This window comes from Burkholderia sp. Tr-20355 (assembly GCF_017104685.1).
In the GTDB taxonomy this organism is placed as follows: Bacteria; Pseudomonadota; Gammaproteobacteria; order Burkholderiales; family Burkholderiaceae; genus Burkholderia; species Burkholderia seminalis.
Map to the genome: position 1 here is coordinate 1 of NZ_JAAGPK010000002.1, position 57,457 is coordinate 57,457.

The 57,457-nt window shown below is 66.6% G+C and carries 48 protein-coding genes and 3 pseudogenes (1 of these 51 cut by a window edge); 31 read left to right on the forward strand and 20 right to left on the reverse strand.

Features of this window, described 5'->3' with window-relative positions; translation table 11 throughout:
* Together G3N62_RS00690 and G3N62_RS00695 are read right to left on the reverse strand one after the other, a co-directional pair.
* A partial coding sequence (locus G3N62_RS00690; protein ID WP_206141125.1) for a dihydroxyacetone kinase family protein occupies positions 1-1,088 on the reverse strand: 1,088 nt, incomplete at its 3' end.
* 226 nt (positions 1,089-1,314) lie between these two features.
* Positions 1,315-2,469, reverse strand: a complete 1,155-nt coding sequence (locus tag G3N62_RS00695; protein ID WP_080288021.1) for a sigma 54-interacting transcriptional regulator — start codon at positions 2,467-2,469, stop codon at positions 1,315-1,317.
* A 475-nt stretch (positions 2,470-2,944) separates the two neighbouring features.
* Between G3N62_RS00695 and msuE the strand changes: the two genes are divergently transcribed.
* From msuE to G3N62_RS00710, 3 genes are all read left to right on the forward strand, one after another.
* Positions 2,945-3,505, forward strand: coding sequence for an FMN reductase (gene msuE / locus G3N62_RS00700; RefSeq protein WP_034191738.1), 561 nt, complete (start codon positions 2,945-2,947; stop codon positions 3,503-3,505).
* 35 nt (positions 3,506-3,540) lie between these two features.
* Positions 3,541-4,644 carry a dimethylsulfone monooxygenase SfnG gene (sfnG, locus tag G3N62_RS00705; protein WP_069245780.1) on the forward strand — a complete coding sequence of 368 codons (1,104 nt, stop codon included), beginning with the start codon at positions 3,541-3,543 and terminating at the stop codon, positions 4,642-4,644.
* Positions 4,645-4,707: 63 nt separating this feature from the next.
* Complete coding sequence (locus G3N62_RS00710; RefSeq protein WP_185733138.1) at positions 4,708-4,866, forward strand: hypothetical protein; 159 nt, start codon at positions 4,708-4,710, stop codon at positions 4,864-4,866.
* 104 nt (positions 4,867-4,970) lie between these two features.
* On the opposite strand, the gene G3N62_RS00715 is transcribed toward G3N62_RS00710, so the two are convergent.
* Positions 4,971-5,618 carry a LysE family translocator gene (locus G3N62_RS00715; RefSeq protein ID WP_124671213.1) on the reverse strand — a complete coding sequence of 216 codons (648 nt, stop codon included), beginning with the start codon at positions 5,616-5,618 and terminating at the stop codon, positions 4,971-4,973.
* Between the two features lie 110 nt (positions 5,619-5,728).
* On the opposite strand from G3N62_RS00715, the gene G3N62_RS00720 reads away from it, so the two are divergent.
* Positions 5,729-6,580: a LysR substrate-binding domain-containing protein gene (locus G3N62_RS00720; protein ID WP_124671214.1), complete on the forward strand. Its 852-nt coding sequence runs from the start codon at positions 5,729-5,731 to the stop codon at positions 6,578-6,580.
* Between the two features lie 22 nt (positions 6,581-6,602).
* Here the strand turns inward: G3N62_RS00720 and G3N62_RS00725 are convergent, their stop codons facing one another.
* Entirely contained in the window at positions 6,603-7,493 is an 891-nt protein-coding gene (locus tag G3N62_RS00725; protein WP_034192006.1) for a LysR substrate-binding domain-containing protein, read from the reverse strand.
* A gap of 152 nt (positions 7,494-7,645) precedes the next feature.
* Between G3N62_RS00725 and G3N62_RS00730 the strand changes: the two genes are divergently transcribed.
* The gene (locus G3N62_RS00730; protein WP_124671215.1) at positions 7,646-10,693 is read left to right on the forward strand and encodes an FAD-binding and (Fe-S)-binding domain-containing protein; all 3,048 of its coding nucleotides are present in this window, start codon (positions 7,646-7,648) and stop codon (positions 10,691-10,693) included.
* Positions 10,694-10,789: 96 nt separating this feature from the next.
* Here the strand turns inward: G3N62_RS00730 and G3N62_RS00735 are convergent, their stop codons facing one another.
* From G3N62_RS00735 to G3N62_RS00745, 3 genes are all read right to left on the reverse strand, one after another.
* Positions 10,790-11,092, reverse strand: coding sequence for a hypothetical protein (locus G3N62_RS00735; protein WP_059562243.1), 303 nt, complete (start codon positions 11,090-11,092; stop codon positions 10,790-10,792).
* Positions 11,093-11,179: 87 nt separating this feature from the next.
* The gene (locus G3N62_RS00740) at positions 11,180-12,334 is read right to left on the reverse strand and encodes a branched-chain amino acid ABC transporter substrate-binding protein (protein ID WP_034192003.1); all 1,155 of its coding nucleotides are present in this window, start codon (positions 12,332-12,334) and stop codon (positions 11,180-11,182) included.
* Positions 12,335-12,972: 638 nt separating this feature from the next.
* Entirely contained in the window at positions 12,973-13,872 is a 900-nt protein-coding gene (locus tag G3N62_RS00745; RefSeq protein ID WP_034192002.1) for an EamA family transporter, read from the reverse strand.
* Positions 13,873-13,929: 57 nt separating this feature from the next.
* On the opposite strand from G3N62_RS00745, the gene G3N62_RS00750 reads away from it, so the two are divergent.
* From G3N62_RS00750 to G3N62_RS00765, 4 genes are all read left to right on the forward strand, one after another.
* Positions 13,930-14,907: a LysR substrate-binding domain-containing protein gene (locus G3N62_RS00750; RefSeq protein WP_034192001.1), complete on the forward strand. Its 978-nt coding sequence runs from the start codon at positions 13,930-13,932 to the stop codon at positions 14,905-14,907.
* A gap of 195 nt (positions 14,908-15,102) precedes the next feature.
* On the forward strand, positions 15,103-15,774 hold the full coding sequence (locus tag G3N62_RS00755) for a hypothetical protein (protein ID WP_034192000.1): 672 nt from the start codon (positions 15,103-15,105) through the stop codon (positions 15,772-15,774).
* Positions 15,775-15,823: 49 nt separating this feature from the next.
* Positions 15,824-16,291 carry a hypothetical protein gene (locus G3N62_RS00760; RefSeq protein WP_034191999.1) on the forward strand — a complete coding sequence of 156 codons (468 nt, stop codon included), beginning with the start codon at positions 15,824-15,826 and terminating at the stop codon, positions 16,289-16,291.
* 224 nt (positions 16,292-16,515) lie between these two features.
* The gene (locus G3N62_RS00765; protein ID WP_124671216.1) at positions 16,516-16,980 is read left to right on the forward strand and encodes a hypothetical protein; all 465 of its coding nucleotides are present in this window, start codon (positions 16,516-16,518) and stop codon (positions 16,978-16,980) included.
* A 26-nt stretch (positions 16,981-17,006) separates the two neighbouring features.
* Here G3N62_RS00765 and G3N62_RS00770 read toward each other — a convergent pair whose 3' ends face one another.
* From G3N62_RS00770 to G3N62_RS00780, 3 genes are all read right to left on the reverse strand, one after another.
* Complete coding sequence (locus tag G3N62_RS00770) at positions 17,007-17,561, reverse strand: hypothetical protein (protein ID WP_206141126.1); 555 nt, start codon at positions 17,559-17,561, stop codon at positions 17,007-17,009.
* A 121-nt stretch (positions 17,562-17,682) separates the two neighbouring features.
* Entirely contained in the window at positions 17,683-18,840 is a 1,158-nt protein-coding gene (locus G3N62_RS00775) for an acyltransferase (RefSeq protein ID WP_049035414.1), read from the reverse strand.
* 154 nt (positions 18,841-18,994) lie between these two features.
* The gene (locus G3N62_RS00780; RefSeq protein ID WP_124610182.1) at positions 18,995-19,639 is read right to left on the reverse strand and encodes a glutathione S-transferase; all 645 of its coding nucleotides are present in this window, start codon (positions 19,637-19,639) and stop codon (positions 18,995-18,997) included.
* A 210-nt stretch (positions 19,640-19,849) separates the two neighbouring features.
* Between G3N62_RS00780 and G3N62_RS00785 the strand changes: the two genes are divergently transcribed.
* Positions 19,850-21,331 (forward strand): sensor domain-containing diguanylate cyclase, encoded by a 1,482-nt coding sequence (locus G3N62_RS00785; protein ID WP_124671218.1) that lies wholly within the window; start codon positions 19,850-19,852, stop codon positions 21,329-21,331.
* Positions 21,332-21,541: 210 nt separating this feature from the next.
* Here G3N62_RS00785 and G3N62_RS00790 read toward each other — a convergent pair whose 3' ends face one another.
* Positions 21,542-22,450, reverse strand: a complete 909-nt coding sequence (locus G3N62_RS00790) for a LysR family transcriptional regulator (protein WP_034191993.1) — start codon at positions 22,448-22,450, stop codon at positions 21,542-21,544.
* 128 nt (positions 22,451-22,578) lie between these two features.
* On the opposite strand from G3N62_RS00790, the gene G3N62_RS00795 reads away from it, so the two are divergent.
* The 4 genes from G3N62_RS00795 to G3N62_RS00810 all read left to right on the forward strand — a co-directional run bounded on the left by G3N62_RS00795 (position 22,579) and on the right by G3N62_RS00810 (position 27,689).
* A complete protein-coding gene (locus G3N62_RS00795; RefSeq protein WP_226229347.1) occupies positions 22,579-23,466 on the forward strand; it encodes an NAD(P)-dependent oxidoreductase in 888 nt (295 codons plus the stop codon).
* 52 nt (positions 23,467-23,518) lie between these two features.
* Positions 23,519-25,036 (forward strand): aldehyde dehydrogenase family protein, encoded by a 1,518-nt coding sequence (locus G3N62_RS00800; RefSeq protein ID WP_059562269.1) that lies wholly within the window; start codon positions 23,519-23,521, stop codon positions 25,034-25,036.
* 48 nt (positions 25,037-25,084) lie between these two features.
* Complete coding sequence (locus tag G3N62_RS00805; RefSeq protein ID WP_034191990.1) at positions 25,085-26,419, forward strand: DUF3100 domain-containing protein; 1,335 nt, start codon at positions 25,085-25,087, stop codon at positions 26,417-26,419.
* A 79-nt stretch (positions 26,420-26,498) separates the two neighbouring features.
* Positions 26,499-27,689: a M20 aminoacylase family protein gene (locus tag G3N62_RS00810; protein WP_124671220.1), complete on the forward strand. Its 1,191-nt coding sequence runs from the start codon at positions 26,499-26,501 to the stop codon at positions 27,687-27,689.
* A gap of 146 nt (positions 27,690-27,835) precedes the next feature.
* Here the strand turns inward: G3N62_RS00810 and G3N62_RS00815 are convergent, their stop codons facing one another.
* The 3 genes from G3N62_RS00815 to G3N62_RS00825 form a co-directional block, all read right to left on the reverse strand.
* The gene (locus G3N62_RS00815; protein WP_059562275.1) at positions 27,836-29,017 is read right to left on the reverse strand and encodes a fumarylacetoacetate hydrolase family protein; all 1,182 of its coding nucleotides are present in this window, start codon (positions 29,015-29,017) and stop codon (positions 27,836-27,838) included.
* Between the two features lie 50 nt (positions 29,018-29,067).
* The gene (locus tag G3N62_RS00820; protein ID WP_034191987.1) at positions 29,068-30,849 is read right to left on the reverse strand and encodes an IlvD/Edd family dehydratase; all 1,782 of its coding nucleotides are present in this window, start codon (positions 30,847-30,849) and stop codon (positions 29,068-29,070) included.
* Positions 30,850-31,182: 333 nt separating this feature from the next.
* Complete coding sequence (locus G3N62_RS00825; protein ID WP_185733139.1) at positions 31,183-32,220, reverse strand: LacI family DNA-binding transcriptional regulator; 1,038 nt, start codon at positions 32,218-32,220, stop codon at positions 31,183-31,185.
* Positions 32,221-32,514: 294 nt separating this feature from the next.
* Here G3N62_RS00825 and G3N62_RS00830 point away from each other — a divergent pair, with 294 nt between their 5' ends.
* Complete coding sequence (locus G3N62_RS00830; protein WP_124671221.1) at positions 32,515-33,861, forward strand: MFS transporter; 1,347 nt, start codon at positions 32,515-32,517, stop codon at positions 33,859-33,861.
* A gap of 279 nt (positions 33,862-34,140) precedes the next feature.
* Here G3N62_RS00830 and G3N62_RS00835 read toward each other — a convergent pair whose 3' ends face one another.
* Positions 34,141-34,533: a hypothetical protein gene (locus G3N62_RS00835; protein WP_124671222.1), complete on the reverse strand. Its 393-nt coding sequence runs from the start codon at positions 34,531-34,533 to the stop codon at positions 34,141-34,143.
* Positions 34,534-35,235: 702 nt separating this feature from the next.
* On the opposite strand from G3N62_RS00835, the gene G3N62_RS00840 reads away from it, so the two are divergent.
* The 11 genes and pseudogenes from G3N62_RS00840 (at position 35,236) to G3N62_RS00890 (ending at position 46,890) form a co-directional block, all read left to right on the forward strand.
* Complete coding sequence (locus G3N62_RS00840; RefSeq protein ID WP_124671223.1) at positions 35,236-36,825, forward strand: methyl-accepting chemotaxis protein; 1,590 nt, start codon at positions 35,236-35,238, stop codon at positions 36,823-36,825.
* Positions 36,826-36,885: 60 nt separating this feature from the next.
* Positions 36,886-37,317: pseudogene (locus G3N62_RS35770) on the forward strand (transposase); the annotation flags it as partial.
* Positions 37,318-37,661: 344 nt separating this feature from the next.
* Positions 37,662-38,339: a GntR family transcriptional regulator gene (locus G3N62_RS00850; RefSeq protein WP_083286499.1), complete on the forward strand. Its 678-nt coding sequence runs from the start codon at positions 37,662-37,664 to the stop codon at positions 38,337-38,339.
* Positions 38,340-38,479: 140 nt separating this feature from the next.
* Positions 38,480-39,265 (forward strand): ABC transporter substrate-binding protein, encoded by a 786-nt coding sequence (locus G3N62_RS00855; RefSeq protein ID WP_069704927.1) that lies wholly within the window; start codon positions 38,480-38,482, stop codon positions 39,263-39,265.
* An 85-nt stretch (positions 39,266-39,350) separates the two neighbouring features.
* A complete protein-coding gene (locus tag G3N62_RS00860; RefSeq protein ID WP_034191981.1) occupies positions 39,351-40,049 on the forward strand; it encodes an ABC transporter permease subunit in 699 nt (232 codons plus the stop codon).
* A complete protein-coding gene (locus tag G3N62_RS00865) occupies positions 40,046-40,786 on the forward strand; it encodes an ABC transporter permease subunit (RefSeq protein ID WP_034191980.1) in 741 nt (246 codons plus the stop codon). The genes G3N62_RS00860 and G3N62_RS00865 overlap by 4 nt, the downstream gene beginning before the upstream one ends.
* Positions 40,783-41,547: an ATP-binding cassette domain-containing protein gene (locus tag G3N62_RS00870; protein ID WP_059562286.1), complete on the forward strand. Its 765-nt coding sequence runs from the start codon at positions 40,783-40,785 to the stop codon at positions 41,545-41,547. Before G3N62_RS00865 ends, G3N62_RS00870 begins: the two co-directional genes overlap by 4 nt.
* Before the next feature lie 79 nt (positions 41,548-41,626).
* The gene (locus tag G3N62_RS00875; protein ID WP_124671225.1) at positions 41,627-42,997 is read left to right on the forward strand and encodes an aspartate aminotransferase family protein; all 1,371 of its coding nucleotides are present in this window, start codon (positions 41,627-41,629) and stop codon (positions 42,995-42,997) included.
* 14 nt (positions 42,998-43,011) lie between these two features.
* Positions 43,012-44,601, forward strand: a complete 1,590-nt coding sequence (locus tag G3N62_RS00880) for a gamma-glutamyltransferase family protein (protein ID WP_124671226.1) — start codon at positions 43,012-43,014, stop codon at positions 44,599-44,601.
* A gap of 43 nt (positions 44,602-44,644) precedes the next feature.
* A complete protein-coding gene (gene speB, locus G3N62_RS00885; RefSeq protein ID WP_034191977.1) occupies positions 44,645-45,613 on the forward strand; it encodes an agmatinase in 969 nt (322 codons plus the stop codon).
* Between the two features lie 155 nt (positions 45,614-45,768).
* Positions 45,769-46,890 (forward strand): porin, encoded by a 1,122-nt coding sequence (locus G3N62_RS00890; RefSeq protein ID WP_034191976.1) that lies wholly within the window; start codon positions 45,769-45,771, stop codon positions 46,888-46,890.
* Between the two features lie 27 nt (positions 46,891-46,917).
* Here G3N62_RS00890 and G3N62_RS36350 read toward each other — a convergent pair.
* The 3 genes and pseudogenes from G3N62_RS36350 to G3N62_RS36355 all read right to left on the reverse strand — a co-directional run.
* A pseudogene (locus tag G3N62_RS36350) lies at positions 46,918-47,226 on the reverse strand (DUF4262 domain-containing protein); the annotation flags it as partial.
* A complete protein-coding gene (locus G3N62_RS00900) occupies positions 47,163-49,016 on the reverse strand; it encodes an ABC transporter ATP-binding protein (protein ID WP_124608656.1) in 1,854 nt (617 codons plus the stop codon). The gene G3N62_RS00900 and the pseudogene G3N62_RS36350, both read right to left, overlap by 64 nt.
* A 105-nt stretch (positions 49,017-49,121) precedes the next feature.
* A pseudogene (locus G3N62_RS36355) lies at positions 49,122-49,431 on the reverse strand (alpha/beta hydrolase); the annotation flags it as partial.
* 89 nt (positions 49,432-49,520) lie between these two features.
* Between G3N62_RS36355 and G3N62_RS00910 the strand changes: the two are divergent.
* A complete protein-coding gene (locus G3N62_RS00910; protein ID WP_124670073.1) occupies positions 49,521-50,117 on the forward strand; it encodes a TetR/AcrR family transcriptional regulator in 597 nt (198 codons plus the stop codon).
* 57 nt (positions 50,118-50,174) lie between these two features.
* Here the strand turns inward: G3N62_RS00910 and G3N62_RS00915 are convergent, their stop codons facing one another.
* Positions 50,175-51,887 (reverse strand): ATP-binding protein, encoded by a 1,713-nt coding sequence (locus tag G3N62_RS00915; RefSeq protein ID WP_051701121.1) that lies wholly within the window; start codon positions 51,885-51,887, stop codon positions 50,175-50,177.
* A 310-nt stretch (positions 51,888-52,197) separates the two neighbouring features.
* A complete protein-coding gene (locus G3N62_RS00920; RefSeq protein WP_049028533.1) occupies positions 52,198-52,836 on the reverse strand; it encodes a response regulator transcription factor in 639 nt (212 codons plus the stop codon).
* Between the two features lie 529 nt (positions 52,837-53,365).
* Here G3N62_RS00920 and G3N62_RS00925 point away from each other — a divergent pair.
* The 4 genes from G3N62_RS00925 to G3N62_RS00940 form a co-directional block, all read left to right on the forward strand.
* Entirely contained in the window at positions 53,366-55,318 is a 1,953-nt protein-coding gene (locus G3N62_RS00925) for a HAMP domain-containing sensor histidine kinase (RefSeq protein WP_241012814.1), read from the forward strand.
* Positions 55,319-55,435: 117 nt separating this feature from the next.
* The gene (locus tag G3N62_RS00930; RefSeq protein ID WP_034191971.1) at positions 55,436-56,002 is read left to right on the forward strand and encodes a TetR/AcrR family transcriptional regulator; all 567 of its coding nucleotides are present in this window, start codon (positions 55,436-55,438) and stop codon (positions 56,000-56,002) included.
* A 225-nt stretch (positions 56,003-56,227) separates the two neighbouring features.
* On the forward strand, positions 56,228-56,653 hold the full coding sequence (locus G3N62_RS00935) for an organic hydroperoxide resistance protein (RefSeq protein ID WP_034191970.1): 426 nt from the start codon (positions 56,228-56,230) through the stop codon (positions 56,651-56,653).
* Positions 56,654-56,711: 58 nt separating this feature from the next.
* Positions 56,712-57,457, forward strand: partial view of an alpha/beta hydrolase gene (locus G3N62_RS00940; protein ID WP_124670072.1) — the 5' portion only. It continues 289 nt past the right edge of the window; only the first 746 of its 1,035 coding nucleotides appear in the window; its start codon is at positions 56,712-56,714; its stop codon lies beyond the right edge, outside the window.

Sequence of the window (57,457 nt, forward strand, 5' to 3'; positions counted from 1 at the left end):
GCCCAGGCGCGGCCGGCCGCGTCGAGCGGCGGCAGTGGTGCGTCCGGCGACGCGGCCGCGGCTACGCGGATCTGTGCATTCACGGCGCCGCCGCCCGGCCAGGCGCGCGCCTGCGTCGGTGCGTCGAGCAGCGATGCGCGTTCGTCGTTCAGCCGCAGCACCGAGATCGAGCAGCCGGGCATGTTCAGCGCGGACAGGAATGTGCCGGCCCACGCGCGCGCGACGACGATGCCGCGCCGGGTCAGGTTGTCGTACGCGGCACGCAGCACGATCGCGAGCTCCATGTCCGGCGTCGCGCCGAGACCGTTGACGAACAGCGCGACGCGTTCGCCGCGGTCGAGCACGAGATCGGCGGCGATGCTCGACAGCAGCGTGTCGACCAGCGCGTCGGCCGGCAGCGGCGCGCGACGTTCGACGCCTTTCTCGCCGTGAATGCCGAGGCCGAGCTCGATCTCCTGATCGCCGAGGCTGAAGCCCGATTTGTCGGCGCCCGGGATCGTGCAGCCGTCGAACGCGACGCCCATCGTGCCGAGCTCGGCCGCCGCGTCGCGCGCGATGGCTGCAACACGGGCAAGCGGCAGCCCGCGCGCGGCGGCCGCGCCGGCGAGCTTGTGGATCAGCACGGTGCCGGCGATCCCGCGCCGCTGGCCACGGTCGACACGGCCGCGCAGCGATACGTCGTCGGCGACGACGACCGTCTCGACCGGAATGCCTTCCGCGCGCGCAAGCTCGGCGGCGAGCCCGAAATTGAGCCGGTCGCCGGTGTAGTTCTTCACGATCAGCAGCGCGCCGTTGGGGCCGGCGCTCGCGCGGATCGCGGCAAGCACGGCGTCGGTGGACGGCGACGTGAATACTTCGCCGCACACGGCCGCGCTCAGCATCCCTTCGCCGACGTAGCCACCGTGCGCGGGCTCGTGGCCGCTGCCGCCGCCGGACAGGATCGCGACGGGGCGTCGAGACGGTTCGGGCAGCGGCTGGCGGACGAGCACGTGCTCGTCGCCGAGGATCGCGAGATGCGGCGATTGCCGCGCGATGCCTTCCAGCATTTCTCGCACGACATCGGACGGACGATTCACAAGCTTTTTCATGGCGACGGATTCCGGACGGGTGAACGGGGGCGCGGCCGGGCCTGCATGGGCGTCGGTCGGCTTCGTATTGCGGAGAATCGTGCGGGTGCCCGGTCGCCGGGGGCAGCCGGTCGCATGACGGATGACCGGCTGCGCGAGCGGCAACGAAGCACGAGCGTCGCGCCACGATACATCAGGTTCGGACGTCAATGCACGGATTGCGGCGCGATCGCGCCGTTGGGCGAGATTATTTCAGCGCCGCAATTTCCTTCGCACGGATCAGCCGCGCGCGCAGCACGTTGCGGCTGATGCCGAGCAGTTGCGCGGCCCGGATCTGGTTGCGGTGGCTGAAGTCGAACGCGACGCGCATCACGGTGTCCTCGATATGCTCGAACAGGTTGCCGTGTCCGTCGTCGAGCAGGTCGCGCAACGCGTGCTCGAACGCAGCCTGAGCATGGGCGGACGGTTCCGGGGCAGGCACGGCGGCCGGTGGCACGCACGGCGACGCAAGGTGCAGGTCGGTGTCGTGCAGCACATCATGGCGGCACACGAGCAGCGCGTGATGGATCGCGTTCTCCAGTTCGCGGATATTGCCGGGCCAGTGATGCGATACGAGCCGGCGCTCGGCGCGCGGGTCGAAACCGCGCGGTCCGGCACCGAGGCGCGCGCGGTAGTCGTCGAAGAAGTGACGCGCGAGCGGCAGGATGTCGCCCGGACGCTCGCGCAGCGGCGGCACCGCAAGCTGCACGACGTTGAGCCGGTAGTACAGGTCGCCGCGGAAATGCCCGGCCGCCACCGCCTGCTGCAGATCGACGTTGGTCGCCGCGACCACGCGCACGTCGACCGGAATGCCCGTGCGCGAGCCGAGCCGCACGACCTCGCGCTCCTGCAGCACGCGCAGCAGCTTGACCTGCATCGACAGCGGCAGGTCGCCGATCTCGTCGAGAAACAGCGTGCCGCCGTGCGCGGCTTCGAACCAGCCGGGCTTGGCGCCGACGGCGCCCGTAAATGCGCCTTTCTCATGGCCGAACAGTTCGCTGTCGACGAGCGTTTCGGAGAAGGCGCCGCAATTCACCGCGACAAACGGCCCGTCGCGGCGATTGCCGAGATCGTGCACGTGACGCGCGATCAGTTCCTTGCCGGTGCCCGTCTCGCCGACGATCAGCACGTTCGCGTCGCTCGGTGCGACACGGTGCACCTCCTCGAGCAGCGCGAGCGAGCGTGGATCGGCAAACACCTGCGTCCGCGCGCGGACCTGTGCCGGGCGTCCGGGCAACGTCAGGACGGAGGCGGTGCGTGCCGCAGCGGGCAGACCGGCCGGATCGCGCGTGTCGGATGCGTCGCGGGACGGGACGACGACACGAAGGTTGAGCGGGCGCGACGAAGCGGAAATGGAAGTCATGGCGATGAACCGTTGGATGGCCGGGCGAGACGGACCCGTGCCGACAAGCGCCGGGGTCCGGCTGCTGCGTGGTCAGCAGAGTGTTCAATGTTTCGCCGCGCGCGAAAAGCATCGATTTCTGATAACCAAAGCGCGATTGCTGAGAAACCTGCAATGGTGCGGGCGAGCGGGGTTGCCCCGACGCCGGGGCGTCGAATTCGATGCCATCGCGCGCTGCGCTGCTTCCTGGGCAGCAGTTCGCCAGCACGGTCGCTTCGCCCGGTTCATCACGTCGTGGAATATCGATGTGATACGCGCGGCGGAACGCTTGCCGCGCTCGCGCATTTGTGCGAATCCCGTGCCAGGCGGACGAACGCACGAAACTTCGCGATGCAGACGATCGCGCCGCGACCCGGCCGCCCGAATGGCACGCTCCTTGCTGACCCGAAGCGGTATCGCCGCATCGATACGCGGCTCGACAACAGGAACGCATCGCATGAGCAACACCCTCAACGTGGTCGCGATATCGGGCAGCCTGCAACGACCGTCGCGTACGCTGGCGCTGACCAACGAGATCGTCGCGGCACTCGGCGCCGCGCTGCCGATCGAGCCGCGACTGATCGAACTCGGCGAGATCGGCAGCCGGCTGGCCGGTGCGCTGACGCGCGCGCAGGTGCCGGCCGATCTCGAGGCACTGATCCGCGCGATCGAGACGGCCGATGCGCTCGTCGTCGCGAGCCCGGTCTATCGCGCGTCGTATACGGGCCTGTTCAAGCACCTGTTCGACCTCGTGCGCCATGACGCGCTCGTCGACGTGCCCGTGCTGCTCGCGGCCACCGGCGGCAGCGAACGTCATGCGCTCGTGATCGACCATCAACTGCGGCCGCTGTTCAGCTTCTTCCAGGCGCGCACGCTGCCGGTCGGCGTGTACGCGTCCGAAAGCGATTTCGACGCGTACCGGATCGCGAACCCGGCGCTGCGCGAGCGCATCGCGCTCGCCGTGGATCGCGCGGTACCGCAGTTGCGTGCGCACGCATTCTCCGCCGCGGCCGCGTAGGCCGCTTCCGTTTCCCCTTCGACCAGGACACCTCCATGAGCCTTCACGACCCTTCCGCCGACGGCGTCAAATTCGCGTACTGGGTGCCGAACGTCAGCGGCGGCCTCGTCGTCAGCACGATCGAGCAGCGTACCGACTGGAGCCTTGAATACAACCAGAAACTCGCGCGCACGGCCGAGGCGGCCGGCTTCGACTACGCGCTGAGCCAGATCCGCTTCACGGCCGGCTACGGCGCCGAATACCAGCACGAGTCGGTGTCGTTCAGCCAGGCGCTGCTGCATGCGACGACGAAGCTCAAGGTGCTCGCCGCGATCCTGCCGGGGCCGTGGCATCCGGCGGTGGTCGCGAAGCAGCTCGCGACGATCGACCACATTTCGAACGGGCGCATCGCGATCAACGTCGTGAGCGGCTGGTTCAAGGGCGAATTCACCGCGATCGGCGAGCCGTGGCTCGAGCACGACGAACGCTATCGGCGTTCGAAGGAATTCATCCAGGCGCTCAAGGGCATCTGGACCCAGGACAACTTCACGTTCAAGGGCGACTTCTACCGCTTCAACGATTACACGCTGAGCCCGAAGCCGGTGCAGAAGCCGCACCCGGAAATCTTCCAGGGCGGCAGCTCGCGGGCGGCGCGCGACAACGCGGCGAGCGTGTCGGACTGGTATTTCACCAACGGCAACACGCCGGAGAACCTCAAGGCGCAGATCGACGATATCCGTGCGAAGGCCGCCGCGAACAACCATCGCGTGCGGATCGGCGTCAATGCGTTCGTGATCGCGCGGGACACCGAGGAAGAGGCGAAGGCCGTGCTCGACGACATCATTGCGCACGCGCACGTCGAGGCGGTCAATGCGTTCGGCGATGCGGTGAAGGAGGCCGGCAAGGCGTCGCCCGAAGGCGAGGGCAACTGGGCGAAATCGACGTTCGAGGATCTCGTGCAGTACAACGACGGCTTCCGCACGAACCTGATCGGCACGCCGCGGCAGATCGCGGAGCGCATTGTCGCGTTGAAGGCGATCGGCGTCGATCTGGTGCTGGCCGGGTTCCTGCATTTCATCGAGGAAGTCGAGTACTTCGGCAAGAAGGTGCTGCCGCTCGTGCGCGAACTCGAGGCGCAGCGGCAGGCGATCGCGGCGTGACGCGCCGGCTGTCGCGGGCCGATCCGATCTGACGCTTGGTATAGCGAAACAGGGGGGCGACGGATGCCTGGGGGATCCGTCGATCGATTCATCGGTACCGATGCGGAAGCGATCGAGGTCGCGCACCGCGTCGCGGCGCGGCTCGCGGCACATGTGCCGTTGCGCGACAGCGAACGGAAGCTGCCGTTCGCTGCGCGTGCGGTTTCCGCAACGCTCGCGTGAACCGGAGACCGTCCTGCTGACGAAGTGACGCCGCGCGCGCCGGTGTTTGCTGTGTGGCGTCACCCATGCGTCGGCAGACGGATGCCGTTACCGGCGCGCCGCTTTCACGCGACGCCCGCCATCCTCGATGCCTCCCGGACCATCTGCACACCGAGGCCGCCAAGCACGAGCCCCATCGCCCAGCGCTGCGCGAGCAGCAGCGTCGGGCGCCCGCGCAGGAATTTCGCGATGCCGCTCGAGCAGATCGCCACCAGCCCGTTGGCCGATGCGAACGCGGCGATCAGCAGCGAGCCGAGAAACAGCGACTGGCCGAACACGCTGCCCTGCCGGTAGTCGATGAACTGCGGCAGCAGCGACACGAACAGCATCGCGAGTTTCGGGTTCAGCACGCTCGTCGTCGCACCCATCGCGAGCAGGCGCATCGGCTGCTCGTTCGGCAACGCCTGCACCTCGAACGGCGAGCGGCCGCCGGGCCGGACCGCCTGCCATGCCAGATACAGCAGGTAGACCGCCCCGACCGCGCCCAGCACGCTGCCCGCATAGGGTACGCTCATGAACAGCGTCGTGATGCCGAATGCCGCGCCGAACATGTAGAACAGGTAGCCGATCATCACGCCAGCCAGCGAAATGAGTCCGGCCGTGCGGCCTTGCGCGATCGAGCGCGACATCACGTAGACCATGTTCGGCCCGGGCGTGACCGCGAGCATGCCGCCGATGGCGAGAAATCCGTAGAGCGATCCGGACGTGTGCATTTTTCCGCTTCCTGCATCGAGGGAGTGCTGACGGGATTCATTGTCCGGCCGTGGAGGAGAGCAGTAAAACGGGATAAACTGAATCGATTGATCAGATTTCCTGAATCGACATGAAAAAGCTCGACCTCGACGTACTCGCGATGGTGGTGGCCGTCGCCGAAACCGGCTCGTTCGCGCAGGGCGCGCAGGCCGTGCACCGGTCGCCGTCGGCGGTGAGCATGCAGATCAAGGCGCTGGAAGACGCGCTCGGCAAGCCGCTGTTCATCCGCGACACGCGCAACGTGACGGCCACCGACGACGGCACGATGCTCGCCGACTACGGCCGCCGGATGCTCGCGCTGCGCGACGAGGCATGGGCGTCGGTGGTGCGCCCGGAGATCCGCGGCCGCGTGACGATCGGCGTGCCGGACGACTACATTTCGTCGCTGCTGCCGCAGGTGCTCGGCAAATTCGCCGCGATGCATCCGCGCGTCGAAGTGCGCGTGATCGGCCAGCCGAGCAGCGCGCTCGTGCCGATGCTCAAGGACAACACGGTCGATCTCGCGTGTCTCACGCGGATCAAGGGCGTGACCGGCGAGCTGATCCGGATGGAGCCGCTCGTCTGGGTCGGGTCGCCGAAACGCGACGTGTGGAAGGAGCGGCCGCTGCCGGTGGCGTTTTTCACGCACGGCGGCAGCATGGCGCGCGATCACGCGGTCAAGGCGCTGAACCGGCGGAAGATCCCGTACCGGATGTCGTACGAAAGCCCGAGCCACCTCGGGATACTGAGCATGGTGGAGGCCGGGCTCGCGGTCGCGCCGCTGGCGCGCTGCTGCATTCCGGATCACCTCGTGCAGCTTTCGAAAAGCCACGGGCTGCCGCCGCTGGGCGAGATCGAGGTCGTGCTCGCGCGCAGCGCGCAGTCGGCGCGCCCGCCGTGCGATTACCTGGCCGAGCAGATTCTCGGCGAATGGCGCACCTGACCGGCCGGCGGCCGGCCGCGCGTCAGCACGACGCCAGCAGCCATTCACGGAACGCGGCGAGCGACGGCAGCGTCTCGTTGCCGGGCGGATAGACGAGGTAGTAGCTGCGCTGGCTCGTGATCGCGTCGCCGATCGACACGAGTTCGCCGCGGCTCAATTCATCCTCCACCAGTACCTTCGGCACCAGTCCGATCCCCATTCCAGCGCGCACCGCCTGGATGAGGTGGGACGTCAGCTCGAAGCTCGGGCCGATACGCATCTGGCGATGGTCGAGCCGATAGTGCGAGAACCATTCGGCCCATGCCTGCTGGTTGCTCGTCACGCCCAGCAGCGTCTGCTTCGCGGCCCATGCCGGCGTGCGCGCATCGGCCTTGCGGCCGCGGCCCGCCTCGGGCGGCGCGATCGCGATCAGGAACTCGTTGTACAACCGGTGCGCGTGCAGGCCGGGCCAGTCGCCCGCGCCGACGGTGATGGCCGCGTCGAGGTCGTCGTTGAGGAAATCGATCGTGCCGATCCGTGAATGGAGATGCACGGTCACGCCCGGATGCGCGGCGTAGAAGTCGTGCAGGTGCGGCAGCAGCCATTTCGAGCCGAACGTCGGCAAGGTGGCGAGCCGCAGCGTGCCGGCGCCCGCCTGGTGCGACATCGCCTGCAGCGTCGCGCCGCGGATGCGCCCGAGCGCGCCGCTCAGTTCGGCGAAATAGCGGCGGCCGACTTCGGTCAGCTTCACCGAGCGGCCTTCGCGCCGGAACAGCGGCACGCCGAGCTGGTCCTCGAGCGTCTGGACCTGCCGGCTGATCGCGCTCTGGCTCAGCGACAGCTCCTCGGCCGCGCGCGTGTAGCTTTCATGCCGCGCGGCGGCCTCGAACACGAGCAGCAATGACATCGACGGGGTCAGGCGACGGTAATTCATGAGTTTTATGCAATATTTGCCGGGCCAGAATTCGTTTGTTTCTCGCGGAATATCCAAAGATACTGGAATTCCCGGTCGCGCGGAAACTTGCTAAAAAATCATGTTTCGGTGCGCGCGAGCCGGCCGGCTCCACCCACACTGCGTTTTTACCCATGTCGATCGCCCCGTTGCCCCGTCCCGCCAGCCCGCCCGCGAACGTTTACCGCGATTTCCTCGCCGCGCTGCAAGCGGCGGGATTCGCCGGGGAGATTCACGCGGACCACGCGAACCGGACGGTGCAGGCCACCGACAACTCGATCTACCAGCGTCTGCCGCAGGCGGTGATCTGCCCCGCGCATGCGGACGACGTCCGGCTGCTGGCGCGGCTGCTGGCCGAACCCGCGCACCGCGACGTCGCGGTGGCCGCGCGCGGCGGCGGCACGGGCACCAACGGGCAGTCGCTGACCGACGGCGTCGTCGTCGACCTGTCGCGCAACATGAACCGGATCCTCGAAATCGACGTCGGGCAGCGCTGGGTGCGCGTGCAGGCGGGCGTCGTCAAGGATCAGCTCAATGCGGCGCTGAAGCCGCACGGGCTGTTTTTCGCGCCGGAGCTGTCGACGTCGAACCGCGCGACCGTCGGCGGGATGATCAATACCGACGCGAGCGGGCAGGGCAGCTGCACGTACGGCAAGACGCGCGATCACGTGCTCGCACTCGATTTCGTGCTGATGGGCGGCGAGCGGCTGCACAGCGATGCGCTCGACGACGACGAGCTGGCGCGCCGTTGCGCGAGGCAGGACCGCATCGGCAAGGTCTATCGCACCGCGCGCCGCATCAGCGACGACCAGGCCGCGCGGATCGACGCGAAGTTTCCGAAGCTCAACCGCTGCCTGACCGGCTACGACCTCGCGCACCTGCGCGAACCCGACGGCCGCTTCAACTTGAACAGCGTGCTGTGCGGCGCGGAGGGTTCGCTCGGCTTCGTCGTCGAGGCGAAGCTCAACGTGTTGCCGATCCCGAAGTATTCGGTGCTGGTCAACGTGCGCTATGCAGGCTTCATGGATGCGTTGCGCGACGCGCGCGCGCTGCTCGGGCACCGGCCGTTGTCGATCGAGACCGTCGACTCGACGGTACTGATGCTCGCGATGAAGGATTTCGTGTGGAGCGGCGTGGCCGAGTATTTCCCGCAGGACGACCGGCGGCCGACACTTGGCATCAACCTGGTCGAATTCAGCGGCGACGATGCGGACGACGTCGATGCGCGCGTGCGTGCGTTCGTCGAGCATCTGCGCACCGATACGAGCGTGGAGCGCCTCGGCCATACGCTCGCGGCCGGCGACGATGCGGTGAAGCGCGTGTATGCGATGCGCAAGCGCGCGGTCGGCTTGCTCGGCAACGTGCAGGGCGAGGCGCGTCCGCAGCCGTTCGTCGAGGACACCGCGGTGCCGCCCGAGAACCTCGCCGCGTACATTGCCGAATTCCGCGCGCTGCTCGACGGCCACGGGCTGCAGTACGGGATGTTCGGTCACGTCGACGCGGGCGTGCTGCATGTACGGCCGGCGCTCGACATGAAGGACCCGAAGCAGGCCGCGCTGGTGCGGCCCGTGTCGGACGCAGTGGCCGAACTCACGCAGCGTCATGGCGGCCTGCTGTGGGGCGAGCACGGCAAGGGCGTGCGCTCCGAGTACGCGCCGGCGTTTTTCGGCGAGCTGTATCCGTCGCTGCAGCAACTGAAGGCCGCGTTCGATCCGCACAACCAGTTCAACCCGGGCAAGATCGCGACGCCGCCGGACAATACGATGCGGCTGCTGAAGATCGACGAAGTGCCGACGCGCGGCGACCACGACCGGCAGATCGACGAGCGCGTGTGGCAGGCCTACGGCACCGCGATGCACTGCAACGGCAACGGCGCGTGCTACAACTTCGATCCGGACGACGCGATGTGCCCGTCGTGGAAGGCGACGCGCGAACGCGTGCAGTCGCCGAAGGGGCGCGCGTCGCTGATGCGCGAATGGTTGCGCCTGCAAGGACAGGCCGGCATCGACGTCGTCGCGGCGGCGCGTGCGCGGCAGCCGTTCCTGCGCGGCCTGGCCGCCCGCTGGCGCAACAGTCGCGCGGCGCGCGGCGGCGACGCCGATTTCTCGCACGAGGTGTACGACGCGATGGCCGGATGCCTCGCGTGCAAGTCGTGCGCGGGGCAGTGCCCCGTGAAGGTCAACGTGCCCGAGTTCCGTTCGCGCTTTCTCGAGCTGTATCACCAGCGCTACCTGCGGCCGCTGCGCGACTACCTGATCGGCTCGCTCGAAGTCACGATGCCGTGGATGGCGCGCGTGCCGGCGCTGTACAACGGGCTGATGCGTGCGGGATGGGTACGCACGCTGCTCGAACGGCAGGTCGGCATGGTCGACAGCCCGCTGCTGAGCCGCTTCGATCTCGCGGCCGTGATCCGGCAATGGAGCGTGAAGCCGGCCGACCCGCGCGCGCTTGCCGCGCTGAGCGACGCGCAGCGCGTTCGCAGCGTCGTCATCGTGCAGGACACGTTCACGCGCTATTTCGATACCGAGCAGCTGGCGACGCTGATCGAGCTGGCGGCGCGTACGGGCTTTCAGGTCTGGCTCGCGCCGCTTGCACCGAACGGCAAGGCGCTGCACGTGCAGGGCTTTCTGCACGCGTTCGAGAAGGCCGCGATCCGCAATGCGACGCAATTGGCCGCGCTGGCGCGTTCGGGCGTATCGCTGGTCGGCCTCGATCCGGCGATGACGCTCACGTATCGGCAGGAATACCTGAAGGTGACGGGGCTCGCCGAGGTACCGAAAGTTGCGCTGCCGCAGGAGTGGCTGCTGCAGGCACTGCCGGAAGCCGGCGCGAGCGGCGTGACCGGTTCGTACCGGTTGCTGCCGCACTGTACCGAGAAGACCAATGCGCCCGACAGCGGCAAGCAATGGATGCAGGTATTCGCGCGGCGTGGTTTGCGATTGAAGGTCGAGTCGACCGGATGCTGCGGGATGTCGGGCACGTACGGGCACGAGGCGCGCAATCTCGCGACGTCGAGGACGATCTATGCGCAGTCGTGGGCGGCGCACGTCGACGGGCCCGCGGACGAAGGCGAGGCGCTGGCGACCGGGTATTCATGTCGCAGCCAGGTGAAGCGCTTGTCGTCGAAGCAGGTGCGCCATCCGTTGCAGGCGCTGCTCGATCACGTGCGGGCGGCGGGGTAACGAGATCGGGCGGCGCGGTTTGCGCGGCGCGCAAGGGGGCATCGATCGATGCATCGAGCGGCCCTCTGCGTTGCCGCATGCGACGCATGCCGCGGTTCAGGCGTCGGCTTTCGCGGCCTTTCGCGCGCGCGGCTTTTCCGCCGCGGGAAACACGCCGCCGCCGCGCGGGCGTTTCGGCTCGATCCGCATCTGCCGGATCACGCGCCGGAAATCGATCTCGTGCGCGGCCAGCGTGCCGATCAGTTTCGCGATGACCGCGAGGTGGGACGGGACGGTGCCCTTGCTCGAATAGTTCGTGATCGAACTTTCGTTCATCCGGATCAGGCGGGCGAACTCGCGCGCCGTCAACTGCGCTTTCTTCAGCTCCTGTTGGAATTCCGCATACGCCATTGCACACATGATGCTTCGTCTCCGTGAATCGGCATTCGGCCCGCCCGGCGCCGGCGCCGACGGGTGGCGTTCCCGTCGTGCCGGCGCCGCGGCGGGTTACATCTTCACCTGATCGAGGAAGGTCTTCTTGCCGCTCTTGTAGCCGTAGATCGAGATGATCCCGTGCGTCAGGTCGCCCTTCGCGTCGAACGTCGTCGTGCCGATCACGCCGTTGTACTTCGTCGACGGCATCGCGGCGAGGATCTTGGCGGGGTCGGTCGAGTTCGCGCGCTTCATCGCATCGACCGCGATGTAGACCGCGTCGTACGCGAACGGCGCATCGAACTTGATGCCCTGGTTGAAGCGCTTCTGGTACTTCGCGAGGAAGTCCGCGCCGCCCGGCATCTTCTCGAGCGCCGCGCCGGCCTGCGAGCACAGCACGTTGTCGGCCGCCGGGCCGGCCAGTTCGGCCAGCGAGTCGGTGCATACGCCGTCGCCGGACAGGATCTTCGCGCGCAGGCCGAGCTGCTTCGCCTGCTTCGCGAGCGGGCCGCCGGTCGCGTCCATGCCGCCGTACATGATCGCGTCGGGATTCTCGCCCTTGACCTTCGTCAGGATCGCGCGGAAGTCGACCGCCTTGTCGTTGGTCGCGTCGTGCGACAGCACCTTCAGGCCGAGCGCCTTCGCCTTCTTCTCGAACTCGTTCGCGAGGCCCTGGCCGTACGCGGTCGAATCGTCGATCACCGCGACGCTCTTCACCCCCTTCGCCTGCGCGTAGCTCGCGAGCGCGGGGCCCTGCTGCGCATCGGTCGCGACGACGCGGTAGGTCGTCTTGAAGCCTTGCTGCGTGTAGGTCGGGTTGGTGGCCGACGGCGAGATCTGCACGATGCCCGCGTCGCTGTAGATCTTCGACGCCGGGATCGACGTACCCGAGTTCAGGTGGCCGATGACGGCGACGACCTTGTCGTCGACGAGCTTCTGCGCAACCTGCGTGGCCTGCCGCGGGTCGGCCGCGTCATCCTGCGCGTCGAGCTGCAGCGTGATCTTCTTGCCGCCGATCGTCAGGCCCTTGGCGTTGATTTCCTCGACCGCGAGGCGTGCACCGTTCTCGTTGTCCTTGCCGAGGTGCGAGATGCCGCCCGTCGTCGGTTCGACGCTGCCGATCTTCACGACCTGGTCGGCCATTGCCGTCGACGCGGCCGCGAACGCGGCGGCAGCCAGTGCAACGGTGATCAGGGGTTTGCAGCGCATGCCGACAGTGCTTCGTTCCATCTGCCATCTCCGAATTGAATGTCTTTCTATTGACGTCTCGACCGGCCGGCGAGGCGCCGGGGCGGTCGGACGAGTCTCCATACCCATCATGGGCGTCACTTGCATGGCGTCCGGCGGTGTGACGGGCTCGCCCGGACGAGCGGGCGAATCGTCGCCGGCCGTCATGCAATTCGTATGAATATATACGAAGGCGATTTTGCGCGCCGCGGCGAATCGCGTAGCGGCCCGCGCGGCAAGGGCGGACGCCCGGATGTCGAAGCCTCCGGATGCCGGAAATCGTGCGCTGCGGCGGGCCACCGGCTGCGGTTCGCTGTCGATGTCCTTACGGATGCATCCATTATTCGGCCGGGCGACGGGGCGAAGCCATGGACACTGACGCGCGGTCAATCCGGAACTGTTCGGTCGATTTGTCTGCACAGTTTGGGCACTTGCGATCGCCTATCCGGTTTCGTCGGCTGGCTTTCTTCAACGGTGGTGTTTGTCTTAATGCAACTAACGGTCAATCCTGCCTGCATCGGCGAATGGGTGTCGACCGCCTGCCCGGGACGATCCATTCCGCTTCGCAGAAGCTGGGGTGCGTTTCGGTCCGCCTGCTGCCGGATCGATGGGCCGGCACGGCCAACCGAAGCGGTGGCGATCTACGAACGCCCGCGCAGTGCGACGAAGACCACGCCTGCGATGGCCAGCAGGCCGCCGCAGGCCGTCGCGATGCCGGGCCGCTCGCCCGTCAGTACCATCGACAGCAGCGTCGCGACCGCCGGCGTCAGGTAGAGGAAGTTGGCCGCGCGGGCCGCGCCGAAGTAGCCGAGTGCGAAGGTCCAGGTCGCATACCCCAGCGCGGCGGGGAACACACCGAGCACCACGACGGCCAACGCCGTGTCGCGGGACCCGCCGGCGAGCGACCCGAGCGCGCCGGGCAGCCAGGGCGTGAGCAGCACCGCGCCGGCCAGCAGCGTGTATGCCGTGCAGGCCAGTGCGCCGTACACGGGAATCAGCCGCCGCTGCAACACGAAATAGCTGGCGGAACACAGCGCCGCGCCGAGGATCAGCGTGCTGCCCGAGCCGAGCACGAGGCCGCCCGGCTGCCCTTGCGCGATCACCGCGATGCCGGCGAGGCTGACCAGCGAACCGAGCCATCCCCAGCGGTTGAAGCGCTCGCGCAGAAACACGGCGGCCAGCAGCGCGGTGAAGATCGGCAGCGTATTCACGATGAAACTTGCCGCGCCGGCCGACACGGTCTGCTCGCCGGTATTGAGCAGCGCGTTGTACAGCGCGATGCCGAGAAAACCGCACGCGACGAAGCGCAATGCGTCGCCTTTCGCCGGCAGCGGCGGCCGCCGCCACGCGAGCCACGCGATCACCAGCAGCGCCGCGGTCGCGAAACGTGCCGACGCGAGCTGCAGCGGTGCGAGGCCGTGCAGGCCGATCCGGATGAACGGGAATGCGGATGCCCACGAGACGATCGTGAACGCGACCGCGCCTGCCGCGACGAGCGGTTGTCGCGCGCCGCGCGACGTCGATGAGGAAAGGGTATTCATGCAGCCATGGTGCGGCGTCGCGAGATGTTAAGCTAGCGCACAGATCAACACGCGGATATGAATATGGTTCACAGCTCGGGTTCGCGTCGGGCTGACGATCCGGCGCGTGCGCGCCCGGTCGTGGACGTGCTGCCGGTTGCCGCGTCGGCGCCCGGCCCGCGGCCGCCGCTCGCGAGCCTGGAGACCGTCTGCACGGTGGCCCGCGAGGGTTCGTTTCTCGCGGCCGCCGATGTTTCCGGCGTCACGCACGGTGCGATCAGCCGGCGGGTGGCCGCCGTCGAAAACTGGCTCGGGATGGCGCTGTTCGAGCGGCATGCGCGCGGCGTGCGCCTGACGCCGGACGGGCAGCGCTTCGTCGGCCGGATCGAGCAAGCGTTCGCGATCATCGACGCCGCGGCCGATCAATGGCGCTCGCCGCGTACGCCGCGGCTGGTCCGGATGAGCGTCGTGCCCGCGTTCGCGCAGCTCTGGCTGTTCGAGCGGCAGCATGCGCTCGAAAGCGAAGCACCCGCGCTGCGTATCGAGCTCGGCATCGAACTGCGCAACGTCGATATCGCCGGCGGTGAAGCCGATCTGTCGATCCGGTACGGGCGCGGCAACTGGCGTCAGCTCGAAACCCGTGCGTTCATGCCGGAACGGCTGTACCCGGTGGCGCATCCGCGGCTTGCCGAGCAGCTGGCGAAGGCGCGCCGCCGGGCGGGGGACGCCGCGCTGCTCGACATGCCGTTGCTGCACGATTCCGACGTGACGGGCTGGCGCACCTGGTTCGACGGGCTGGGCATTCCGTTCAAGCCGCGGGTGCAGGATCGCCGGTTCGAGGATTACAACCTCGTCCTCGCGGCGGCCGAAGCGGGCCTCGGCGTGGCGCTGGCGCGGACCCCGCTCGCGGATACGTACCTGACGCGCAGCGCGCTTGTTCGCGTCAGCCGGCATGAAGTCGATTCGCAGCTCAGGTATCACTTCGTGCATGCGAAGGGCGAGAGTCGGCCGGAGGTGCTGGCGTTGATGGAGCGGATGGTGAAGGCGTTGGGGTAGGCACGCGCCTTGCCGTGGATGCGATCGACCGTGCGGTGCCATTTCTGCCAGCTCGACCGTCGTCGCCAGATCGTTACAATGCAGCCGCGGAATACGGCGAGATCGCCACGGTGAGGCAGAATCGTGCCTTTGGCCGGTGGCGGGCCACTCTTCAATCATTGCAGTACGGGTTCAAATCTGTTGAAAAGGGAACCGATGAATAGACCAGACAAGTCGTCGAAAGCGCGTGCGGCGCTGGACCAGCTGTTTTCGGGCATGGCGCCCGCGGACGCGACGCGTACTTCGCCGCGCCCCGGCAATCCGTTCGAGGCGGCGGACGACGAGGTGTCCAGTGCATCCGGCGGCCGTGGCCGCGTCGAAGTCACGCTGTCGACCCGAATCCAGCTGCGCGGCTATCCGAGCGCCGACGCGTTCATGAAGCGCATGGCCGAAGCGTGGGGGCTGGAATGGGGGACGTACGACAGCATCCGGGCCGTGGCGACGCTGCCGGCCGGATGGCGCTCGCGCCGCCTTCCGGAAGTCACGCAGATCGTCGACGAACATGACGTGCTGCGCGCCGAGAGCAGCCTGCAGGGCGGCGAGATGTCGTATCTGAAGGTGCACCCGCGCTACTACATCGATGCACGCAAGCGTTTCGGCTGGAGCAAGTCGTCGAAGGCGTCCGACGATCCGGATCTGGACGGTCCCGACTGGAACTGCTTCGTGATCGACCGCGAAAAGTCCGTCGAGGTGCACGAACTGACGACGTCGTCGCTGAAGGCCGACATGGACAACGCCCGCGCGACGTTGCTGAAGTGGCTCGACGAGCACTATCCGAAACATCGCGACCCGTTTGCATACTGGTCGGATTGCGACCGCGCGCTGTAAGGTTGCACGGCGGCGCGACGCATCCGCCGCTTGCCATGGTGGACGACCATTGAAGCAAATCAGTCCGGTCCCGATTCTCTGGGCAGCCTTCGGCGCGGCCGTCGGATCGACCGTCATCGAGTTGCTGCTGTGGGCAATTGCCGGCGACGATGCCGTCCGGAATCTGTTGCGCGACGCACGCCTCACGGCCGCGATCGTGATGGGGCGCAGCGTGCTCGGTTCGTCCGGCGGCTTCGATCCGCTGGTCATGGGCGTGGCGACGCTCGTGCATGCGGCGCTTTCGCTGGTCTATGCGGCCGTGCTGGCACGGCTGGCCCACGGATTGTCGCTTCGCGCCACGCCGCTTGCCGGCGGCGCATTCGGCCTCGTCCTGTACGGCGTCAACCTGTACGCCTTCACGGCAATCTTCCCGTGGTTCATTCCGGTTCGCGGCGCGATCACGCTGATCGCTCATCTGGTATTCGGGGTAACGGCTGCGGCAGTCTACTGTGTCGCCCGGCGCGAGACGGGGCGCTGATCCCGGCATCGATTGCCGAGGGTGCCTGCCCCCGTCATCCGTATCCCGACCCCTGGAATAACCTGGCGCGCCGTGTCGTTTAGCCGTCAGGAGACCCCGGTGCGAAGCGAAGTAGCGGCGAGCGGTGATCGCCGCGCGATGAATCGTGCGCAAGCAAAACGGTGTGTCGGGCGTCGTTGGCGACGCTCGGGATCAAATGGTCGGGGGCAACGCAGGAGCCGATCATGTGCAACCTGTTTCGATCCGCGACAGGCATCGTCTGTCTCGGCCTTGCCGCGTCCGTCTTCGCGCAAATGGCTGACGATCCGGCGGAGAACGGCGCGAACTGCCGCGCGATCGTCGCGCAGGCGGACATCGACGGCACGCGGCAGCAGATCGTGGGGCGCGCGTGCCTGCAAGGCGACGGTACGTGGCAGATCGTGCAAGGCCCCGACGGCAGCGTGCTGTGGTATCCGGCGGCGGCCTACCCCTATGCCGATCCGTGGTACTGGGGGCCGCCGCTGTTCGTCGGAGCGGGCGTGAGCTTCATCTTCGTCGATCGTTTCCGGCGTTTCCACCGCTTCGATCACGCCGATCACTTCAATCCGATCGAGCATCGCCGCTTCGGCGCCCCGATGGGCGCGGGGTTCCGCCATGGCTCGTTTCCGGTCGGCGCGACTCGCGGATCGGTCGGCATGCGACGACATTAGACGGCGATTGACCGGTGTCGCGATGCCTATTCGACCCTGGACGGTGTGCGGCGACTGTCCAGGTCCTTCAGTGCCGGAAAGACGCTGCGGTCCCATGAACCAAGGCCGTACGACTGCCACAGTATTTTCCGTCTGACGAAAATTTCGAACGTGGGCGTCGGTGGCGACAATTTTTCGAGGCGCTGTCGCCGCTCGAACAACCATCGGACGATCGGCGGATAGTCGTCGACCGTTTCGGCGGACGCAATGGTATCGCGTTCCACGATGAAAAGATGCACGTCCGGGTGCGCGTTGGCCCAGGATTCGAATTCGCCTTTTCCGCCCAATGAACCTGCCCACCGCTGGCAATAAACGCAATCCTTTGCCGCGTGCACGATCAGGACGATCGGTTCGTGCTCGTGCACGTCTGCTGCGCGAATGCGGTCAGCCCAGGTGACCTTCGGTTGCGGTTCGGACGCGCTCTTGCCGACGCTGGCGTCCGATTCGTCACTGGCCAGCGCCATGTGCGGAGTCGCAAGCATCAGCGACGCCAGTACCCAGACAGTAGCCATCCTGTGCTGCGACCACCGCAGATGTGCCATGTTCGTGCTCCCGTGCGGGACAGCCGGTATCGATCGACGAAGCGACGCGGACGACCCTGAAATCAGTGTAGTAGCCGGGAGCGCGGTGCGGTATTCCGCTCCGCGCGAGACGACCGGGCGCTTACAGGATCGACGCGAACCGGGGCACGCGAAGCAGGAGACCGGCAACCAGGTAGCACGCGACGCAGGCGACGCTGCCGGTCACGGTGAATTTCAGGAACGGGTTCGCGGGCACGTGCCGCCACGCGAGGGCGACACCGACCAGCACGGGCGGATGGATGATGTAGATGGCATACGCGCGTCGCGACAGTGGCCGCCATGCGCCCGTCAGCCGGTCGAAGCACCGCTGAAAGCGGTCGACGAGAAACAGGATCGCCCCCCATGCGACCAGCGGTTCCCAGAACGCGTAGATCACCGCCTGAGGACGGCCGCGCCACGCGGGAACGTGCTTCGCGAGCAGGTAGGCGAGCGGCAGCACGGGCAGCGCCAGCAGCGCGATGCGCGACCACAGCCGGACCTGCCGTGCCGGCAGATGCGCGATCCAGTGCACGCGCGCTGCCCGGCAACCGGCCGCGTACAACACGACGTAACTCGCGAAGTAGCCGAGTTGCAGTCCCCATACGTTGGTACCTATCGGCCACCGGGACCGCAGCGCCAGTGCCGCGATACCCGTGAACCACGCTGCGATGGCCAGCGTCCTGTCGGAAGGGCCGCGGGCGGAGCGGTTCATATCGTGTGCGACAGCGCGCGGGAAGGGGGGGTACAGCAGGGCCGCCGCCACGCTGAAAATCAGCAACGCCTCGGCGAACCACATCGGTCCGTTCTCGAACGTGCCGGTTCGCCACAGATGTTCCAGCGTCTTCGCGAACGGGTGGCCCGCGCCAGACTGTGCGAGGGCGATCGTTACGGGGCCGATCAGGACGCCGTATATCAGCAACGGCAGCCCGAGCCGGAGAAACCGGTCGGCCAGGAAACGGACGGTGCCCTTGCGCGCGATCGACGGCGGCGTGTAATAGCCCGCCAGGAAGAAGAACAGGCCCATGAAAAATGCCTGGTTGATCGCGCAGAAGAGCGTCAACAGCGCGGATTCGACCGACGGCCCGGCGGCCACTTCGTGGTAGTACCACCCGCCGAGTGCGCCGTACGTGATCGCGCAGTGGTGAAAGACCACCAGCAACGTCAGGCAGGCCCGCAGTGCGTCGAGGCCGGCATTTCGATGCACGGCAACTGCCCCGTCTTGCTGAAACGCCAGGTTGACCGGAACGTCGTGAGCGCTCATCGCCTCGCCTGCGTGGTTGGTCCGTCATGACCCGCCTGACGACGATCGTTGTCGCGACGACACGTGCGCATCCGGCGGGCGTACAGATCCGTACCCTACGCCGTTGTGCTTACAACCTTCCAACAAGCCGTTTTACCGCTGGTGCGGTACCCGGTCAGTCGAGTTTCCCGCGCAGGTCGTCGAACGGAATCATCACGTGCGTGCGATACGCGGGCCGCGCCTTCAGGCGTTCGTACCACGCTTGCACGTGCGGGATGTCCGGCCGTGCGATGTCGAGTTCGAAGTAGCGATACAGATGCGTGCCCGCCGCGATGTCGGCGAGCGTGATCGTGTCGCCGGCGAGAAACGGCTGCCCGGCCAGCACCGCGTCGAGCAGCCGGAAATACTGCGCGCATTGCGCGATGCTCTGCTCGACGCGCGCGGTGTCGCGCTGCTCGGGCGGCGTCCGGAAGTAGCCGCGGAACACGCCGTTGAGGAACGTGGGCTGCAGCGTCGTCTGCGCCCAGTCCATCCAGCGGTCGGCGCGCGACTGTTCGGCCGGGTCGTCGTGCCAGAAGCCGGGGCGCCCGTAACGCGCGGCGAGGTAGCGCAGGATGCTGTGCGATTCCCATACGACGGACCCTTCGTCGTCGATCAACGGCACGCGTCCATGCGGATTCATCGCGAGAAACTGGGGCGTGTCGAGCACGCCGAACCGGCCGCCGGCCGGCACGTGCCGATGCGCGAGCGCGAGTTCGTCGACGAGCCACATCACCTTCTGGACGTTGAACGCGTTGCGTCGTCCCCATACCGTCAGCATGCCGGTCTCCTTGCGTCGTGTGGAATCGGAAGTCGGACAGTGTAAACGCCGCGGGCGTGCACCGCGGTGCGCGCCTGCCGAGTGTCCGTCGCGCTCCCGTCGAAAAAGGCGATCCACCCGGGTCATCGCGGGCTTGATGTGCCCCCATCCGTTTTTTACTATGAGGGAAACGCGCCCGCACGTGCGCCCCAACCACTTCCGAGGGCCTCAATGCAATCCAGGTCGACTGCTCCCTATACTGTCGTCGTTATTGGTATCGTGATCGCCTGCGCGTTGATGGGCCTGTGCGTGCTGCAGTTGTTGCAGAGCCGTAATGATGCACTCGACCGGGCCCGCGAAACCTCCCGCAATCTGGGCCTGATGGCCGAACGCGACATCGAGCGCAACGTCGAACTCTACGACCTTTCGCTGCAGGCGGTGCTTCACGGTCTGCAGCGCACGGACGTGATGAATTCTTCCGCGAGCCTGCGCCGCGCCGTGCTGTTCGATCATGCGATGACTGCGCAATTTCTTGGCTCGATGCTGGTGCTCGACGCTGGCGGAAACATCGTCCTGGATTCCGCCAACGACGTGCCGCGCCAGGGAAATTTTGCGGATCGCAAGTACTTCACCGTCCATCGCGACAATCCCAATGCAGGGCTTTACGTCAGTGACCCATTCGCATCGCGGTTGCGGGGCGGATTGCTCAGCATGGTGCTGTCGCGGCGAATCTCGAACCCCGACGGCTCGTTTGGCGGCGTCGCGCTGATTGCGATCAACCTCGAGTACTTCCGGCAGCTGTTTGCCGGGCTGTCGCTCGGGCAGCACGGCTCGATGTCCCTGATCGGCAAAGACGGCATATTGGTGATGCGTTACCCGTACGACGTGCACCTCATCGGCCGCGACATCAGCAAGGCAGCGACATTCCGGCGCTTCCAGACGGCACCGGAGGGTTCTTTTTCCGAAACGGCGTCGATCGACGGGGTGCGTCGTCTCTATTATTTCAAGCACCTGCCGAAGCTGCCGCTGATCATCATGGTCGCGGAGGCGGAACAGGACATCTATGCAGGCTGGCGGCACCGCGCGGTAACGATCGGCGCGCTGGTGGCCACGTTCGGCGTCGCTTTTATCGTCGTGTCGATCATGCTCGGCGCACAACTGCGGCGTCGTATGCGGGCGGAGTCCGAACTGGTGCTCCTGGCACGCACGGACGGGCTCACTGGCTTGAACAATCGGCGCAGCTTCGGGGAAGTGCTGGACCGCGAATGGCGCCGCGCCCGCCGCGCTCATTCCGTTTTTTCCCTGCTGTTTGTCGACGTCGACCGCTTCAAGGCGTACAACGACACGTACGGCCATCAGGCGGGCGACGACGCGCTGGCGGCTGTTGCCCGCTGCATCGGCGACAACATCCGCCGCCCGGCAGATACCGCGGCTCGCTACGGTGGGGAAGAATTCGTCGTGCTGTTGCCCGATACGCCGCCAACGGGCGCCGCGCAGATCGCCGAGCGCATTCGTGCGGCCATCGATGAATTGGCGCTCGAGCATGCTGGCAGCGAATACGGGCGCGTCACGGCCAGTATTGGCCTGGCAAGCTGGACACCGGAGCAGGAAGGGGAGGCTGGCGCCGTGATCAAGGCAGCGGACGAGGCGCTGTACTACGCGAAGGCAACCGGCCGGAACAAGGTCGCCGCCTTTCAGCCCCGGCCCGATTGAGGCCGGGATGGCGTACCCCTATTTTTGTTCGAACCGGCGCTGGAGTCCGAGGTAAAAACCCGCTGCTTGGCATCGTGCGCGCGGGCGAACTGCCTGGGCGACAGGTTGCCGATCGAATCGGACGGGGACGCGTATGTCCTGTAACCGCGGCGGCGTTGCGCCGATGGCCGGACTTCCTGCGTCGAGAAACAACCTCGTGACGCTGCACAACTAGCGGAACGCCCGCATCTGCCCCATCATCATCTGCAGCATCTTGTTGGCGGCCACGGAGAGCTTGCGGCCCACGCGCGTGACCATATGCGCCTCGGCGTTCTCGAGGATCGGATGCGCGATCTCGATCGCGAACAGCTCCTTGGCTTGCAGCTCGGCCGCCACCGCGAAGGCGGGCATCACCGAGATGCCGAGTCCCGATTTCACGAACTCCTTGAGGATTGCGAAGGAATTGGTGGTGACGACCGGTCCGAGCCGCACGCGCTCGGCGTACTCCACGGCCTCCATCATCTGCCGCGTGCCGTAGGACGGGTGCGTGGCCGCCAGCGGGTAGGTGGCGAGCTGCTGCACCGTCAGTACCTTGTGGGTGCGGCGCGGAAAGTCGGGGCCGACGATCGCCATCATCGGCTGCCGCTTCGAGGCGCGCGACACCAGCTTGGGCTCGGCGGGCGGGTTGTAGACCAGGCCGATCTCGCCCTCGTCGTTCGAGATCTTGCGGATCACGTCGTTGGTGCTGCCCACGTCGAGGTTGACGCGGATCCCGGGGAACTGCCGGCAGAACTGCTGCATCGGCCCGGCCAACAGGTCCGAGACGAAGCCCTCGCCGAGCACCAGGCTGACCTCGCCGGTCTTGAGGCCGCGCAGTTCCTGCAGGCGCGAGAGCAGGTCGTCGCGGTGCGCGAGCTGCTCGCGGAAATACTCGATCACGCAGCGTCCCGCCTCGGTGGGCGTCACGCCGCGCGCGTGGCGCTCCACCAGGGTGGCGTCGAGCTCCTTCTCCAGCAGCCCGATCTGGCGGCTCACGGCCGAGGGCGCCACGTCGAGCCAGTCGGCCGCGGCGCGGATCGTGCCGCAGCGCACGGCCTCGTAGAAATAGACGATCCGGCTGTCGGTAAGGGTGTCGCTCATGATCCAGGTGTTCTAAAAAAGAGAACAATATCAATATTGGCGTTGATTGATTATACGGGTCGCCGGACCGAACATCGTGGCCATGCAAGGCGGGCGCACGCTGGCGCGCCGGCCTCGAACCAACAGCTATCAGGAGTCGTCGGATGAAAACGGTAGGCGTGATCGGTCTGGGCAACATGGGGCGCGGCATGGCGGGTTCGCTGCGGCGCGGCGGCTACACGGTGCTCGGCTACGACGCGGCGCCCGGCGTGGCGCTCGCGCTGGCCGGGCAGGCGGTGCTGTCGGCGCGCGATTCGGTGGCCGAGATCGCGCGCGATGCCGACGTGCTGCTGCTGTCGCTGCCGACCTCGGCGGTGGTCGAGGCGGTGGTGCTGGGCGCGGGCGGCGTGCTCGAGAACGCCAGGCCGGGCAGCATCGTGATCGATACCACCACGGCCGATCCGGACAGCACGCGGCGCGTGGCGGCGGCCCTGGCCGAGCGCGGCATCGGCTTCGTCGACGGCCCGGTGAGCGGCGGCCCGAAGGGCGCGGCCACCGCCACCATGACCATGGTGCTGGGCGGCTCGGACAGCGACATCGCGGCCATCGAGCCGATCCTCGCGGCGATCAGCGCGAAGCGCGTGCATGTGGGCCCGGTGGGCGCCGGCCACGTCACCAAGCTGCTCAACAATCTGCTGACCGGCGTGCACCTGCTGGCCGCCAGCGAGGCGGTGCGCACCGCGCGCGCGGCCGGCGTCGATCCGGAAAAGCTGGTCGAGGCGCTCAACGGCGGCTCCGGCCGCAACAGCGCGACGCTGACCAACTACCCGACCTGGATCTTCAACGGCAAGTTCGATTCCGGTTTCACCATGAAGCTGATGCGCAAGGACGTGCGGCTCGCGCTGGGCCTGCTCGACCAGTTCGACAGCGTCGCGCCGGTGGCGCGCGAGGCGGCGCGTGTGTGGGCCGCCAGCGAGGCGGCCGTCGCCGACGGCGAGGACTTCAACCGCATCGTCGACTTCGTCGACCCTGCCTGAGGCCGGGCAGCCCGTGCCGCGATCCCGCTCGACCCCTATACGGAAACCTGACATGACCCAGCACGCAGACCAGTTGCTCGCCGCCTTCGCGCATTTCTTCCCCGGTGCCGCCACGATCGGCTCGTATATCGACGGCGAACTCGTCGCCGGCCAGGGCGACACGATCCAGCTTTACGATGCGGCGACGGGCGAGGCCACGCTCGCCTATCGCGACGCCGGCGCGGCCGTGATCGACCATGCCGCCGAAAGCGCGCGCCGCGCGCAGCGCGAATGGTGGGCGCTCACGCATGCCGCGCGCGGTCGCGTGATGCAGGAGGTGGCGCGTGCGATCCGCGCCGAGGCCGAGGCGATCGCGCGGCTGGAGGCGCTGGGCTCGGGCAAGCCGATCCGCGACTGTCGCGGCGAGGTGGCGAAGGTCGCTGAGATGTTCGAGTACTACGCGGGCTGGACCGACAAGTTCTACGGCAGCGTGATCCCGGTGCCGACCTCGCACCTCAACTACACGCGCCGCGAGCCGGCCGGTGTCGTGCTGCAGATCACGCCCTGGAACGCGCCGGTGTTCACCTGCGGCTGGCAGGTGGCGCCCGCGGTGGCGATGGGCAATGGCGTGCTGCTCAAGCCGTCGGAGCTGACGCCCTTCACCTCGCTGGCGGTTGCCCGGCTCGGCGAGCGGGCCGGGCTGCCGCGCGGTCTGGTCAACGTGCTGGCCGGTTTCGGTCACACCGTCGGGCAGGCCGCGATCGCGCATCGCGTGGTGAGCAAGGTGGTGTTCGTCGGCTCGCCGGCCACCGGCGCGCGCATCGCCGAGGCCGCCGCGCGCCGTGTGCTGCCCTGCGTGCTGGAGCTGGGCGGCAAGTCGGCCAATATCGTGTTCGCCGATGCCGACCTCAAGCGCGCCGCGCTGACCGCGCAGGCGGCGATATTCGCCGGCGCGGGCCAGAGTTGCGTGGCCGGCTCGCGCCTGCTGGTGCAGCGCGCCGTCTACGACGAATTCGTTGCGATGGTGGCTGCCGGCGCGAAGAAGATCCGTGTCGGCGCGCCGCTCGACGACGCGACCGAGGTGGGCCCGATCAACAATCGCAAGCAGTACGACCATGTGATGTCGATGATCGCGCGCGGCGTGGCGGCGGGCGCCACGCTCGCCAGCGGCTCGGCCGAGCGCGTCGAGGCGGGTCGCGGCGGCTACTTCGTAGCGCCCACCGTGCTGGCCGGCGTGTCGAACGCGATGGAGGTGGCGCGCACCGAGATCTTCGGGCCGGTGGTGGCCGCCATCCCGTTCGACACCGAGGACGAGGCGATCGCGATCGCCAACGACACCGACTTCGGCCTGGCCGGCGCGGCCTGGACCACCGACGTGGCGCGCGCGCATCGCGTGGCCGCGCAGGTGAATGCCGGCACCTTCTGGGTCAACGGCTACAAGACCATCAACGTGGCCTCCCCGTTCGGCGGCTACGGCATGAGCGGCTACGGCCGCTCGAGCGGGGTCGAGGCGCTCTACGAATACACGCAGACCAAGAGCGTGTGGGTCGAGACGGCCGAAGCGCCGCCCACCGCGTTCGGTTATCTGTAACTACCGGCCCGCATTCGACGGCAGCCGGGCTTCAAGGGGAGATTCGTCATGGAACACGCACTGGGTATCGAACGCCGCGAGCTGGGCGGCGCGGCCACCGCCAAGGTCCTGCTTTATGCGGCCGGCATCCTGCTGATCGCCGAATGGATCGGCTCGTTCACGTTCAAGCTCGGACCGGGCAAGGTCGTGCTGCTGCCGATGATCTGGGCGCTGCTGCTCGGCGCCGCGGTGGGGCTGGCCAGTGCGCGCTGGAACAGCAGCGCGCGCCTGAGCGTGCCGGACCAGTTCTTCGCGGCCGCGATCCTGCAGCCGGCGCTGCTGCTGTTCGTCTCCAAGCTCGGGCTGATGGTGGGCAGCGCGCTGCCCAAGCTGGCTTCGGCGGGGTGGGCGCTGGCCTTCCAGGAATTCGGCCACTTCGTCGGCACCATCCTGCTCGGCCTGCCGCTCGCATTGCTGCTCGGCATCAAGCGCGAAGCGATCGGCGCGACCTTCTCGGTGGGCCGCGAGCCGAGCCTGGCGATCATCGGCGAGAAGTACGGCATGGATTCGGCCGAGGGCCGCGGCGTGCTGGCCGAGTACCTGACCGGCACCGTGTTCGGTGCGGTGTTCATCGCCGTGTTCGCGGGTTTCGTGAGCAGCCTCGGCATCTTCGATCCGCTTGCGCTGGCGATGGGCTCGGGCGTCGGCTCGGGCAGCATGATGGCGGCCGCCTCGGGCGCGATCGCCGCGCAGCAGGACCCGGAGACGGCGAAATCGGTGCTCGCCTTCGCCGCGGCCAGCAACCTGATCACCACCACCATCGGTACCTACTTCACGCTGTTCATCTCGCTGCCGCTCGCGGTCTGGGGCTATCGCGTGCTGGAGCCGCTGATCGGCCGCACCACCAAGGCTTCGGCGCAGCCCGAGGCGGCCAGCCCGTCGCTCGGCGAAGTGCGGACCGAGGCGCCCGCGCTCGGCTACGGCGGCAAGCTGCTCGCCTGGATCGTGACGGCCGCGATGGCGCTGGTGTGCGACTGGATCGCGCACGGCACCACACCGCTGGTGGGACTGCCGGGAATGGCGATCATGGTGTGCGCGACGATCGTCGGCGATGCGCTGGCGCGCGTGACGGGGCGACGGATTCCGGCCGTCTGCTGGGTATCGGTGGTGGCGATGTTCCTGACCTCGCCGTGGTGCCCGTGGGCTTCGCAGATCGCCGCGCTCGGCTCGCACAACGATTTCCTCGGGGTGACCACGCCGATGCTGGTGTTCGCGGGGCTGTCGATCGCCAAGGACATCCCGGCCTTCCGCCGGCTCGGCTGGCGCATCGTGCTGGTGTCCTTCGTGGCGAATGCCGGCACCTTCATCGGCGCGACCCTGGTGGCGCAGCTGTTCCATATCTGATGCCTCGCGGCGTGGCGGCGGGCGCCATGGACCGGCCCGCCGCCAAGCCGCGACGACCGACAAGCACGTACCCATCTGCATGAAATTGATCGATTCCATCGTCGCGCATACTGACGAACTCACGGCGATACGCCGCGACATCCATGCCCATCCCGAGGTGGGCTACGACGTGTTCCGCACCGCCGAACTCGTCGCCGAGCGGCTCGAGCAATGGGGTTATGCCGTCACGCGCGGTGTCGGCCGCACCGGCGTGGTCGGCACCTTGAAGCGCGGCGGCAGCGCGCGCGCGATCGGCCTGCGCGCCGACATGGATGCGCTGCCCGTGCAGGAGGCCAACACCTTTGCGCATCGTTCGACGGTGCCCGGCGCGATGCATGCCTGCGGCCACGACGGGCACACCGCCATGCTACTGGGGGCCGCGCGCCATCTGGCGCGGCATGGCGAGTTCGACGGCACCGTGCAGCTGTTTTTCCAGCCGGCCGAGGAGGCGGGCGGCGGCGCGCGCGCGATGATCGAGGACGGCCTGTTCGAGCGTTTCCCGGTGGATGCCGTGTTCGGGCTGCACAACTGGCCCGGCATCGCGGCGGGCGATTTCGCGGTGCGGCCGGGGCCGCTGATGGCCTCGACCAGCCTGTTCCGGATCAACTTGCGCGGTGCCGGCTGCCACGCGGCCATGCCGCACCTGGGCCGCGATCCGGTGTTCGCGGCGGGGCAGGTGCTGAGCGCGCTGCAGGGAATCGTCACGCGCAACCGAAATCCGGTCGACGGCGCGGTGCTGTCGGTCACCCAGGTGCATGCGGGCGAAGCGATGAACGTGGTGCCGACCGACGCCTGGCTCGGCGGCACGGTGCGGACCTTCTCCGATGCGACGCTCGACCTGATCGAAACGCGCATGCGCGCCGTGGTGGCTGCGACGGCCGCGGCCTTCGATTGCGAAAGCGAGGTGGATTTCCAGCGCCAGTATCCGGCTACCGTGAACGATGCCGAGCAGACGGCGATGGCGGTGGCGGTGATGCGTGAACTGGTGGGCGACGCGCATGTGAATGCCGCCGTCGATCCGACCATGGCGGCGGAGGATTTCTCGTTCATGCTGCGCGAGAAGCCGGGTTGTTATGCATTCCTCGGGAATGGCGCGGGCGATCATCGCGTGCATGGGCACGGCGGCGGGCCTTGCCTGCTGCATAACGCCAGTTACGACTTCAACGATGCGTTGCTGCCGGTGGGGGCGAGTTATTTCGTGAGGTTGGTGGAGCGGGTCCTGGGGCGGTAGGGACGCGGTGCTGACTTGTCGGGGCCGATCGCGACCGGGCGCCGCGCACCGAGGTGGCGGGGCCGCGGTCTTGCCGTTGCCCCGCTGCCCGTCGATCGGGTTCGCGTACGCTTTCGCGCGGTCGCGCGCCGTCGAGTTTCGCTGCGTCAGGCGCCGAGCAGGCCGCGTGCGGCCAGATTGGCGTACAGGGCGCGCACGCCGAAGGTCCAGGGGGCAATCGTCGTGCAAAGCTGTACGGTATTGACGAGTGCGCCGAGCGTGGGCGTCGAGATGGTGACGCGATCGCCCAGGTGATGCGTGAACCCGCCGCCGGGCGCGTCGCGGTCCTGAATCGGCGAGAACATCGTGCCCAGGAACAGCATGAAGCCGTCCGGATACTGGTGATGCGCGCCGCAGGTTTGCGCGACGAGGTCGGCAGGGTCGCGGCTGATCTCGCGCATGTGGCTGATGCCGTCGAGGACGAAACCGTCGTCCGCGCCTTCGACGCGCAGCGACACGCTGGCCTGCCGCACGCTGTCCAGCGTGAAGCCGTCGTCGAACAGCCGCACGAACGGGCCGATCGCGCACGAGCCGTTGTTGTCCTTGCACTTGCCAAGCAACAGCGCCGAGCGGCCTTCGATGTCGCGCAGGTTCACGTCGTTGCCGAGCGTGGCGCCGACCGGCGCGCCGGCGCTGCTGACCGCGAGCACGATCTCGGGCTCCGGGTTGTTCCACACCGACACGGGCAGCAGGCCCACCTCCGCGCCGAAGCCCACCGCGGACATCGGCTGCGATTTGGAGAACACCTCGGCGTCCGGGCCGATTCCGACTTCCATGTATGGCGACCACGCGCCGCGGCGCTCGAGTTCGGCCTTCAGGCGCAGGGCGGCTTCCGAACCGGGAACGATCCTCGACAGATCGGTGCCGATGGTCGCGGCCAGGGTGTCGCGCACGTCCCGCGCCTTGGCCGGATCGCCGCCGGCTTGTTCCTCGATGACGCGTTCGATCAGGCTGACGGCGAAGGTGACGCCGCAAGCCTTGATGGCCTGCACGTCGCACGGTGCGAGCAGGTGCGTGGCGCCGGACGTGCCGTCCAGTGCCGCCTGCAGCAGCGGCTCGACGCGGCCCAGCGATTCGCCGGGGGCCGCGCGCGCGATGGCGACTGCGTCGGGGCAGTCGAACAGGTCCGCGGTGGTCGGCACGGTGCGCGTGATGTCGAACATCTCGCCGCCGCGCACGGCAACGACGCTCGGGCCCGCGTGGGCGCCATCGTGCCGCCAGACGCGGCCGATCAGCAGCGCGTGTGCGAGGTCGTGCGGCAGGCAGTCGGAAACGGAAAGTGTACGCATGGTCAGCTCGGTGGGAGTCGTAGACGGTTGGATCGGCGGGATCAACGAGATCAGTGGGAGTGGCGCGGGTTACCGCGCTGCTCGATGACCTTCAGGTACAGCGTGGCCGGTTCGAGGCAGCCGCCGGTGGACAACTGGCCCACGAACCGGCGATAGAGTTCCTGCCAGGGCGTCTGCGCCTGCGGTACGGTGAAGCGAGCAGTTTCGCGGCGGCGTGCGAGTTCCTCTTCGTCGACGAGCACGTCGACGCTGCGGCGATTCAGATCCACGCGGACGCGGTCGTTCGTGCGCAGCAGGGCCAGGCCACCGCCGACCGCAGCCTCCGGCGACACGTTCAGGATCGACGGGCTGGCCGACGTGCCGCTCTGGCGTCCGTCGCCCAGGCATGGCAGCGACGTCACGCCGCGCTTCACGAGGTCGGCAGGCGGGGCCATGTTCACGACTTCCGAACTGCCCGGATAGCCGACCGTACCGCAGCCCCGGATCACCAGGATGCAGCGCTCGTCGATGTTCAGCTGCGGGTCGTTGATGCGGGCGTGATAGTCCTCGGGGCCGTCGAAGACGATCGCGCGTGCCTCGAAGGTGTTCTCCGCGCCCGGCTCGGCAAGGTAGGTTTGACGGAAGGCTTCGCCGATCACCGACATCTTCATGATGGCGCTGTCGAAGAAATTGCCTGACAGCACCATGAAGCCGGCGCCGTGTTTGAGCGGCGCTTCGGGCGTACGGATCACGTCGCGATCGGCGTCCTGCGCCGCGTCGGCGATCTCGCCGATCGCGCGGCCGGACACGGTCAGGCAGTCGCGCCGCAGCAGACCGGCCGAATCGAGCTGGCGCAGCACGGCGGGCACGCCGCCGGCGCGATGGAAGCTCTCCCCCAGGTATTCGCCGGCCGGCATGCAGTTGACAAGCAGCGGCACGGATTCGCCGAAGCGCTGCCAGTCATCGAGGCTCAGTTCCACGCCCATGTGCCGCGCAATCGCGATCAGGTGTGGCGGGCAGTTGGTCGATGCGCCGAGCGCGGAGGCGACCACGATGGCATTCTCGAACGCCGCGCGCGTCATGATCCGCGACGGGCGCAGATCTTCGCGCACGAGCTCGACGGCGCGCTTGCCGGTGGCGTAAGCCATCTGACCGCGTTCGCGATAGGCGGCGGGGATGCTCGCACACCCCGGCAGCGACATGCCGAGCGCCTCGGCCAGGCTATTCATCGACAGCGCCGTACCCATGGTATTGCAGTGGCCGATCGACGGCGACGATGCGGTGGTCAGCTGCATGAAGCCTTCGTAGTCGATATCGCCGGCAGCCAGCAGATTGCGGGCGTGCCAGATCACGGTGCCCGATCCGACCCGCTTGCCTGCGTGCCAGCCATCGAGCATCGGTCCGCCCGACAGGACGATCGCGGGCATGTCCACGGTGGCCGCCGCCATCAGGCAGGCGGGCGTGGTCTTGTCGCATCCGGTCGTGAGGACCACGCCGTCCAGCGGAAAGCCATGCAGTACTTCCACGAGCCCCAGGTAGGCGAGGTTGCGGTCGAGCGCGGCGGTGGGCCGGCGGCTCTGCTCGGCCAGCGGATGGACGGGGAACTCCATCGGAATGCCGCCCGCGTCGCGGATGCCCGCCTTGGTGCGTTCGGCCAGCTCGAGGTGGTGGCGGTTGCACGGCGCCAGGTCACTGCCCGTCTGCGCGATGCCGATGACGGGACGTCCCGACTGCAGTTCCTCACGCGTGAGCCCGTAGTTCATGAAGCGCTCGACATAGAGCGCGGTCATGTCCGCATGCGCGGGGTCGTCGAACCATTCCTGGCTGCGCAGACGGCGAGGGGCTTGGGTCATGGCAGGCTGTCTCCGAAGGATTTGCTTGGTTTTGCGTGCCGGATAGTTACCGGTAACATGGCGTCGATGTTAGCACGGGGTTTTCGCGTTGCGTAAGGGGATTCTCGAGCGAATGATGCAGGCAATGGAGATCGTGCGACGCACGGGCGCGGGTTTCCGGGGCGGTGAATGGCGTGCGCCGATACGCGTCGATCCTCGCAAGCGCTGCTCTCCGATGCGGCGCAGGTGCGCGTGATCGGCAGGGTGTGTATGCGGTCTCGCACGTCGCACTACCGACGCGCCTCGATACGCAGCTGTTCCCGCACGAGCCGGCCAGCCTGTGCTTTCGGCCAGTTACGCGCTTTCCCGTGCGACGATCGTGTAGTCGATCCGGATGCGTTGCGACGCGCTCCGCTCGCCGCCATCGCGAGCTTGCAATGCCGCCAGCAACGCTTCGCCCGTGCGCAGGCCGATGCCGTACGCGTCGACCGACACCGTGGTAATGCTCGGGTGGCAGCATGCGGCCACCTCGAAGTTCCCGAAGCCGGCCACGGCCATGTCCGCGGGCACGGACAGCCCGCGCCGATGGCATTCCATGATGGCACCGAACGCCGACATGTCGCTCACGCACATCACCGCGTCGGTGTCGGGCCACGTCTCCAGCAGGGCTGCCATCGCGGGCCCACCGTGGCTCATGGTGATCGGTGATTCGCCGAGCCGCACGATGCGCGGCTCACCGAGTCCCAGCGCCTTGATCTCCGCCTGATACCCCTTGAGCCGGTCCAGGCCGCGGCGATCCAGTTCGCTGGCGCCGCCGAGAAAACCGATGCGTTGGTAGCCGCGCTCCGCCAGATGCCGCACCATCGCACGCGCGGCCCGCACGTTGGAGAAGCCCACGGCGGTGTCGATGGGATGCGTGGGCAGGTCCCACATTTCGACGACGGGAATGGCCGAGCGTTGCAGCACCTGGCGCGTCGCATCGGTGTGCTGCGCACCGGTCAGCGCGATGCAGCGCGGCTGGTGACGCAGCATGGAGCGCACCAGCCGTTCTTCACGTTCCAGGTCGTAGTCGGTGTCGCCGAGCAGCAGTTGCAGGCCATGCGGTTCGAGCGCATCGGTGAGGCCGCGCACGGTGTCGGAGAAGTTGGAACTCGACAGCGACGGCACGAGCACCGCGACGAACGCCGAGCGCCCCGACGACAGCGCACCCGCGGCCGCGTCGGCCACGTAGCCGAGCTGGTCGATGGCCTTGCAGACCCGCGCGCGCGTTTCGGCAGCCACGCTGTGGCCGGCGAGCACGCGCGACACCGTCATCTTCGATACGCCGGCCAGGCGCGCTACGTCGGACATGCGGGGCGGTCCGGCAGGCCGGACGGCGGTGGGGTTGGGCATCGGAATGGCGATCCGGGAGAGAAATCAGTCAAGGCTACATCATACCGGTGCGAAATACCGTGCAGGCCGCCGGCGTCCGTTGCGACCGTGGCTCCACTAGGGAAACTCCCCGTTCACCAGCACTTGAACTCGCCTGTCCCGACATGCTAACTTGGTTATGTTACCGGTATCAGATCGCCGATGGTTCCCGTTGCCTCGTCGGCGTTTTTTTTGCGACGAATTGTTATCGGTAACATCCACGCATCATCGAACTCGCAGGTACGAAGAAGACCTACACAATCAGGAGACAAACCGATGCCGTCCATTACGCAGACCGCTGTCGCACCGGCCGCGGCCGCCTCTTCGGAAGACGCCCTGTATCGCAAGGTCATGCGGCGCGTTCTGCCATTGCTGCTGCTGTGCTACGTCGTGGCGTACCTGGACCGCGTCAACGTGGGCTTCGCCAAGCTGCAGATGCTCGACGACCTGAGCCTGAGCGATGGCGTCTACGCGTTCGGCGCCAGCATATTCTTCTGGGGCTACTTTCTGTTCGAGATACCCAGCAACCTGCTGCTGCACCGCTACGGCGCGCGCTTCTGGATTGCGCGGATCATGATCACCTGGGGCATCGTGTCGTCGTCGATGGCCTTCATCGTGCCGCTCGCGCAGTTCTTCCACGTGCAGACGTCCACGATGTTCTACACGTTGCGCTTCCTGCTGGGCCTGTGCGAAGCCGGCTTTTTCCCCGGCGTGATCCTGTACATGAACTACTGGTTTCCGGCGCGCCGCCAGAGCGTGGCCATGTCCGGCTTTCTGGTGGCGATCCCGCTGAGCCTGACGCTCGGCAGTGTGGTGTCCGGCTGGCTGATGGAACAGACGCATGGCCTGGCGGGCATGAGCGGCTGGCAATGGATGCTGCTGCTGGAAGGGCTGCCGTCGATCGTGGTGGCGTTCATCGTGCTGGCCTGCCTCGGCGACGGCCCGCAGTCGGCGAAGTGGTTGTCCGCCGACGAAAAGGCCGTGCTGTCGCGCAACCTCGAATCCGAGGCCGCGCACAAGTCGCACAGCATCGGCGCCGCGCTGCGCAGCCCGCGCGTCTGGCTGCTGACCTTCATCCTGCTCACCTTCAATACCGGCTTCTACGGACTGGCGTTCTGGCTGCCGTCGATCATTCGCGCGTCGGGCGTGCAGAGCCCGCTGCATATCGGTCTGCTTACCGCCGTTCCGTATCTGACGGCGATCTTCGCGATGGTGTGGAATGCATCGCACTCGCGCAAGACCGGCGAACGCCGCCTGCACGCGGCGATTCCCGCGCTGATCGGCGGCGTCGGCCTGATCATGAGCGCGGCGTGCGCGCAGCACGTGGCGTTGTCGATACTGTTCCTGACCATCGCCACCTGCGGCATTCTGGCGCTGATGCCGATCTACTGGACCTTTCCCGGCCAGATCCTGTCCGGCACGGCCGCGGCCGCGGGCATTGCGCTGATTAACTCGGTGGGCAACCTGTCCGGCTTCACGGGCTCGATGATTACCGGCATCGCCAAGGAAATGACCGGCAACATCAACAACGGCACCTATGCGCTGGGCGCCTGCCTGCTGGTCAGCTGCGTGCTGATCGCGCTGATTCCGCGTGCCATCCTGCAGCCTCCGGCCAGGCTGTAGGTACTTCGCGGACAGTCTCGTACGCGGTCGTCGCGGCGAGCCTGATCGCGCGATCGATCGCCTTGTCAAGCACGTGCCGGGTGAGCAGATCGATGATCGGTGTGCCAACCACGCTGACGAGCACGGGATGCCGCGGCAATCCGACGAGCAGACAATGCCCGAGCGTTTCCACGGCGGTTCCCGTGCCTTGAATGATTCGGCCCTCCTCAGGCCGCATTCCGTGGCGTGAGACCTGCAAGTCGGGATGAACGGGTGTCGCCGCCGGTTCGCCGGGCGAAATCAGTCGCCGCATTGGCGGCCATGCAGCTCGAGGTGCAACTGGACCAGCCACGCACGGCGGCAGTCGTCGGCGATCAGCACGTTGACGCCGGGGTTTTCGCTCAAGTCGATCTTGTGCTCCGCCACGGCGGCATCGAACGCTCGCAGTGCCCACCGCCGCAGCAGCATCATCACCAGAAGCGTCAGGGTGAAGGTGCCGCCCTGATAGAGCAACGTGGGTGCACCGCTTTCGGGCACGCCGAACAGCAGGCCGACGCTCAGACAGGGGAGGCTGGCCATGCCCGTCGAAACCGAGAAGAGCACGATGTTTGTGCGCAGCGCCGTTGCGGTGCCGGGTTTCATGACGCGCAGGTTCTCCGCGGGATAGACGTGATCGTCATGCTGAGCGTGCATGGCTTACCCGACACTGACATGATCCGCAATCTTCAACCAAGGCCGATACCGCGGGGGAAGTGCTCGCGGATGCCTGCATGAAGCACGCGCGCCATCGTGATGACGGCGGCCGCGATCATCCCGCGGGCCTTGCCGCCGTTCGCATTCGGCTTCGGCTTCGGCTTCGGCTTCGGCGCGACGCGCGCGGGGCGGCTGCCTGCCGAGCCCGCCTTCCGCGAGGCACGAGCGCCGTGTCTCCGTCGATTCGCTGTTTCCGGGTGAGTAAGTAACGAGTAAGTCGATCGATCCTAGAGTCGGCTTCGTTGCCCCTCCACTTCGAGAAACAACCGTGAAATGAACTCTTTGCCGCAAGCGTCCACTGTTGCTGGCTTTCATATCGGCCGTTCTGTATTCGGGCGCAGCGTGGGCGAACAGCGCCGCGACTGAGGCAAAGAGCCAACACTGCGGTTTTGGCGGCACGTGAACGAACGTGGTGTCACGAGACTTACGCCGTTCCGTCATAAAAAATTTTTTAACGCGTCGCCAACGTTTGCGAATGCCAAACGAGCTCCGTCGCACTTCAGCGCCCGACCGTGCCGCCGTAAAGCAGATACAGGCGCGTTCTCGTGAGCCTGTCGCAATTGCCGCGCGCACCTTTCAATTATCCAACATCGCAAGGACTGCTCTTTATCGTCCGGCCTTGTTGCCCCTGGAGTAGAAGACATGAATCTGAACAACCTGCCGGTCAAGACGAAGCTCTCCGGAGCGTTCGGGATACTGGCAGTCATCGTGCTGGTCGTCTCCGGACTGTCCCTCAAGGAATTGAACGAGGCCAACAGCCGCTTCGCCGGATATATCGGCGGCGTCAATGCACGTGCCGACTTGGCCGAAGCCGTACGTACCGCAGTCGACGATCGGGCGATGGCAGTGCGCAACCTCGTATTGGTGACGACACCGGCCGACGTCGAACTGGAAAAAGCCGCCGTGATCGACGCCGAACGACGCGTCGAGTCCAACCTCGAGAAGTTCAATGCAATGGTGGCCAGCGCTTCCGACCTAAGCGACAAGGGGCGCAGTCTGGCGGCTGAACTCCCGCGGATCGAAGCGCTCTACCGCCCGGTGGCCTTGGACATCGACCGGTTGGCAGTGAGCAACCAGCGTGATGCAGCGATCGCTGAAATCAATACGAAATGCAGACCGCTGCTGTCGGCGCTGATCAAGGCGTCCAACGACTATGCGGACTTCACGCGTCAGCACGCAGCGCAGATGGTGCAGGAGGCGGGCGAACAGTTTTCGACCCAACGAGCCGTGCTGATCATCATCTGTTTTGTCGCGGTTGCAATCGCAGTGCTGGCCGGCGTCGTCATTACACGGGGTGTGTTGCGTGCGCTTGGTGCCGAGCCGGACGCTCTGGGCAAGGTGGCCCAACGCGTGGCCGGCGGAGATCTGGGCCCGGTACCCGGTGCGCAAGCCGCGCCCGCGGGCAGCGTGCTCGCGTCGATGGGTGAGATGCAGGCGAGCCTCGTGCGCCTGATTGGTCAAGTCCGCACGTCAGCGGACGGCATCGCCACCGGTTCGAGCCAGATTGCGTCGGGTAACGTCGATCTTTCCGCGCGCACCGAGCAGCAGGCGGCTTCCCTGCAAGAAACGGCCGCGAGCATGGAGGAACTCACGTCGACCGTCAGGCAGAATGCCGAGAACGCGCAGCAGGCAAGCTCACTTTCTGCCAAAGCGTCGGAAGTGGCAGGGCGCGGCAATCATGTCGTCAGCCGCGTGGTCGACACGATGGGCGATATCAGCGCAAGTTCCAGCAAGATTGCCGAGATCACGGGGATCATCGAGGGCATTGCTTTCCAGACGAATATCCTCGCGCTCAATGCCGCGGTGGAGGCGGCCCGCGCGGGCGAGCAGGGGCGTGGGTTCGCCGTGGTCGCAAGCGAGGTGCGCAGTCTCGCGCAGCGATCGTCCATCGCCGCGAAGGAGATCAAGGATCTGATCAATGCATCCGTGCAGAAGATCCAGGACGGCTCGTCCCTTGCGAGTGAAGCGGGAAAAACGATGACCGAGGTCACGCAGTCGGTCGCTCGCGTCACCGACATCATGAGCGAAATCGCCGCGGCATCGACCGAACAAAGCCGGGGTATCGAGCAAGTCAATCAGGCCATCACACAGATGGACGATGTCACGCAGCAGAACTCCGCGCTGGTGGAGGAAGCGGCGGCCGCGTCGAAATCACTGGAAGACCAAGGGCGACAGCTGAACCATGCAGTGTCGTTCTTCCGGCTGGATGCGAACCAGCAGGCATGGGTCTGAGACGTTTCTCGTAGTCATTCGGCAAGCGAGTTCTCTTTTCCCGGAGGCAAGGAGAACTCGATGAAGATGCGGTTGACCGACGAGCAGATCGTCCGGACTCCGCGCGTGGCCGAGAGTCGGGACGAACCCATGAAGGATCCGGGCAAGCGCCACGACATCTCGGAACAGACGTTCGAGCGCTGGCGCAACCGGTTCGGCGGCGTGGATGTGGCCGATGCCGGCCGGCTCAAGGGGCCGGGAGTCGGAGCGCGAGCGGCTTGGACGTTTGATCGCTGCAATGGCTGGTCATCGACGGCCTGAAGGAATGCAGCCGAAAAAACGAGTCATCCAACGGGACGGCGCGACGCGCTGGAAGCCCTGACTCGGCGGTGGCCACGCCGTCGTCGTTGCGACTGCAACATTCGCCTGCCTGGTGCGACACAAGCCGATCCGGTATGGCGCTACGGCTGTGCGCGCGACCCGTTGGCGGACGGGCGTGCGTTGAATATTCTCGCGCGCGACCCCGCGCATCGACGACACCTCGATTCGATCTTGTGCGCGTGGTCGATCATTCATTAGATCGTTTGAGCGAATCAGCAAACTTTGCCGGGCGGCAACACATGCGCGATCGAATCTCGAGCCGCCGGATCGGCGCGGCTCGCGGGGATGTGACCGGATACGCGCGTTGCGATTGCCAACGGGTAAACCCGTATCGTCGGTTATTTTTGGCGTCGTATAGTGCAGCCACGGATACAAATATCCAGTCTTACAAAATACTTTCCGATTGGGGGCGATGGTGATTCCCCGGCGGATGGATCGACGCACGCTCAGCCAGCGTAGCGACACAGGGCAATGACATGAACATGGACGGACAGACACCCTCGCCATATCCGCAATTTCCCGCGACGGCGGAAGAGGAAGCCTACGCGTACGTGCTCTACCGGATCCGGATGGGGACGTACAAGGCGGGCGATCGCCTGATTCCGGAGGACATCGCCGCCGGCATCAATACGAGCCGCATGCCGGTGCGAGAAGCGTTTCGCAGGCTCGCCAGCGAAGGGTTGGTCGTGATCCGGCCGAATCGCGGCGCGGTCGTGCGGGGGCTCGACGTCGACGAGATGGAAGTGGTATTCGGCATGCGCGGCGTGCTGGAGGGGCTGGCGGCGCGCATGGCGCTGCCGAACATCACGCCGCAGCATGTCGACGAGTTGACGCGCCTGATCGACGCGATGGAGCGCGCCGAGCCGGACGGCCAGCAGTGGGTGACCGTGCATCGCAGCTTTCACGAGTATCTGTGCCAGCTGTGCGGCCGCCAGCGCCTGATTACGCAGATTGCCGGGCTGCATACGATGGTGGAACCGCACATGCGCTTGTGGCTCGAGCTGGCGTACAAGCCGAAGACGTCGCGCGACGACCACATGTCGCTGATCGAGGCGATCCGGTGCGGCGATCCTGTCGCGCTCGAGGCGGCGGTACGCGAGCACATCGAAGCGACCGTGCCGGCATTGCGCGACTGGATGACGGGCGGCGACTGACGGAACGCGGCGAGGCGGTCGTCGACGCCTCGTGCTTATCGATAAGGCATCCGAAATAATCGTCAGACGAGAGACCTGCAACACGACCACGCAGTCATTTCCACCGAAACACGTTACGGAGTATCGACATGAAACGACACATGATGAGATTCCTGGTGCTCGCCGCCGTCATGCTGGCGGCCGCGCAGGCCCAGGCGAAAGAGTGGAAGGACATCCGGATCGGCTACGAAGGCGCTTATCCGCCGTTTTCGTCGATGCAGCCGGACGGCACGCCGGTGGGTTTCGACATCGACGTGATCCATGCACTGTGTGCGCAGATGCACGCCCGTTGCACGTTGGTGCAGATCGGCTGGGACGGCCTGCTTCCCGCATTGATGGCCGACAAGGTCGACGCGATCGTCGCGTCGGTCGCGATCACCGCCGAGCGCAAGCAGAAGGTCGCCTTCACCGACAAGTACTACAACACGCCGCGCCGGCTGGTCGTCGCGAAAAACAGCCCCGTCAAGGACGCGACGCCGGCGGAGTTGAAGGGCAAGCGCGTCGGCGTTCAACGCGGCACGCTGGCCGACAAGTACGCGAGCGCGTATTGGGTGCAGAACGGCGTGCAGCTGGTGCGCTACCCGACTCAGGACGAGGTCTACCTCGACCTGCGTTCGGGCCGCATCGATGCCGCGCTGCAGGACGCGACCGCCGCGTATTCGGCATTTCTGACGAAACCGGAAGGCGCGAACTTCAAGTTCGTCGGCACGCCGATCGTCGGTACGACGCCCGAGCAGAAGGCGTTGCTCGGCGAGGGTTACGGCATCCCGGTGCGCAAGACCGACGACGATCTCCGGCAGCAACTGAACCAGGCGATCACGGCCATTCGCGCCAATGGCGTGTATCAGTCCATCGAGAAGAAGTACTTCGATTTCGACATCTACTGATCGCGTGTCGATCGGCGCCGCGCCGACGCGCATGGATGCGCCGGCATGGCCGATATGAACCCCGAGCGCGCTGGAAAGGAGCGTTATGTCCGAATTGCAGCAATACCTGCCGGCGCTGTTGCGCGGCGCCGAGGTGACGATCGTGCTCGCCGTGTTGTCCGTCGCGCTCGCCGTGTGCATCGGCATCGCGGGCGCGATGGCCAAGCTGTCGGGCTCGCGTGTGCTGGTGTCCGCCGCCACCGCGTATACCACGCTGATTCGCGGCGTGCCGGAATTCGTGATGATGCTGCTGGTGTTTTATGGCGGCCAGATTCTACTGAACCAGCTGTCGGCCGCGTTCGGCTTGCATGCGCCCGACGTCGACGCGTTCGCCACCGCCGTGCTGACGATCGGCTTCATTTTCGGCGCGTACTACACGGAGACGTTCCGTGGCGCGATGCTCGGCGTGCCGCGCGGCCAGATGGAGGCGGCGCGCGCATACGGATTCTCGGGATGGCTCGCCTTTCGACGCATCCTGTTGCCACAGATGGCGCGGCTCGCGTTGCCCGCCGCCGTGAACAACTGGCTGGTGCTGCTCAAGACGACGGCGATCGCGTCGCTGATCGGCCTGCACGACGTGATGTTCATCTCCGACCAGGCCGGCCGCACGACCCAGGCGCCGATGACGTTCTACCTGGCCGCCTGCGCGGTGTATCTGCTGGTGACGTCGGGATCGACGGCATGCCTGGCGCGTGCCCGCGTGCGCCTGAACCGCGGCATGCGCGAGGGGAGGCTGCACGGATGAGCCATGAACAATGGATCGCGCTGCTCGGCGCGTACGCCGGCGGGCTGTGGGTCACCGTGCAGTTGACCGTGGGCTCGCTGGCCCTCGGGTTGCTGCTCGCGATTCCGCTGGCCGTGTTGCGCGTGTCGCCGAACCGCGTCGTGCACGGCCCGGTGGCGGTCTACACGTGGTTCATGCGCGGCACGCCTCTGCTCGCGCAACTGATGCTCGTGTATTACGGATTCGGTCAGTTCCAGTGGGTCCAGGACGCGTGGCAGCGCGGCAATCCACTGTTGTTGCCGCTGCGCGACCCTTTCGGGTGCGCGCTGATCGCGCTGACCGCGAACACCTGCGCGTATACCGTGGAAATCCTGGCCGGAGCGATTCGCACCACCGCGTACGGCGAAATCGAAGCGGCGCAAGCCTACGGGATGTCGCGCGCGACCGCGTGGCGCCGCATCGTACTGCCGTCGGCGCTGCGCCGGTTTCTGCCCGCCTACGGCAACGAAATCATCCTGTTGCTGCACGGCACATCGCTCGTCAGCGCGATCACGCTGATCGACCTGACGGGCGCCGCGCGGGATGCCTACGCGAATTACTACGCGCCGTTCGAGGCGTTCATTTCCGTCGGCACCGTCTATTTCGCGTTGACGGGGCTCGTCGCGCTGCTGATCCGGACCGCCGAGCGGCGCCTGCTCGTCCACCTGCGGCCGCTGCCGCTTTCCACGCTTGCTCAATCGCGGAGCCACGCCACATGAATGCACTGTCTGTCGACAATCTCCACAAACGCTACGGCGACAACGAGGTCCTGAAGGGCGTCTCGCTCGCAGCGAACCCGGGCGACGTGATCAGCGTGATCGGTTCGTCGGGATCGGGCAAGAGCACGCTGCTTCGATGCATCAATTTTCTGGAATCGCCTTCGTCGGGCCGCGTGTCGCTGGGCGGCGGGGAAGTGCGGACGTCGGTCGACCGCAACGGCCGGATCAGGATTTCGGATCCCGTGCAGTTGCGCCGGATGCGGACGCGGCTCGCGATGGTGTTCCAGCATTTCAATCTGTGGGCACACATGACGGTGCTGCAGAACGTGGTCGAAGCGCCGCTGCACGTCCTGAAGCTCGGCCGCGCGGAGGCGCGCGAGCGGGCGGAGCGCTATCTCCAGCAGGTGGGCATGACGCATTTCGCCGATGCGTACCCTGCCCATCTGTCCGGCGGCCAGCAGCAGCGCGTCGCGATCGCACGCGCGCTCGCGATGGAGCCGGACGCGCTGCTGTTCGACGAACCGACGTCGGCGCTCGATCCGGAGCTGGTCGGCGACGTGCTCAAGGTGATGCGCGATCTCGCCGGCGAAGGCCGCACGATGATCGTCGTCACGCATGAGATGGGCTTCGCGCGCGAGGTATCGAACCACGTCATGTTCCTGCACCAGGGTGTTGTGGAGGAAGAGGGCCATCCGCGCGACATATTGAGGATGCCGAAGAGCGGACGGTTGCAGAAATTCCTGTCCGGCGGGCTCAAATAGCAGGATTCGACGGCCAGTTCCGGCCGGGTCCGCACACGCAAGACACGACCATGGAAGAGACGAAACCAGGAAGGTACCCATGCACATGCTGAAGCAGAATGACATCGACCACGTCCTTCATCCGTATACGAACCTGAGCCGCCATCGCGATGTCGGGCCGATGGTGATCGAGCGTGGCGAGGGCGTTTATGTATACGACACGGAAGGAAACCGCTATATCGAAGCGCTGAGCGGCCTGTTCTGCGCATCGCTGGGATTCAGCGAACAACGGCTGGCCGATGCAGCCGACCGGCAGATGCGCAAGCTGCCGTTCTATCACGCGTTCGGCCACAAATCGTCGGAGCCGTCGATCCTGCTGGCCGAGAAACTGATCGCGATGGCGCCCGTGCCGATGTCGAAGGTGTTTTTCGCGAACTCCGGTTCCGAAGCCAACGACACCGCGGTAAAGCTGATCTGGTACTACAACAACGCGCTCGGGCGGCCGCTGAAGAAGAAGATCATCGCGCGCACGCGGGCGTACCACGGCGTGACGATCGCGTCGGCGAGCCTGACCGGCCTGCCGAACAACCATCGCGACTTCGACCTGCCGATCGATCGCATCCTGCATACGGACTGCCCGCACTACTATCGTCATGCGCTGCCGGGCGAATCGGAGGAGCAGTTCGCGACGCGCTGCGCCGATTCGCTCGAGCAACTGATTCTTCGCGAAGGGCCCGAGACGATCGCCGCGTTCTTTGCCGAGCCGGTCATGGCGTCGGGCGGCGTGATCGTCCCGCCGGCCACCTATATGGAAAAGATCCAGCGCGTGCTGAAACGGTACGACATCCTGCTCGTGGCCGACGAGGTCATCTGCGGTTTCGGTCGGACCGGCAACATGTTCGGCTCGGAAACGTTCGGCATGCAGCCCGACATGATCGTCGTCGCCAAGCAGCTGTCGGCCGGCTACCTCCCCATCTCGGCGCTGATGGTCAACGAGGGGATCTATCGCGCACTCGTGGCCGAAAGCGAGAAGATCGGCACCTTCGGCCACGGCTTCACGTACAGCGGCCACCCCGTTTGCGCGGCCGTCGCGCTCGAGACGCTGCGCATCTACGACGAGGACGGTGTGCTCGACCACGTGCGCGACGTCATCCCGCATTTCCAGCAGCGCGTGGCCGATCTCGCCGCGCATCCGCTCGTGGGCGAGGCACGCGGGTCCGGGCTGCTCGCGGCCGTCGAGCTGGTCGCCGACAAGGCGACGAAAGCGCCGTTCCCGCCCGCCGAAGGCGTGGCGATCCATGCGGGCGAGCGGGCGCTGACGTACGGCATGATCACGCGAGCACTGGGCGATACGTTCAATTTCTGCCCGCCGTTGATCATCACGCACGACGAAATCGACCAGTTGTTCGACGCGTCGAAACAGGCGCTCGACGACACACTCGCATGGCGCCGGTCGCTGGCCGCACGCTGAATCGGGAGAACACCATGAGAAATTTCGAACAACCGGGCCGCTCGCTGGTGATGTCGACCGGCGCGATGGCCGCGACGTCGCATCCCGCGTCGACGCTGGCCGCCATTCGGATCCTGGAATCGGGCGGCAATGCGATGGACGCGGCCATTGCCGCGTGCGCGGTGCAGTGCGTCGTCGAGCCGGGCTCGACCGGCATCGGCGGCGACTGCTTCGCGCTTTATTCGCGCGGCGGCGGCGACGATATCGTCGGCTTCAACGGGTCGGGCTGGGCGCCGGCCGCTGCGAGCGTCGAGCGGCTGAGCGGGCTCGGCATCACGTCGATCGAGCGGCACTCGCCGCACGCGGTGACGGTGCCCGGCGCGGTCGACGCGTGGGCGACGCTCGCGCGCGACCACGGCACGCTGCCGCTTTCCGCGCTGCTTGCGCCGGCGATCCGGCTCGCCCGCGACGGCTATGCGGTCGCGCCGCGCGCGGCCGCGGACTGGGCCCATCAGGCGCAGTTGCTGTCGCTGGACGACACGAGCCGCGCGCAGATGCTGGTTGCCGGCCATGCGCCGCGCGCGGGCAGCGTGCATCGGCAGCCGCTGCTCGCGCGCACGCTCGACGCGATCGCGCAAGGGGGCCCGCGCGTGTTCTACGAAGGCGCGGTCGCCGAGGACATCGTGGCTCGCCTGCGTAGCATGGGCGGCCTGCATACGATGGACGACTTCGCGGCGTTCCGTGGCGAATACGTGACGCCGATCACCGCGCGTTTTCGCGGCTACGACGTGCACGAGTGTCCGCCGAACGGACAGGGCGTCATCGCGCTGCTGATGCTGAAGCTGCTCGAAGGATTCGACGCGAACGACGATCCGCTCGGCGCCGAGCGCCTGCACCGGGAGATCGACGCCGCGCGCGTCGCGTATGCGTTGCGCGACGTGCTGCTCGCGGATCCGCGCTACCGGCCGCTGGATGTCGATACGCTGTTGTCCGAGGCGTCGGTCGAGTCGCTGCGCACGCGCATCGCGGCGCTGCATGCCCTCGGCGCGCCGGTCGCGGCGCCGGTGGAGCACAAGGATACGGTCTACATCTGCGTGGTCGACAAGGACCGCAACTGCGCGAGCTTCATCAATTCGCTGTTTCATCCGTTCGGCAGCGGCATCATGTCTGCGCAAACGGGCGTGATGCTGCACAACCGCGGCCAGAGCTTCACGCTCGAAGCGGGCCACCCGAACGCGATCGCGCCGCACGCGAGGCCGATGCATACGATCATCCCCGGCATGGTGACCCGCGACGGCAAGGTGCAGATCACGTTCGGCGTGATGGGTGGCCACTACCAGGCGATGGGACATGCGCACTTCCTGTCGAAGGTGCTCGACTACGATCTGGACCTGCAGACGGCGATCGACCTGCCGCGCATCTTTCCGCGGCCGGGTACCGATCAAGTGGAGGTCGAATGCACGATGCCCGCGGCGGTGCGCGAAGCGCTCACGCGACGCGGCTTCAACCTCGTCGCGCCGAACTGGGCGATCGGCGGCGCGCAGGCGATCCGGATCGACTGGGAGGCCGGCACGCTGATCGGCGCGTCCGACCATCGCAAGGACGGCTGCGCGCTGGGCATCTGACCCGGGCGTCCGCATTGTCGGCACACGAAACAAGGATGACATCATGCAGAAGCAGTCGGTCGTACGTGGAGACGGCGCGATCCGCCGCGAGTCGCCATACGGTTCGTCGAAGGAGAATACCTATGCGGGCGTGGTGTCGTTCATGCGGCGTCTGTATACGAAGGAACTGGCCGGCGTCGATCTCGCCGTGACGGGCGTGCCGCTCGATATCGCGACGACCAACCGTCCGGGCGCGCGGCTCGGCCCGCGCGCGATCCGCGCGGCGAGCAGCCAGCTCGGCGTGCTGCTGCCGTATCCGTGGGGGATCAATCCGTTCGACGACTATGCGGTAATCGACTACGGCGACTGCTGGCTCGACGTACACAATCCGTCGACCGTCAAGGAGACGATCGTCGCGCATGCGCGCACGATACTCGACGCCGGTGCACGGATGCTGACGCTCGGCGGCGATCACTACATCAGTTATCCGCTGCTCGTCGCTCATGCGGAAAAATACGGCCGGCCGCTTTCGCTGATCCATTTCGATGCGCACTGCGATACCTGGCCGGACGATCGGCCGGACAGCCTCAATCACGGGTCGATGTTCTACAAGGCGATCAAGGACGGCCTGATCGATCCTGCCCACTCGGTGCAGATCGGTATCCGGACGTGGAACGACGATTTCATGGGCGTGTCGGTGCTCGACGCGGCGTGGGTGCATGAGCACGGCGTGAACGCGACCATTGCCCGAATCGTCGAGATCGTCGGCGCGCGGCCGACCTATTTCACCTTCGACGTCGACGGGCTCGATCCGGCGTTCGCGCCCGGCACGGGTACGCCCGTGCCGGGCGGCCTGTCGAGCGCGCAGGCGCTGTCGATCATCCGCGGGCTCACGTCGGTCGACCTGGTCGGCGCGGACGTGGTCGAGGTCGCGCCCGCCTACGATCACGCTGACATTACCGCGCTGGCCGCCGCACACGTGGCGAGCGAGCTGGTCTGCCTGTTCAGGCACCGCGCTCGCGCGGCGCGGTAGGGCCTGGGCGCGCCGGCGATTCGCGTCGCCGGTGCGGCCCAGGGAAAACGGCATCGATTTCGCTCGTATCAATTCGGTGTCCGAATTGAATGACGAATGAAGCCAAAAACATGTCAATAGATGGATCAACCACGCAACGACAGGAGAGCACGGCAATGAAATGGATCGCATCGACCACACTTGCATGCGCGGCCGGTATGTGCGGCAGTGCATTTGCGCAAAGCTCGGTCACGCTGTACGGCGTCATCGACGAATCGATTCAGTACACGCACAACACCGGCGGCGCCAGCAACCAGGTCAAGCTGCAATCGGGACAGATGTCGGTCAGCCAGTGGGGGCTGAAAGGCACGGAGGATCTGGGCGGCGGCCTGAGCGCGCTGTTCAACCTGCAGAACGGTTTCAACGTGAACAGCGGCAAGATGAGCGGCGGCCTGCTGTTCGGACGCAAGGCGTTCGTCGGGCTGTCGGGCGGATTCGGTACGGTGACGGCCGGCCGCCAGCAGGATACGTTGCAGGACCTGGTGTTGCCGGTGCAGGGGAACAATTTCCTCGAGTACTTCACGGCGCCCGGCGACGTCGACAATGCAGACGGCTCGGTCCGCAACAGCAATGCGGTCAAATGGGTGAGCCCGTCGTGGGGTGGCCTGCAGGTGGCCGCGATGTACGGGTTCGGCGGCGTGGCGGGCTCGGTCGGCTCCGGGCAGGCGTACAACGCCGCGATGTCGTACACGGCCGGGCCGGTGACCGTCGCGGCCGGCTATGCGCATCTGGACAACGGTAACGCGGTGCTGTCGACGCGTGGCGCAAGCAGCGCCGATACGATCTTCCTGTCGCCGGTCAACAATGCATACGCGACGGCGAGTGCGGTGAATATCGCGCGGGCCGGCGTGAGCTACGTGCTCGGTGCCTTCACGCTGGGCGGCCACTATAGCTATGCCGAATACCTGCGCGACGGGCATTCGACGTTCGGGGCGGCCGAGCGCTACAACAACGGCTCGGTGTTCGTCGCATGGCAGGCTTCGCCGGCACTGTTGTTCGAGACGGGTTACAACTATCTGAAATCGCACGGCGATTCGTCGGCCACCTACCAGCAGGTCACGCTCGCGGCCGACTACGCGATCAGCAAGCGTACCGATCTCTATGCAACGATGAGCTACGGGCACGCGTCGGGCAGCAACGGCGCGGGCCCGGCGCAGGCGGTGATTGCGGATGCGTATGTCGATGGCGGCAAGGCCACCCAGGAGCTTGCGATCGTCGGGATTCGCCACCGTTTCTGACACGCAAGCGGCGCGCGTCATGACAGTGGCACGCTCGTGGCCGCTGTCGTGACGCACGAGGTGCAGGGGAGACGGCGTTTGGCAAGCGGCCATCCGGTATGCGTCTCCCGGTACATCGTGGGCGATGCGCACCGGCAACGAGAACACGATGATTTCCGGGAAACCGTGGTCGACCCACAACCCGGTCGTGAACGAGAAACCCGGTTCGTCGCCTTCGGCGAGCACTTCCGTGCAAAACCATCCGTGCCGCCACGTTGCCGCAGCATCTCCGTCTACCGCTCCGCGCCTTCCGCTTCCGCCGTCTCGCCGAGGAACCCGCCGCTCTGGTGCGCCCACAGCGCCGCATAGATACCGCCCGCGTTCAGCAGCTGCTGGTGCGTGCCTTCCTCGACGATGCGCCCTTCGTCGAGCACGATCAGCCGGTCCATGGCCGCGATCGTCGACAGCCGGTGCGCGATCGCGATCACCGTCTTGCCGCTCATCAGCGTGTCGAGGCTGCGCTGGATCGCGACTTCGACCTCTGAATCGAGTGCGCTGGTCGCCTCGTCGAGCACGAGGATCGGCGCATCCTTGAGCATCACGCGCGCGATCGCGACGCGCTGCCGCTGGCCGCCCGACAGCTTCACGCCGCGCTCGCCGACCTCGACGTCGTAGCCGCTGCGCCCGTGGCGGTCGCGCAGCCGGTCGATGAACTCGGACGCTTCCGCCCGCACGGCGGCCTCCTGCATCTCGCGCTCGGTCGCGTCGGGCCGCCCGTACAGCAGGTTCTCGCGCATCGTCCGGTGCAGCAGCGACGTATCCTGCGTGACCATCCCGATCGCGCTGCGCAGGCTGTCCTGCGTCACGTGCGCGATGTCCTGGCCGTCGATCCGGATCGTGCCGCCGCCGACGTCGTAGAAGCGCAGCAGCAGGTTCACGAGCGTCGACTTGCCGGCGCCCGAGCGGCCGATCAGGCCGATCCGTTCGCCCGGCCTGATCGTCAGGTTCAGCCCGTCGAAAACCGTGCGGTCGTTGTCCTCGTGCGCGAACTGCACGTTGTCGAATACGATTTCACCGCGTTGCACCGCGAGCGGCCGCGCATCGGGCGCGTCGACCACGCTGCGCACCTTCGTCAGCGTGTTGATGCCATCCTGGATCGTGCCGACGTTCTCGAACAGCTCGGTCATTTCCCACATGATCCAGTGCGAATAGCTCGACAGTCGCAGTGCCATCGCGATCACGGCCGCGACGACGCCCGCGCTCGCCTCGCCGTGCATCCACAGAGCGAGCGCGAGCCCGGCCGAGCCGACCAGCAGCAGCGTCGACAGCAGGTGATTGACGATCTCGAACGCGCTGACGAGCCGCATCTGCGCGTCGCCGGTCGCCTTGAACGCCTCCATCGCGCGCCGGGCATGGTCGGCTTCCCGCCGCGTGTGCGAGAACAGCTTCACGGTGGTGATGTTCGAATACGCATCGGTGATGCGGCCTGTCATCAGCGCGCGCGCGTCGGCCTGCCGGCTGCCGACGGCGCCCAGGCGCGGCACGAAATACGCGCACGCGGCGCCGTAGCCGAGCGCCCACAGCACGAGCGGAATCATCAGCCGCCAGTCGAAGCTGGCCGCCAGCACGAGGATACCGATCAGGTAGGCGGTCACGCCGATCACGACGTCGACCGACATGAACAGCGCGTCGCGCACCGCGAGCGCGGTCTGCATGATCTTGGTCGTCACGCGGCCCGCGAATTCATTGGCGTAGAACGACAGGCTCTGGTCGAGCATCAGCCGGTGAAACAGCCAGCGCAGCCGCATCGGGAAGTTGATCGCCAGCACCTGGTGCTTGACCATCGTGTGCAGCGCGATCAGCAGCGTGCTGCCGGCGAGGATCGCCGCGAAGCCGGCGAGCGCGCCGAAGTGGCGGCCGCCGAATTCCGCCGGTGTCGACGTCGACAGCCAGTCGACCACGTGCCCCATCATCGCGAACAGCGCGGCTTCGTATGCGGCGAGCGCGGCCGACGTCAGCGCGATCAGCAGGATCCAGCCGCGCGCGCCTTTCGTGCACGCCCAGACGAACGAGAAGAATCCCTTCGGCGGCGTGACGGGATCTTCGAGCGGGAAAGTCGGCAGGCGACGTTCGAACCACGAATACATTGAAACTCCTCCTTGTAGCGGCCGCGCGGGGCGGTGCGACCGATATTGCCTGATGCCCGTTTCATCTAGCGCGCCTTTGGCGGCGCTGCCGTGTTGCACATGTGTTCACTGCGACCGGATCCACGCTTCGATCGGGCCGAGCGTGCCGGGCGCATACACATGGCGCCCGAGCGCCGTGTACGGACCGATCTTCCACTGCGGCCAGTCCGACTCGAGCGGGTAATCGAACCAGCCGGCGCGCAGCAGCCCGTGCGTCGCGCCCGGCACCACGACGACGTGCCGGATCGACGTGGCTATCCAACGCGCCCCACCCGGCCAGCACGGGCCCCTGCCTCGTCGCGAGCGCCTGCGATGCATCTTCCAGATAGCCGCGCTCGGCGGCCAGTGTCGCATCGATCCGGTCCGATTGCAGGCCGCCTTGACGCCCGAAGCTCATCGCCATGATAATAGATCGACTGATCAGTCTAATAAACATTAGAGCGATCGTCATGCACGGAGTTCCCGTTGAGAAAGATCGATCCTGAAAGAGTGGAAGCGAAGCGGCGCCAGATTCTGGATGCCGCCATCGCCTGTTTTGCGCGCGACGGCTTTCATGCGACGTCCACGGCCGCGATCTGCAAGGCGGCCGGGATGAGCCCCGGCAACCTGTTTCACTATTTCCCGACCAAGGCGGCGATCGTCGAGGCCGTCGCACAGGAAGACCAGCGCGAGATGGCCGAGCTGTTCGCGCGGCATGCGAACGCCGACGATGCGCTGACCGCGATCGAGGAGATCGCGCTGGCGCTGATGGAACTGTCGAGCGATCCCGTCTATGCGCGCATCAGCATCGAGACCGCGGCCGAGGCGACGCGCAATCCGGAGGTCGCGGCATTGTTCGCGGCGAACGAGGCGCAGGTGAAAGGGCGGATGGTCGAGCTGATCAAGCGCGGTGTCGCGCAAGGGACGATCGACGGGAGCCTGAAGCCGGATCTCGTCGCGACGTGGTTGCTCGCGCTCACGGAAGGCGCGGTCGGGCGGGTCGTATTCGAGCCGGGATTCAAGCCGCGCGCGCATCGCGCGATGCTGCGGACGATCATCCGGCGGATGCTGCGGCCGCAGTGACGATCGCTGTCCCGATACCGCGCGGCACCCTCGTCGTCGCGCGTTTCGGTCCTGGTCTCATCTGCCCTTCGGCGCACCCAGGCAGCGCATGATTGCCGAGCGCAGCTTGTCGCTCGGCACCGGCTTGTGCAGCAGCATGAAGCCGCCGTGCTGCGATCGGCCGGGCCGGCGCGCGGTGGTGTCGCCGGTGATCAGCATCGCGGGAATGGCCGCGTTGAATTCTTCGCGAATCCGTGCGATCGCGCCGATTCCGTTCTCGTCGCCGCGCAGGTGCAAATCGCAGATCAACAACGTCGGGGGTACGTCGCCGGTCGCCAGAAGCGCGATCGCGTCGTCGACCGACGGCGCCACGACGACGCGGTATCCCCAGCGGGTGAGCAGGATCGACATGCCCGCGCGGATGGCCGCTTCGTCGTCGATCACCACGACGAGGTGCGCCGCGGCCGCGGCGGCCTCGTCGAAGGCGAACTCGTCGACGGCGGTCGCGGGCGGTTTCACGACCGCGTCCACTCGTACCAGGCGCAGTTCGAAGCACGAGCCCTGCCCGGGCGCCGAGCGCAGTGCCAGCGGGCACTCGAGCAGCTCCGCCAGGCGCCGTACGATCGCCAGGCCGAGGCCCACGCCCTGTTCGTGGCCGCGGTCGCGATGGGGCAACTGGTAGTAGTCGTCGAACACGCGGCTTTGCTGATCGGCGGGAATGCCGCGCCCGGTATCGATCACTTGCAGGCGGACATGCGTGTGTGTGCGCCGGCAGCCCACCACGATCCGTCCCGCGTCGGTATAGCGCACCGCGTTGGACAGCAGGTTGCGCGCGATCCGCTCGATCAGCACCGGATCGGAGTCGACCACCACGGTGCTCGGCACGTACGACAGGTGCAGCCCCTTCGCGCGCGCGTCGACGGCTACGTCCCGGCACACCCGCTCCAGCACCGAATCGATCGCGAACGGCCTGCGATGCACGGGCACGACACCGGCATCGAGCCGCGAGATGTCCAGGATCGCGGTGAACAGCTCGTCCATCGCATTGACGGATTGGTCGATGCGTTCGACGAGCAGCGCGCCATCGACGGGCATCGGCACGTGCCGCAATGCGCCGACGAACAGGCTCAATGCATGGACGGGCTGGCGGAGGTCATGGCTTGCCGCCGCGAGAAAGCTCGATTTGACGCGCACGGCTTCCGCGGCGAGATCCTTCTGCTGCCGGAAGTTTTCGGCCAGTTGAGCGGCCTGCTGGCGCGCGTGTTCGGCGGTCCGTTGCGCATGGATGAGCTGCAACTGCATCTCGATCTGGTTGCGCAGCTCTTCGACCAGCCGGATGTACCGCTCCGAATAGGCGTTTTCCTTGCAGTCGAGCAGGCAGATCGTGCCGAACGTCGTCATGTCCGGCCAGCGGATCGGCAGGCCGAGATACGAAACCATATTCACGCGCAGATCAGGATTGTTTCGCCAGCGTTCCGATCGTCGCGCGTTCGGCACGACCAACGAGCGGCCGCTCTCGATCACCGCTTCGCAATAAAGCCCCGATCCGTGCAGCTCGGCCGATTCGCCCGGATAGAACGGATTGCCTTCGGATCGGCTCGCCACCAGCACGCGGATGTCTTTTCCGACGTTGCGCATGATCAGCGCGGCTGGCACGCCGACGATTTCCGCCATCAGGTCGACGAGACGCTGCCAGCGCGCGATCACGTCGGCGGCCAGGTCGAACGGGACGTCCGAGGCTGCCGAAACGATCGGCGGCGGGGCTTCGGGTGATTCGTCGGCGCGCGTCATGCACGGGCTCCTCGGGTATCACGCCCCGGACCCGGAGCCCGCATGCGGTATCGCGACCGGGCCCGGCGGTCGGCGTCGGTGCCGCGCCCGTTCATTGCCACGTGAATGCACATGAATGTCCGTCAAGTGTCGTTCATTGCGTGTGAGGCGAATTGCAATCGCGCGCGTCGCACGCGGGTGCATCGGGGAGTCGGAGGATCGCGCCACGATTCGTGTCTCGGGGCGGGGTTGTCATCAACGCCCCCGTTTGCGTCGAGGATGCAGAAAAAATTTAGGCGATCCCCGCCGGCAACGCAATTCGCGCTTCCGGTCAGATGAGTCCGGCCTTCCTGCCGACGGCAGCCGCCTGCGTGCGATTGATCACGTTCAACGCCTTGAAGATCGCAGTGATGTGCGCCTTGACGGTTTTTTCCGACAGGCCGAGCTTGCGGGCGATGACTTTGTTCGGCATGCCTTCCGCAAGATAGCGCAGCACTTCGATCTGGCGGTGCGTCAGCAACTCGTCGCGCGAAAGCGTCGTCGCCCCGGCGCTGTCCGGCTGCTGTGTCGCGTGTTCGTCGAGTACGAGCGGTGGCACGTAACGCTCGCCGCTGAGCGCGATCCGGATGGCAGACAGCAGCGTATGCGGGCTGGCCGATTTCGGCACGTAGCCCATCGCGCCTTGCGTGAATGCGGCGCGCACGGCGCCCGGATCTTCCGACGACGACAGCACGATGACGGGCAGCCCCGGGCGCATCTTCGCGAACACGGCGAGCGCGTCGATCCCGTCCATGCCTCGAAGCTTCAAGTCGAGCACGATGGCGTCGAGGTCTGCGTGCAGGTTGAGCAGGTGCAGCGCGTCATCGGCGCTGCTCGCCTGAACGACGATCATGTCGGCGTCTTCCCGACGCAGCAGCATCTCCACGCCGTCACGCAGGAGCGCGTGATCGTCGACGATCAGTATTTTCATGGGCGCGATGGGCTGTGGGAAAGCCGACGCCTATCCGATAGGAAAGAACAGGATTGTACAAGACGAAAGTCGTAATACTAACGTCCTGCTTATCCGGTATTTCCCCTGCGTCGAACGTCGCGTTTACATTCCGTTTGAAAAGGTCGAGACTCCATCGCGGCAGTGGCTAATGGCAGGCGATTCAGGCGGCGCCGTGCTGCGATCGTCGGCGTGCGTCTGCCGCTGAATGCCGACTGAAACCCAGGTGTATCGCAGTGCGAAGCAAGCGTGCGGCGGAAGGCCGTCGAAAGTCGCCGCACGGGAGCCGTTGAATCGGATATTTCGCGATGAAATAAGCATGATGAAACGGCGTATTTTTTTCCATGTGTCATTCGATGGCGAGGCCATTGATTTCGATTGTGCGTCAATTGATGCCGGCGATGAGTGTTGTCAACGGAAATGACGTAATTCAGGAATCGAACGTGACGTATCCATGTCCCACCGGCGATGCCGAATCGGGTGTGCTCCGTTGCCGAAGCGGACGGGCGCCATGAGCTTCGATGGCCTCTCGATCCAACAGCGGATGGGCATCGGCTTCGTGCTCGTCGTGATGCTGACGATCGTGGCGTGTGGAACGATCGTCCTGGAAAGCTACCGGCAATACCGGCAGGGGAGCCTCGATTTGCGCGATTTCGGGCGGGTCGAGCGCGCGATGGTCGCGGCGAACCTGATTTCGGCCGAACGCTGGCCGGCCAACACGCTGCTTGCGTTGCAGCGGCGCGACCCGGCGGCGGACGTGGAGGCCGTAAGCGATGCGCGGATGCGCTCGAACCTGGCACTCGACGCGCTTCGAACGGACATCGCGCAGGCGGCGACCCTCGAGGCACCCGAGCGGCGGATCGCGTTGCGTGCGCTCGAGTCGATCCGCGCGGAACTGGACGGCGCCCGTGGCGAAGTCGACGCGCTCGCGGCGCAGCCGCTGACGGCGCGCACGGTGTGGCAGGTTCAGGCGGCGCAAGACCGGATGTTCGCGGTCGCCGACGATCTCGCGTCACTGGCCGACGACGTCATGGCCGGCACGGCAATGCGCAATCCGGCGACGTCGGGTTTGTTGATGCTCGCGCACCTGCTTGGCGACCTGCGCGAATATACCGGCCGGCTCGGCTCGCTGTTCGTCGCGTCGCTGATCAAGCGCGAGCCGATCGGCGAGGAGCGGCTCGCGAGCATCATCCAGATGCGCGGACGCATCATGCAGCTGCGCGCATTGATCGCCGGCGCGATCGCGCCGCTGCTCGCCGACACGACGCTCGCAAACGACTTCGCACGACTGAACGACACGCTGGACGGCAGCTTCCTGCCGCTGGTCGCGGCGACGATCCGCGCGAGCCGGACGGGTGCGTATGCGATGAGCGTCGAGGACTTCGCGCGGCGGATCATGCGCGATCTCGGGGCGTCGGAGCAACTGCGCGACCGCGTGATCGAAATGACGAGTGCGCGCACCGTCGAGTTGCGCGATGCCGCTCGCGTCAGGATGGCGCTATCCGTCGCCCAAGCGGCGCTGTGCACGTTGATCCTGTTCCTGCTCGTGCGCGGCACGCAGCGGACGCTGTCGAAGCCGCTCGCCGAGCTGAGCCGGCGCATCGTCGCGCTGAGCCAGGGCGATGTGTCGCCGATCGCCCGGGTGCCGGGCGCGAGCCCGGAGATCGGGCGGGTGAACGACGCACTGGACATGCTGCGCGGCGCCTACGTTCGCCGTTCGGTGCTCGAGCGGCAGCGCAGCGACATGCTGACGCTGTTCTCGCATGACATGCGCGCGCCGCTCACGTCGGTCGTCGTGCTGGTGAATGCGCCTGCCGAATGCCCGTCCGGCTGCACCCTGCGCGAGCGCCTGCATGAAATCGGCAGGCTGGCGTGCCATACGCTGGCGATGGCCGACGGTTTCGCGCAGGTCTCGAGGGCGGAGGCGGGCGAGTGCGTGTCGGAGCTCGTCAACGTCGCTGACCTGATGAATCAGGCACGGGATGAAATCTGGCCGCGCGCGCAGGAAAAGCGGATTGCCGTCGAGGACGTGCCGCGTTGCGACGAAGCGCTCGTGTACGGCGACCCGGCACTGCTGTCGCGCGCGCTGGCCAACCTGCTCGGTAACGCCGTCGAGTACAGCGCACCCGATACCCGTATCGAGTGCACGGTCGAACTGACCGACGATCGCGCGTCGGTGCGCTGCATCATCCGCGACCACGGTTACGGGATCGCCGCCAGCGAGCAGGCGCATCTGTTCGAGCGTTATCGGCGCTTTCGCCTGCAAGGGCAGCCGTACACGAAGGGCGTCGGGCTCGGAATGGCGTTCGCCAAGGCGGTCGTCGATCGGCATCGCGGCGAGATTCGCGTGGACAGCGCGGCCTGGCAGGGCACGACGGTAGTGCTGAGCTTGCCCGTGGCCGGGGCGGACGACGCGGCGGAAAGCGCGAACCGCGAGACGCTGGCCGAACCCGTCCCGGGCTGAGGGCCGGCGGCGGCGAGCCGGCCGGTGCGCTCGCCGGGGCGCCAGATTTTCAGATTTTTCATGGTGCCCCGAAAAAAGTCCTTGACTGTCTATCTATGAGTAGATAAAGTTCGATCCATGGAAACGAAACCGACCGTCCGCGAACAGATTCTCGATCACGCGATCACGCTGATGATGCTGCGCGGTTACAACGGCTTCAGCTATCGAGACCTGTCCGACCTGGTGGGCGTGAAGACGTCGAGCATCCACTACTACTTCCCGTCGAAGGACGATCTGGTGCTGGAAGCGGTGGCGGTGTACAGCGACGAAGTCCTCGCGGCCATGCGGACGATCGATCCGGCATTGCCGGCCGACGTGAAGCTGAGCCTGTACACGAAGATGTTCGGCCGCACGCTCGGCGACGGCAACCTGATTTGCCTGTGCGGGATGCTCGCGGCCGACATCGAAACGCTGCCGGAGAACGTGCGGCAGGCCGTGCAGGCGTTCTTCAAGGCCAACGAAAGCTGGCTGGCGGCATTGCTGGCGCAGGGCGCGAAGGAAGGTACGCTGCAGTTCAGCGGCGAACCCGATACGGCCGCGCGCACGTTGTACGCGGCGTTTCAGGGTAGCGTGCTGGCCAGCCGGCTGTTTCATACGCGGGCGCGCCTCGAGGATGTCGAGGCCGTCTGGAAGGCGCGGTCCTGACGGACCGCGCGGGTAGCAGGGCGGTTCGCCGCCGTTTTATGGGTTCTTGTTGTCTATTTAGTGATAGATAGACAATCGGCGCAGAGGGTAATGCTTCTGTATTTTTTTGGGGATGCTTGTCTATCTATGAGTAGATAAACAAGCGCGGGACCGGCGGAAAAAGCCGACGGCACGCGATCCCCGGTTCGAAGGTTGTTTCGTTCATTTACTGCAAAGGAGTCTGTCATGTCGATCGAAAAAGTGTTGTACCGCGCCCATGCAAAAGCCACCGGCGGCCGTGACGGTCGTGCGACGGTGCCCGAAAGCGGTCTCGACCTGAAGCTGACCACGCCGCGCGAACTCGGCGGCGCGGGCGGCGCAGGCGCGAACCCCGAGCAGCTGTTCGCCGCCGGCTACAGCGCGTGCTTCATCGGCGCGATGAAGTTCGTCGCGGCCCGCGACAAGATCGCGATGCCCGCGGACGCCGCCATCGAAGGCAGCGTCGGCATCGGCGCGATCCCGAACGGTTTCGGCATCGAAGTCGAACTGAAGATCTCGCTGCCGGGCCTCGATCGCGACGTCGCGCAAACGCTGATCGACCGTGCGCACGTCGTCTGCCCGTACTCGAACGCGACGCGCGGCAACATCGACGTCACGCTCACGCTTCTCTAATCAATCGCATTCCGAATCATTTGTCGTCATTCAACCGCGAACGCCAAGGAACACCATCATGAAGATCGTCAAGCCGCTGCTGATCGCCGCCGCCGTTGCGGCCGCGCTGTCCACCGCCCCCGCCGCATTCGCGGCCGGCGCCGATACCATCCGTCCCGATACGAAGACGAGTGCGTTCCTCGCCGTGCTGAACGGCCAGAAGGGCCCGGGCCTCGAAACGCTGAGCCCCGCGAAGGCGCGTCAGGTGCTGGTCGATGCGCAAAACGGCGTAAAGGTGGACCTGTCCGGCATCGACGTGTCGAACCGCACGATCGAGCAGGACGGCCTGTCGGTACCCGTCACGATCGTGCGCCCGCAAGGCGCGACGGGCACGCTGCCGGTCTTCGTGTTCATCCACGGCGGCGGCTGGGTGCTCGGCGACTTCCCGACACACGAGCGCCTCGTGCGCGATCTCGTCGTGCAGTCGGGCGCCGTCGCGGTGTTCGTGAACTACACGCCGTCGCCGGAAGCGCATTACCCGGTTGCGATCAACCAGGCCTATGCGGCGACGAAGTGGGTGGCCGCGCATGGCGCCGAGATCGGTGTCGACGGCAGCCGCCTCGCGGTGGTCGGCAACAGCGTCGGCGGGAACATGGCGGCCGTCCTGGCGCTGATGGCGAAGGACAAGGGCGGCCCCGCGATCCGCTTCCAGGGGCTGATGTGGCCGGTCACGGACCACAACTTCAATACGGGCTCGTACAACGCGTACCAGCAGGGCCACTTCCTGACGCGGCCGATGATGAAGTGGTTTTGGGACGCCTACAC

Excerpts from the sequence above, each read along its gene's own strand:
- G3N62_RS00825 (WP_185733139.1), bottom strand. The coding sequence starts at position 32,220 with ATGCCCAACCCCACCGCCGTCCGGCCTGCCGGACCGCCCCGCATGTCC.
- G3N62_RS00735 (WP_059562243.1), bottom strand. The coding sequence starts at position 11,092 with ATGTGTGCAATGGCGTATGCGGAATTCCAACAGGAGCTGAAGAAAGCG.
- G3N62_RS00900 (WP_124608656.1), bottom strand. The coding sequence starts at position 49,016 with ATGTATTCGTGGTTCGAACGTCGCCTGCCGACTTTCCCGCTCGAAGAT.
- speB (WP_034191977.1), top strand. The coding sequence starts at position 44,645 with ATGCAGAAGCAGTCGGTCGTACGTGGAGACGGCGCGATCCGCCGCGAG.
- G3N62_RS00920 (WP_049028533.1), bottom strand. The coding sequence starts at position 52,836 with ATGAAAATACTGATCGTCGACGATCACGCGCTCCTGCGTGACGGCGTG.
- G3N62_RS00925 (WP_241012814.1), top strand. The coding sequence starts at position 53,366 with ATGAGCTTCGATGGCCTCTCGATCCAACAGCGGATGGGCATCGGCTTC.
- G3N62_RS00695 (WP_080288021.1), bottom strand. The coding sequence starts at position 2,469 with ATGACTTCCATTTCCGCTTCGTCGCGCCCGCTCAACCTTCGTGTCGTC.
- G3N62_RS00850 (WP_083286499.1), top strand. The coding sequence starts at position 37,662 with ATGAACATGGACGGACAGACACCCTCGCCATATCCGCAATTTCCCGCG.
- G3N62_RS00835 (WP_124671222.1), bottom strand. The coding sequence starts at position 34,533 with ATGCACGCTCAGCATGACGATCACGTCTATCCCGCGGAGAACCTGCGC.
- G3N62_RS00770 (WP_206141126.1), bottom strand. The coding sequence starts at position 17,561 with ATGGCACATCTGCGGTGGTCGCAGCACAGGATGGCTACTGTCTGGGTA.
- G3N62_RS00935 (WP_034191970.1), top strand. The coding sequence starts at position 56,228 with ATGTCGATCGAAAAAGTGTTGTACCGCGCCCATGCAAAAGCCACCGGC.
- G3N62_RS00815 (WP_059562275.1), bottom strand. The coding sequence starts at position 29,017 with ATGCGTACACTTTCCGTTTCCGACTGCCTGCCGCACGACCTCGCACAC.
- G3N62_RS00930 (WP_034191971.1), top strand. The coding sequence starts at position 55,436 with ATGGAAACGAAACCGACCGTCCGCGAACAGATTCTCGATCACGCGATC.
- G3N62_RS00890 (WP_034191976.1), top strand. The coding sequence starts at position 45,769 with ATGAAATGGATCGCATCGACCACACTTGCATGCGCGGCCGGTATGTGC.
- G3N62_RS00785 (WP_124671218.1), top strand. The coding sequence starts at position 19,850 with ATGCAATCCAGGTCGACTGCTCCCTATACTGTCGTCGTTATTGGTATC.
- G3N62_RS00860 (WP_034191981.1), top strand. The coding sequence starts at position 39,351 with ATGTCCGAATTGCAGCAATACCTGCCGGCGCTGTTGCGCGGCGCCGAG.
- sfnG (WP_069245780.1), top strand. The coding sequence starts at position 3,541 with ATGAGCCTTCACGACCCTTCCGCCGACGGCGTCAAATTCGCGTACTGG.
- G3N62_RS00720 (WP_124671214.1), top strand. The coding sequence starts at position 5,729 with ATGAAAAAGCTCGACCTCGACGTACTCGCGATGGTGGTGGCCGTCGCC.
- G3N62_RS00855 (WP_069704927.1), top strand. The coding sequence starts at position 38,480 with ATGATGAGATTCCTGGTGCTCGCCGCCGTCATGCTGGCGGCCGCGCAG.
- G3N62_RS00755 (WP_034192000.1), top strand. The coding sequence starts at position 15,103 with ATGAATAGACCAGACAAGTCGTCGAAAGCGCGTGCGGCGCTGGACCAG.
- G3N62_RS00870 (WP_059562286.1), top strand. The coding sequence starts at position 40,783 with ATGAATGCACTGTCTGTCGACAATCTCCACAAACGCTACGGCGACAAC.
- G3N62_RS00775 (WP_049035414.1), bottom strand. The coding sequence starts at position 18,840 with ATGAGCGCTCACGACGTTCCGGTCAACCTGGCGTTTCAGCAAGACGGG.
- G3N62_RS00715 (WP_124671213.1), bottom strand. The coding sequence starts at position 5,618 with ATGCACACGTCCGGATCGCTCTACGGATTTCTCGCCATCGGCGGCATG.
- G3N62_RS00820 (WP_034191987.1), bottom strand. The coding sequence starts at position 30,849 with ATGACCCAAGCCCCTCGCCGTCTGCGCAGCCAGGAATGGTTCGACGAC.
- G3N62_RS00730 (WP_124671215.1), top strand. The coding sequence starts at position 7,646 with ATGTCGATCGCCCCGTTGCCCCGTCCCGCCAGCCCGCCCGCGAACGTT.
- G3N62_RS00790 (WP_034191993.1), bottom strand. The coding sequence starts at position 22,450 with ATGAGCGACACCCTTACCGACAGCCGGATCGTCTATTTCTACGAGGCC.
- G3N62_RS00810 (WP_124671220.1), top strand. The coding sequence starts at position 26,499 with ATGAAATTGATCGATTCCATCGTCGCGCATACTGACGAACTCACGGCG.
- G3N62_RS00830 (WP_124671221.1), top strand. The coding sequence starts at position 32,515 with ATGCCGTCCATTACGCAGACCGCTGTCGCACCGGCCGCGGCCGCCTCT.
- G3N62_RS00800 (WP_059562269.1), top strand. The coding sequence starts at position 23,519 with ATGACCCAGCACGCAGACCAGTTGCTCGCCGCCTTCGCGCATTTCTTC.
- G3N62_RS00745 (WP_034192002.1), bottom strand. The coding sequence starts at position 13,872 with ATGAATACCCTTTCCTCATCGACGTCGCGCGGCGCGCGACAACCGCTC.
- G3N62_RS00915 (WP_051701121.1), bottom strand. The coding sequence starts at position 51,887 with ATGACGCGCGCCGACGAATCACCCGAAGCCCCGCCGCCGATCGTTTCG.
- G3N62_RS00865 (WP_034191980.1), top strand. The coding sequence starts at position 40,046 with ATGAGCCATGAACAATGGATCGCGCTGCTCGGCGCGTACGCCGGCGGG.
- G3N62_RS00740 (WP_034192003.1), bottom strand. The coding sequence starts at position 12,334 with ATGGAACGAAGCACTGTCGGCATGCGCTGCAAACCCCTGATCACCGTT.
- G3N62_RS00840 (WP_124671223.1), top strand. The coding sequence starts at position 35,236 with ATGAATCTGAACAACCTGCCGGTCAAGACGAAGCTCTCCGGAGCGTTC.
- G3N62_RS00725 (WP_034192006.1), bottom strand. The coding sequence starts at position 7,493 with ATGAATTACCGTCGCCTGACCCCGTCGATGTCATTGCTGCTCGTGTTC.
- G3N62_RS00880 (WP_124671226.1), top strand. The coding sequence starts at position 43,012 with ATGAGAAATTTCGAACAACCGGGCCGCTCGCTGGTGATGTCGACCGGC.
- G3N62_RS00750 (WP_034192001.1), top strand. The coding sequence starts at position 13,930 with ATGAATATGGTTCACAGCTCGGGTTCGCGTCGGGCTGACGATCCGGCG.
- G3N62_RS00780 (WP_124610182.1), bottom strand. The coding sequence starts at position 19,639 with ATGCTGACGGTATGGGGACGACGCAACGCGTTCAACGTCCAGAAGGTG.
- G3N62_RS00805 (WP_034191990.1), top strand. The coding sequence starts at position 25,085 with ATGGAACACGCACTGGGTATCGAACGCCGCGAGCTGGGCGGCGCGGCC.
- msuE (WP_034191738.1), top strand. The coding sequence starts at position 2,945 with ATGAGCAACACCCTCAACGTGGTCGCGATATCGGGCAGCCTGCAACGA.
- G3N62_RS00765 (WP_124671216.1), top strand. The coding sequence starts at position 16,516 with ATGTGCAACCTGTTTCGATCCGCGACAGGCATCGTCTGTCTCGGCCTT.
- G3N62_RS00710 (WP_185733138.1), top strand. The coding sequence starts at position 4,708 with ATGCCTGGGGGATCCGTCGATCGATTCATCGGTACCGATGCGGAAGCG.
- G3N62_RS00875 (WP_124671225.1), top strand. The coding sequence starts at position 41,627 with ATGCACATGCTGAAGCAGAATGACATCGACCACGTCCTTCATCCGTAT.